57 protein-coding genes and 4 tRNA genes (1 of these 61 only partly in view) are annotated in these 54,636 nt (G+C 59.0%); 33 read left to right on the top strand and 28 right to left on the bottom strand.

The window, feature by feature from the left end:
* The first annotated feature begins 121 nt into the window (after positions 1 to 121).
* From B9Z43_RS00005 to B9Z43_RS00020, 4 genes are all read left to right on the top strand, one after another.
* On the top strand, positions 122 to 913 hold the full coding sequence (locus B9Z43_RS00005) for a hypothetical protein (RefSeq protein WP_108322139.1): 792 nt from the start codon (positions 122 to 124) through the stop codon (positions 911 to 913).
* Positions 914 to 1,179: 266 nt separating this feature from the next.
* Positions 1,180 to 1,470 (top strand): hypothetical protein, encoded by a 291-nt coding sequence (locus B9Z43_RS00010; RefSeq protein ID WP_108322140.1) that lies wholly within the window; start codon positions 1,180 to 1,182, stop codon positions 1,468 to 1,470.
* Positions 1,467 to 1,823 carry a DUF6876 family protein gene (locus B9Z43_RS00015; RefSeq protein WP_108322141.1) on the top strand — a complete coding sequence of 119 codons (357 nt, stop codon included), beginning with the start codon at positions 1,467 to 1,469 and terminating at the stop codon, positions 1,821 to 1,823. Before B9Z43_RS00010 ends, B9Z43_RS00015 begins: the two co-directional genes overlap by 4 nt.
* A 185-nt stretch (positions 1,824 to 2,008) precedes the next feature.
* A complete protein-coding gene (locus B9Z43_RS00020) occupies positions 2,009 to 2,479 on the top strand; it encodes a lipocalin-like domain-containing protein (RefSeq protein WP_108322142.1) in 471 nt (156 codons plus the stop codon).
* Between the two features lie 23 nt (positions 2,480 to 2,502).
* On the opposite strand, the gene B9Z43_RS00025 is transcribed toward B9Z43_RS00020, so the two are convergent.
* Positions 2,503 to 3,216: an autoinducer binding domain-containing protein gene (locus B9Z43_RS00025; protein ID WP_108322143.1), complete on the bottom strand. Its 714-nt coding sequence runs from the start codon at positions 3,214 to 3,216 to the stop codon at positions 2,503 to 2,505.
* A gap of 257 nt (positions 3,217 to 3,473) precedes the next feature.
* On the opposite strand from B9Z43_RS00025, the gene B9Z43_RS00030 reads away from it, so the two are divergent.
* Both B9Z43_RS00030 and B9Z43_RS00035 read left to right on the top strand, forming a co-directional pair.
* Entirely contained in the window at positions 3,474 to 4,184 is a 711-nt protein-coding gene (locus tag B9Z43_RS00030; protein ID WP_108322144.1) for a hypothetical protein, read from the top strand.
* A gap of 211 nt (positions 4,185 to 4,395) precedes the next feature.
* Positions 4,396 to 4,641 carry a glycine zipper 2TM domain-containing protein gene (locus B9Z43_RS00035; protein ID WP_108322145.1) on the top strand — a complete coding sequence of 82 codons (246 nt, stop codon included), beginning with the start codon at positions 4,396 to 4,398 and terminating at the stop codon, positions 4,639 to 4,641.
* A gap of 247 nt (positions 4,642 to 4,888) precedes the next feature.
* Here B9Z43_RS00035 and B9Z43_RS00040 read toward each other — a convergent pair whose 3' ends face one another.
* Positions 4,889 to 5,749, bottom strand: a complete 861-nt coding sequence (locus B9Z43_RS00040; protein WP_158270036.1) for a hypothetical protein — start codon at positions 5,747 to 5,749, stop codon at positions 4,889 to 4,891.
* Between the two features lie 27 nt (positions 5,750 to 5,776).
* Here B9Z43_RS00040 and B9Z43_RS16965 point away from each other — a divergent pair, with 27 nt between their 5' ends.
* The 6 genes from B9Z43_RS16965 to B9Z43_RS00060 all read left to right on the top strand — a co-directional run bounded on the left by B9Z43_RS16965 (position 5,777) and on the right by B9Z43_RS00060 (position 10,924).
* On the top strand, positions 5,777 to 6,076 hold the full coding sequence (locus B9Z43_RS16965) for a hypothetical protein (RefSeq protein ID WP_146186065.1): 300 nt from the start codon (positions 5,777 to 5,779) through the stop codon (positions 6,074 to 6,076).
* A gap of 687 nt (positions 6,077 to 6,763) precedes the next feature.
* Complete coding sequence (locus B9Z43_RS00045) at positions 6,764 to 7,081, top strand: hypothetical protein (RefSeq protein WP_108322147.1); 318 nt, start codon at positions 6,764 to 6,766, stop codon at positions 7,079 to 7,081.
* A gap of 125 nt (positions 7,082 to 7,206) precedes the next feature.
* Entirely contained in the window at positions 7,207 to 7,428 is a 222-nt protein-coding gene (locus B9Z43_RS00050; RefSeq protein WP_108322148.1) for a TIGR02450 family Trp-rich protein, read from the top strand.
* A 588-nt stretch (positions 7,429 to 8,016) separates the two neighbouring features.
* Positions 8,017 to 8,355, top strand: coding sequence for a hypothetical protein (locus B9Z43_RS16970; RefSeq protein ID WP_146183877.1), 339 nt, complete (start codon positions 8,017 to 8,019; stop codon positions 8,353 to 8,355).
* 74 nt (positions 8,356 to 8,429) lie between these two features.
* Positions 8,430 to 9,098, top strand: coding sequence for a response regulator transcription factor (locus B9Z43_RS00055; RefSeq protein ID WP_158270037.1), 669 nt, complete (start codon positions 8,430 to 8,432; stop codon positions 9,096 to 9,098).
* A 53-nt stretch (positions 9,099 to 9,151) separates the two neighbouring features.
* Complete coding sequence (locus B9Z43_RS00060) at positions 9,152 to 10,924, top strand: hybrid sensor histidine kinase/response regulator (RefSeq protein ID WP_146183878.1); 1,773 nt, start codon at positions 9,152 to 9,154, stop codon at positions 10,922 to 10,924.
* Between the two features lie 16 nt (positions 10,925 to 10,940).
* Here the strand turns inward: B9Z43_RS00060 and B9Z43_RS00065 are convergent, their stop codons facing one another.
* On the bottom strand, positions 10,941 to 11,852 hold the full coding sequence (locus B9Z43_RS00065; RefSeq protein WP_108322151.1) for an SDR family NAD(P)-dependent oxidoreductase: 912 nt from the start codon (positions 11,850 to 11,852) through the stop codon (positions 10,941 to 10,943).
* Positions 11,853 to 12,002: 150 nt separating this feature from the next.
* Between B9Z43_RS00065 and B9Z43_RS00070 the strand changes: the two genes are divergently transcribed.
* A complete protein-coding gene (locus tag B9Z43_RS00070; protein ID WP_108322152.1) occupies positions 12,003 to 12,881 on the top strand; it encodes an NUDIX hydrolase in 879 nt (292 codons plus the stop codon).
* A gap of 64 nt (positions 12,882 to 12,945) precedes the next feature.
* A complete protein-coding gene (locus B9Z43_RS00075; protein WP_233249944.1) occupies positions 12,946 to 13,311 on the top strand; it encodes an Hpt domain-containing protein in 366 nt (121 codons plus the stop codon).
* A gap of 49 nt (positions 13,312 to 13,360) precedes the next feature.
* Here B9Z43_RS00075 and B9Z43_RS00080 read toward each other — a convergent pair whose 3' ends face one another.
* Entirely contained in the window at positions 13,361 to 14,338 is a 978-nt protein-coding gene (locus tag B9Z43_RS00080; RefSeq protein WP_108322153.1) for a tRNA-dihydrouridine synthase, read from the bottom strand.
* 197 nt (positions 14,339 to 14,535) lie between these two features.
* On the bottom strand, positions 14,536 to 15,054 hold the full coding sequence (locus B9Z43_RS00085) for a GNAT family N-acetyltransferase (RefSeq protein ID WP_108322154.1): 519 nt from the start codon (positions 15,052 to 15,054) through the stop codon (positions 14,536 to 14,538).
* Positions 15,055 to 15,192: 138 nt separating this feature from the next.
* Here B9Z43_RS00085 and B9Z43_RS00090 point away from each other — a divergent pair, with 138 nt between their 5' ends.
* Entirely contained in the window at positions 15,193 to 15,918 is a 726-nt protein-coding gene (locus B9Z43_RS00090) for a c-type cytochrome (protein WP_108322987.1), read from the top strand.
* On the top strand, positions 15,915 to 17,240 hold the full coding sequence (locus B9Z43_RS00095; protein WP_108322155.1) for a cytochrome c: 1,326 nt from the start codon (positions 15,915 to 15,917) through the stop codon (positions 17,238 to 17,240). The genes B9Z43_RS00090 and B9Z43_RS00095 overlap by 4 nt, the downstream gene beginning before the upstream one ends.
* 21 nt (positions 17,241 to 17,261) lie before the next feature.
* Here B9Z43_RS00095 and B9Z43_RS00100 read toward each other — a convergent pair whose 3' ends face one another.
* Positions 17,262 to 18,512 carry a tetratricopeptide repeat protein gene (locus B9Z43_RS00100; RefSeq protein WP_108322156.1) on the bottom strand — a complete coding sequence of 417 codons (1,251 nt, stop codon included), beginning with the start codon at positions 18,510 to 18,512 and terminating at the stop codon, positions 17,262 to 17,264.
* A gap of 253 nt (positions 18,513 to 18,765) precedes the next feature.
* On the opposite strand from B9Z43_RS00100, the gene bktB reads away from it, so the two are divergent.
* Complete coding sequence (gene bktB / locus B9Z43_RS00105) at positions 18,766 to 19,950, top strand: beta-ketothiolase BktB (RefSeq protein ID WP_108322157.1); 1,185 nt, start codon at positions 18,766 to 18,768, stop codon at positions 19,948 to 19,950.
* A 106-nt stretch (positions 19,951 to 20,056) separates the two neighbouring features.
* Here the strand turns inward: bktB and B9Z43_RS00110 are convergent, their stop codons facing one another.
* Complete coding sequence (locus tag B9Z43_RS00110) at positions 20,057 to 20,824, bottom strand: 2OG-Fe dioxygenase family protein (RefSeq protein ID WP_108322158.1); 768 nt, start codon at positions 20,822 to 20,824, stop codon at positions 20,057 to 20,059.
* Between the two features lie 177 nt (positions 20,825 to 21,001).
* Here B9Z43_RS00110 and B9Z43_RS00115 point away from each other — a divergent pair, with 177 nt between their 5' ends.
* On the top strand, positions 21,002 to 21,442 hold the full coding sequence (locus B9Z43_RS00115; RefSeq protein WP_108418212.1) for a hemerythrin domain-containing protein: 441 nt from the start codon (positions 21,002 to 21,004) through the stop codon (positions 21,440 to 21,442).
* Positions 21,443 to 21,456: 14 nt separating this feature from the next.
* Here the strand turns inward: B9Z43_RS00115 and B9Z43_RS00120 are convergent, their stop codons facing one another.
* The 3 genes from B9Z43_RS00120 to B9Z43_RS00130 are packed head-to-tail and all read right to left on the bottom strand — an operon-like array spanning position 21,457 to position 25,236.
* Entirely contained in the window at positions 21,457 to 22,476 is a 1,020-nt protein-coding gene (locus tag B9Z43_RS00120) for a methionine synthase (RefSeq protein WP_108322160.1), read from the bottom strand.
* A 31-nt stretch (positions 22,477 to 22,507) separates the two neighbouring features.
* Positions 22,508 to 23,521 (bottom strand): LLM class flavin-dependent oxidoreductase, encoded by a 1,014-nt coding sequence (locus B9Z43_RS00125; protein WP_199222219.1) that lies wholly within the window; start codon positions 23,519 to 23,521, stop codon positions 22,508 to 22,510.
* Positions 23,518 to 25,236, bottom strand: a complete 1,719-nt coding sequence (locus tag B9Z43_RS00130; RefSeq protein ID WP_108322161.1) for a long-chain fatty acid--CoA ligase — start codon at positions 25,234 to 25,236, stop codon at positions 23,518 to 23,520. The genes B9Z43_RS00125 and B9Z43_RS00130 overlap by 4 nt, the downstream gene beginning before the upstream one ends.
* Positions 25,237 to 25,439: 203 nt before the next feature.
* Between B9Z43_RS00130 and B9Z43_RS00135 the strand changes: the two genes are divergently transcribed.
* Complete coding sequence (locus tag B9Z43_RS00135) at positions 25,440 to 26,060, top strand: response regulator (RefSeq protein ID WP_108322162.1); 621 nt, start codon at positions 25,440 to 25,442, stop codon at positions 26,058 to 26,060.
* 89 nt (positions 26,061 to 26,149) lie between these two features.
* Here the strand turns inward: B9Z43_RS00135 and B9Z43_RS00140 are convergent.
* The 9 genes from B9Z43_RS00140 to folC all read right to left on the bottom strand — a co-directional run bounded on the left by B9Z43_RS00140 (position 26,150) and on the right by folC (position 33,352).
* Positions 26,150 to 26,226: transfer RNA gene (locus B9Z43_RS00140), tRNA-Asp, on the bottom strand.
* Positions 26,227 to 26,275: 49 nt separating this feature from the next.
* Positions 26,276 to 26,351, bottom strand: a tRNA-Glu gene (locus B9Z43_RS00145).
* A gap of 38 nt (positions 26,352 to 26,389) precedes the next feature.
* A tRNA-Ala gene (locus tag B9Z43_RS00150) sits at positions 26,390 to 26,465 on the bottom strand.
* A gap of 74 nt (positions 26,466 to 26,539) precedes the next feature.
* Positions 26,540 to 27,952, bottom strand: a complete 1,413-nt coding sequence (gltX, locus tag B9Z43_RS00155; protein WP_108322163.1) for a glutamate--tRNA ligase — start codon at positions 27,950 to 27,952, stop codon at positions 26,540 to 26,542.
* Between the two features lie 43 nt (positions 27,953 to 27,995).
* A complete protein-coding gene (locus B9Z43_RS00160; RefSeq protein ID WP_108322164.1) occupies positions 27,996 to 29,207 on the bottom strand; it encodes an O-succinylhomoserine sulfhydrylase in 1,212 nt (403 codons plus the stop codon).
* A gap of 8 nt (positions 29,208 to 29,215) precedes the next feature.
* Complete coding sequence (gene purF / locus B9Z43_RS00165) at positions 29,216 to 30,736, bottom strand: amidophosphoribosyltransferase (RefSeq protein WP_108322165.1); 1,521 nt, start codon at positions 30,734 to 30,736, stop codon at positions 29,216 to 29,218.
* Positions 30,737 to 30,774: 38 nt separating this feature from the next.
* Positions 30,775 to 31,269, bottom strand: coding sequence for a CvpA family protein (locus B9Z43_RS00170; protein ID WP_108322166.1), 495 nt, complete (start codon positions 31,267 to 31,269; stop codon positions 30,775 to 30,777).
* Position 31,270: 1 nt separating this feature from the next.
* Positions 31,271 to 32,053, bottom strand: a complete 783-nt coding sequence (locus B9Z43_RS00175) for an SPOR domain-containing protein (protein ID WP_108322167.1) — start codon at positions 32,051 to 32,053, stop codon at positions 31,271 to 31,273.
* Positions 32,054 to 32,062: 9 nt separating this feature from the next.
* Entirely contained in the window at positions 32,063 to 33,352 is a 1,290-nt protein-coding gene (gene folC / locus B9Z43_RS00180) for a bifunctional tetrahydrofolate synthase/dihydrofolate synthase (protein WP_108322168.1), read from the bottom strand.
* A 49-nt stretch (positions 33,353 to 33,401) separates the two neighbouring features.
* Here folC and B9Z43_RS00185 point away from each other — a divergent pair, with 49 nt between their 5' ends.
* The 4 genes from B9Z43_RS00185 (at position 33,402) to argG (ending at position 36,301) form a co-directional block, all read left to right on the top strand.
* A complete protein-coding gene (locus B9Z43_RS00185; protein WP_108322169.1) occupies positions 33,402 to 33,746 on the top strand; it encodes an ArsC family reductase in 345 nt (114 codons plus the stop codon).
* Between the two features lie 99 nt (positions 33,747 to 33,845).
* Positions 33,846 to 34,493, top strand: a complete 648-nt coding sequence (locus tag B9Z43_RS00190; protein WP_108322170.1) for a glycine zipper 2TM domain-containing protein — start codon at positions 33,846 to 33,848, stop codon at positions 34,491 to 34,493.
* Positions 34,494 to 34,620: 127 nt separating this feature from the next.
* The gene (locus B9Z43_RS00195; protein WP_108322171.1) at positions 34,621 to 34,938 is read left to right on the top strand and encodes a pyrimidine/purine nucleoside phosphorylase; all 318 of its coding nucleotides are present in this window, start codon (positions 34,621 to 34,623) and stop codon (positions 34,936 to 34,938) included.
* A gap of 22 nt (positions 34,939 to 34,960) precedes the next feature.
* A complete protein-coding gene (argG, locus tag B9Z43_RS00200) occupies positions 34,961 to 36,301 on the top strand; it encodes an argininosuccinate synthase (RefSeq protein ID WP_108322172.1) in 1,341 nt (446 codons plus the stop codon).
* Between the two features lie 319 nt (positions 36,302 to 36,620).
* Here the strand turns inward: argG and murB are convergent, their stop codons facing one another.
* A complete protein-coding gene (gene murB, locus B9Z43_RS00205) occupies positions 36,621 to 37,673 on the bottom strand; it encodes a UDP-N-acetylmuramate dehydrogenase (RefSeq protein ID WP_108322173.1) in 1,053 nt (350 codons plus the stop codon).
* Between the two features lie 41 nt (positions 37,674 to 37,714).
* On the opposite strand from murB, the gene B9Z43_RS00210 reads away from it, so the two are divergent.
* Positions 37,715 to 38,200, top strand: coding sequence for a YajQ family cyclic di-GMP-binding protein (locus B9Z43_RS00210; protein ID WP_108322174.1), 486 nt, complete (start codon positions 37,715 to 37,717; stop codon positions 38,198 to 38,200).
* 60 nt (positions 38,201 to 38,260) lie between these two features.
* Here B9Z43_RS00210 and plsY read toward each other — a convergent pair whose 3' ends face one another.
* From plsY to B9Z43_RS00230, 4 genes are all read right to left on the bottom strand, one after another.
* Positions 38,261 to 38,890, bottom strand: a complete 630-nt coding sequence (gene plsY / locus B9Z43_RS00215; protein ID WP_108322175.1) for a glycerol-3-phosphate 1-O-acyltransferase PlsY — start codon at positions 38,888 to 38,890, stop codon at positions 38,261 to 38,263.
* A gap of 28 nt (positions 38,891 to 38,918) precedes the next feature.
* Positions 38,919 to 39,410 carry an aminoacyl-tRNA deacylase gene (locus B9Z43_RS00220; protein ID WP_108322176.1) on the bottom strand — a complete coding sequence of 164 codons (492 nt, stop codon included), beginning with the start codon at positions 39,408 to 39,410 and terminating at the stop codon, positions 38,919 to 38,921.
* Positions 39,411 to 39,419: 9 nt separating this feature from the next.
* Positions 39,420 to 40,481 (bottom strand): aldo/keto reductase, encoded by a 1,062-nt coding sequence (locus B9Z43_RS00225; RefSeq protein ID WP_108322177.1) that lies wholly within the window; start codon positions 40,479 to 40,481, stop codon positions 39,420 to 39,422.
* An 84-nt stretch (positions 40,482 to 40,565) separates the two neighbouring features.
* A complete protein-coding gene (locus B9Z43_RS00230; protein ID WP_108322178.1) occupies positions 40,566 to 42,326 on the bottom strand; it encodes an acyl-CoA synthetase in 1,761 nt (586 codons plus the stop codon).
* A gap of 25 nt (positions 42,327 to 42,351) precedes the next feature.
* Between B9Z43_RS00230 and B9Z43_RS00235 the strand changes: the two genes are divergently transcribed.
* The 7 genes from B9Z43_RS00235 (at position 42,352) to B9Z43_RS00265 (ending at position 49,401) form a co-directional block, all read left to right on the top strand.
* The gene (locus tag B9Z43_RS00235; protein WP_108322179.1) at positions 42,352 to 43,269 is read left to right on the top strand and encodes an alpha/beta fold hydrolase; all 918 of its coding nucleotides are present in this window, start codon (positions 42,352 to 42,354) and stop codon (positions 43,267 to 43,269) included.
* Positions 43,270 to 43,334: 65 nt separating this feature from the next.
* Complete coding sequence (locus tag B9Z43_RS00240) at positions 43,335 to 43,865, top strand: hypothetical protein (protein WP_233249945.1); 531 nt, start codon at positions 43,335 to 43,337, stop codon at positions 43,863 to 43,865.
* A 69-nt stretch (positions 43,866 to 43,934) separates the two neighbouring features.
* Positions 43,935 to 45,039, top strand: a protein-coding gene (prfB, locus tag B9Z43_RS00245) for a peptide chain release factor 2 (RefSeq protein WP_108322181.1) whose coding sequence is annotated in 2 segments (ribosomal slippage) — positions 43,935 to 44,015 and positions 44,017 to 45,039 — 1,104 coding nt in all. Because the reading frame shifts where the segments join, the coding sequence is not laid out codon by codon here.
* Between the two features lie 33 nt (positions 45,040 to 45,072).
* A complete protein-coding gene (pepN, locus tag B9Z43_RS00250; protein WP_108322182.1) occupies positions 45,073 to 47,775 on the top strand; it encodes an aminopeptidase N in 2,703 nt (900 codons plus the stop codon).
* 34 nt (positions 47,776 to 47,809) lie between these two features.
* Positions 47,810 to 48,814, top strand: a complete 1,005-nt coding sequence (locus B9Z43_RS00255) for a class 1 fructose-bisphosphatase (RefSeq protein WP_108322183.1) — start codon at positions 47,810 to 47,812, stop codon at positions 48,812 to 48,814.
* 13 nt (positions 48,815 to 48,827) lie between these two features.
* Positions 48,828 to 48,903 (top strand) — tRNA-Thr (locus B9Z43_RS00260).
* 96 nt (positions 48,904 to 48,999) lie between these two features.
* Entirely contained in the window at positions 49,000 to 49,401 is a 402-nt protein-coding gene (locus B9Z43_RS00265) for a 5-fold beta-flower protein (protein WP_199222220.1), read from the top strand.
* Between the two features lie 103 nt (positions 49,402 to 49,504).
* Here the strand turns inward: B9Z43_RS00265 and B9Z43_RS00270 are convergent, their stop codons facing one another.
* The 3 genes from B9Z43_RS00270 to B9Z43_RS00280 form a co-directional block, all read right to left on the bottom strand.
* Positions 49,505 to 49,987: a DUF4148 domain-containing protein gene (locus B9Z43_RS00270; protein ID WP_108322184.1), complete on the bottom strand. Its 483-nt coding sequence runs from the start codon at positions 49,985 to 49,987 to the stop codon at positions 49,505 to 49,507.
* A gap of 150 nt (positions 49,988 to 50,137) precedes the next feature.
* Positions 50,138 to 51,028 (bottom strand): hypothetical protein, encoded by an 891-nt coding sequence (locus B9Z43_RS00275; RefSeq protein ID WP_108322185.1) that lies wholly within the window; start codon positions 51,026 to 51,028, stop codon positions 50,138 to 50,140.
* Positions 51,029 to 51,146: 118 nt separating this feature from the next.
* Positions 51,147 to 51,887 (bottom strand): MipA/OmpV family protein, encoded by a 741-nt coding sequence (locus tag B9Z43_RS00280; protein ID WP_233249946.1) that lies wholly within the window; start codon positions 51,885 to 51,887, stop codon positions 51,147 to 51,149.
* Positions 51,888 to 51,966: 79 nt separating this feature from the next.
* On the opposite strand from B9Z43_RS00280, the gene B9Z43_RS00285 reads away from it, so the two are divergent.
* Together B9Z43_RS00285 and B9Z43_RS00290 are read left to right on the top strand one after the other, a co-directional pair.
* Positions 51,967 to 52,692 carry a CoA pyrophosphatase gene (locus B9Z43_RS00285; RefSeq protein WP_233249947.1) on the top strand — a complete coding sequence of 242 codons (726 nt, stop codon included), beginning with the start codon at positions 51,967 to 51,969 and terminating at the stop codon, positions 52,690 to 52,692.
* Positions 52,693 to 52,700: 8 nt separating this feature from the next.
* A complete protein-coding gene (locus B9Z43_RS00290; protein ID WP_108322186.1) occupies positions 52,701 to 53,663 on the top strand; it encodes a CobD/CbiB family protein in 963 nt (320 codons plus the stop codon).
* A 12-nt stretch (positions 53,664 to 53,675) separates the two neighbouring features.
* Here B9Z43_RS00290 and rsgA read toward each other — a convergent pair whose 3' ends face one another.
* Positions 53,676 to 54,636: the 3' portion of a ribosome small subunit-dependent GTPase A gene (gene rsgA, locus B9Z43_RS00295; RefSeq protein ID WP_108322187.1), read on the bottom strand. Its footprint extends 14 nt past the window's final position; only the last 961 of its 975 coding nucleotides appear in the window; its start codon lies off the right edge, out of view; it ends in the stop codon at positions 53,676 to 53,678.

A 54,636-nucleotide genomic window follows, 5' to 3' on the forward strand; every position in this document is an offset into this window, starting at 1 on the left:
ATTACATCGAGGGTTTCTACAATCGAGTGCGACGCCACAAGCATCTCGATCAACTCAGCCCCCATGAGTTCGAGCGCCAGCGTCAAACTGCGCTATGAAAAGTGTCTACTGATTTGGGGGAATGCCAAACTTCTACTGCCAAGGCCATACCAAATGGATCAATGTGATCCATGGTCTGGATATCAAGGCTATCGAAGACTGGTGGAATGCGGTGAAGGGCTACAAGTTCAAAGGGTGGGCTTTGGCCGGTGGTGCTGGAACTCGTGGGGGACTGTATCAATTGTTGTACACGACATTGATGATGCGTGATGAAGGGGCATTTGCACCTGACTGCGAAGTCCTGCACTTGCTCGGTGTTTCTGGCTTGAAATGGAGCGTTGTCTTGTCAGCTATCCAGCAACAGCTGAGCACAAAGAACCGTAACTTGCGTGTCACATTCGACAGCAGCAGCCCGTTTCAACATGCCGCCAAATATGACAGTGCATGCGTGCCACCATTGCTGGGTGTTGATGAATCGAACTGGACAATCGCGGCGGACAAATCTGTTCAAGATTTCCGTTACGTGAACGGTGGACATCCGTTCAAGTACAAGGAGTCTCCAATTGGCAAGCGCATGAGCATGGGGCACCTGAACGTCCGTGGTACTCACAATTCTGACCGTCATTTTGACGAGATCAGCCGTCATTTGCTGGTCAATCACAATGTTTGGGTGTACCTGGACGCCATCCAATCTGCAAATGAAGCTGTCATCTCTGACGCTAAGAATGAGTTGGCACCAGCGAGCTTGCTCGAGATCCTGGATATTGTGAAAGACGCATTTCATGAGCAGGATTGGAAGGCATTCTTGCTCCGTCATAAGAAAGCTTTGGATAAGTTCGCAAAAAGTGAATATGTTGCAAGCATTTCCAAATAACTAGCAACTTGCTACCAAGACCGTCTGCACAGCTTTGGCTGTCGGACGGTTTTAGCTTTTATCCACCAGCTTTTTACAGTGCGTAACCTTTCAATCCAGCCCTACAACCAAGCCAATATTTCTTCTGTGCTTGAGGCTATCCGAGACCGTTCATCACCGGCTGTAGGGCTTGTTTTCGGTATCCCGCCAAGGTATCGGGCTATCGGTTGCCCAGATGGCCATTCTGAAAACACACTGTGTCCATACGCAACAGAAAGGACACAGCAATGGACACGAACACACAGGCCGAAATACCGGCAATCGAAGCGAACTATGCTCGTGAAAAAGCACAGGAACGCCTGCAAGCAGCGATCAACCAGCTGCAACGCTCAATGTATGACATGGAGTGCTATGCGGAAAAGTTGACTGCAGCCGAGAACGACCGTGATCGTGCACAAGCCATGAACTGGGCGATCAACCATTTGGTCTGCAACATACAGCCGAACTTGAGAATTGACCTGCTGGCACAAAGCCAATCTGAACTGGCCGTTATGGCTGCAAAGGGAGCGGCGGAATGAGCAACTTTGATCCTGCCGCACTTGCCCAATTTACGGGCACCGAACGCTACTACCGCATTGCGCCAAAGTTCCTGATTACGGATGGCGTGAAATACCTCGCCGAAAACGTTGGCTGCTACTGGCTGCTGGATGCTGCGATCAGTCACCTTGTACAGCTGGGCACGGCAGATTGGTTTGTTCTGGTCAGGCTTGTGGTGCAGTCTGACGCTGCTGTGCTGACACTTGAGGATGGGAATGGCCGCGTGCATCGCAAGCAGGCCATCCCATACACCGATTTCCCTGCACCCCAACAGGTCTTATATGCCTGCTGGGATGGAGAGCATTGGGTGCTGATGCTGACTGGGGAGTATTGATTGCCCAATCTAATCGTGCCAAACTGCAAAATATCTTGCTCAAATCCAGCTGACGCCCACACCACACTGGACGGCGACACTCATATACAAACTTCGAATCTACTATTTTTGGTAATTTTCATTCAATGTCGAAGCGATTAAATTCAAAGACATCTTCAATTTCATAAATTTATGGCAGTCGCAAAATGTTGAAAAAAATCATTAAAGATGAGATGGAATATTTAATGGTGTCACAGCTCGTGGGGATTTGGAATTTGAGGTCATTTGTGGCTCGTGATAAAGATGGACAAGAGCTCAAGCCTTGGGGTGAGAGTCCACTGGGCAAGCTTTTTTACGATCAAAGCGGCCAAATGGCTGTGGTTATGTCTCAACCGAATAGGCCTAGATTTCGATCACCACGCCCCTTCGAAGGATCGTCCGAGGAAGTTAAAGCGGCATTCGAGAACCTCGAGGCGTATGCTGGACGATTTGAGATCGATTCAAGTTCGGGGGTTATTACTCATCATGTCGAGGTGTGCCGAATGCCGAATTGGGAAGGTCATCCACAGGTACGTAGATACGAAATTGATGGAGATTGGCTTGTCTTGCACACACCTTTGATAGAGGTCGAAGGCACGCAATGGACGTTTTCGTTTAGTTGGACTCGTGACAGATGAGCATCTCCAAATTAGGCCGTTTATCAGCCTAGCAAACCAAGCACCATGGCTTTGACTACGGCCGAGGTCTTGTTCGCGGCCTGAAGCTTATTAACGGCATTCTTGATATGGAATTCCACCGTGTGCTTGGTGACGTGCAGAATATCGGCAATCTCTTGAGCAGATTTGCCATCGGCTGTCCAGCGCAAGATTTCGGATTCGCGTGCGGACAACTGAACCGGCTTCAAGTTGTTCAAACGACCAACTTGTCTTTGCGCCATGGACTCGTGCGTCACGCTGACCAACCAACGTAGCTGGGTTTCCTTGTGAGTAAGTTCATTCACAGTGATGGGTTCGCTAGATCTGGACAAAGTAAGCAAGCCACCAATGCCCGTAGGTGTGAATGCAGACTGGCACCATCCATGGCTGATGTTGTGGCCAATCGCATCGGCCCAGAATTCTCGGTATCCTTTTTGGTCCCGAGCAGACCAAGCAATGGGGCTCATGGAAAACTGGCCATGGCGAACTGTGGGATCAATAGCTAGATACTCAGCTTTCGCGTATTGTTGGCGCCATGCATCCGGATAATTGTTGACCATGAACACCTTGGGGCTACTAACCGGTATGGGCATTTGCAGTCCGTAAGCACAGTAGTCAAACCCTAGATCCTGCGAAAGTAGTGCCACCCGGTTAAAGATCTCTTGCTCAGAGCCTTCCGAGAGCGCTAATGAATAAAGGTCATCCTGCCATTTAGCCATGTGCTATCTCCTGATCAATCCTACACTCAGCAACTGCGATGCATCGCATGGGGAGCGTCACGATTTTGGCAGATTGGAATCAAAGACAACTACCAAAAATAGTAGCTCCCTACATCTAAATCTGAATCGGCCCTGTGCACTGCATGCATGCATGCCGTAATACTCCTGTAAATGGGAGTGGCGGTTTGTTGGGCAATGGCTACGATGTCTAGTCAGCTACATCGCAGCAAGTCACCATTGAACCCGCCAAAATAAAAATGCAAGAACACAAACTTCCAACTCATGGGAAAAAATTGACGTCAATTGCGCTCCACGCATCGCTGCTCTTAGCATTGACCGCAGTTTTCCTTGCGACCTCTAGCCAGGCGCAGGCGCCCGAAGCAAGCATCAGCGACTTGGCAACGCAAGGGCATTCAGTCACTGTGGCAACTCCCGTCTATAGCCAAATCGTCATGTTCTCCTACCCACCTGGCTTCAAACCAGCATTTGCCAAGAATACTGGTTCGAGCTACATGCAGGAATATGTTCTTGAAGGAGAAACAGTCGAAAAGTGGACTCAGATGGTGACGTTGAGTGGCGCAAAAGGCCTGTCGACCAATCAAGCGCTCACGCCACAGCGTTTCGTTGAGTTCGTTGCCTCAGGATTTCAGCGCACCTGTCCATCCAGCTTTGCGGCGCGCTCTTTCGGAACCTTAAAAATTAGCGGACACGAAGCTTTTGTCGCTTTGGTCGGTTGTGGCACCGTACCCACTGAACCTGCCCGCAGTGAAATTGCAATGGTACTTGCGGTAAAGGGCTCAAATGATTACTACACCATTCAGTGGGCCGAGCGTGCAACCCCGTCGCCATTACCTATCCTCGATGGAGAAAAATGGATTGAAAGGTTGAAGGTATTGAGTCCCATCAAGGCATGTGACCGAGTGCCCAATGAGCAGGCTCCATATCCATCGTGCATCAATCAGAAGTGATGTGCGGGTTGACACTTCACAGCTAGAAGGTGGAATACGTTTAGGACATAGCGTGCATTACCCGTTACGGCGTGTTCCTGGCTGATGCGATGGCGAACACACCCGCCCACTGCTGATCAACTGCGCTAGCTAGCGCTGTCGTCACGCTTTGAAACAGACAGCGCAATTCTTCATTGATACAGTGCCCACCTGCTATCAATAGGAAAACACCATGAACAAGAACAACATCCAGCGCCTGACTCTCTTGGCTGCAATCGTCACTTCAATCGGCCTTACTGGCTGCGCAGGGATGACACACCGTCAGCAAAATACAGCTGCCGGTGCAGCCGTTGGTGGCATTGCTGGGTCTGTGCTTACGGGGGGAAGTGCGCTTGGAACAATTGGTGGTGCGGCCATCGGCGGATACATCGGCAACAGTGGGCAAGCCGATTACGGCGGCAGACGCAATCGCCGCTAATCGACCCAAAGTATGTTTTTAAACTGTTGCATGCAGCACTCAAATCAGCCCTACAGTGCGAGATCGCACCACCTCGCTGGTACTGGGTGCTGGCAGGCCTGAAAGCAGCTTGTAGGGCTTGCAAAGTCTCATTTTGAGAGTTCCAACCCCACCCGTCCTTTCTTTAAGCAAGCACCCCAAGCGTCAAGGCAATCGACACATGGATTGACGCTTAAAACGACATCCACAATCTTCATTCCCCAATCCATCAAGTCCGCTTGCCCTGCAGCAAGTCAATGTTCATCTCGGCAGTCAAGTTGCTAGCGTAGAAGCGTTCAATCATCTCCACCGAAGTGCGAGCATTACGTGCCAAGGTCAGCAGGTCAATCTTGCCGCCATACAACAGCCGGAATGTCATGGCCGTGTGCCGCAAGCTGTAGATCGTGCGGGTTTGACCATTGGCCGCATTGGCCTCAATGCCCGCCAAGCTTTGCAAATACATAAACTGCCAGCCGTAGGCCACCAACAACCACTTCCTGTCCTGCAACTCTGGCAGAAACACATAGTCATCGGGTTTGCCATAACCATCTGCCTTTTGCTTGGCTAACAAACGTTCATAAACAAACACCGCTGGCTGCAGCGTCACTATGGGTTTGTCGTGCTTCTTGGTCTCGGGCAAGTTCAATCTCAAGTAGATGTGCTTACCGCGAACGATGCTCACATGCTTGTGCTTGAGGAACTTGATGTCACCGGGCCTCATGAAGCCATTGACCATGAAGCGGATAAGCCAATGCAAGTCCGCATTGATGTGACCATGACGGTCCAATATCTCACGGCTGCTGCGGTATTTCTTGGAGAACACTTGGGGCACAGGTTCGCCAATCCGCTGCCGAGCCAAACGCACAAGGTCACGGTATTCAGCCAATGTAAAACTGCCACGCGGCTTGTCGGAGACCTTGATCACAGGGAACTTGGGCAAGTTCTGGATGATGTTGTTGCCGTGTGCGTGTGCAAAGACCTTGCGTATGGCCACCATGTGCTGATGGACTGTTGTTGCAGTCAAGTCCCGATTGCTCATCATCTCCATAAAGGCCGACAACTCCTTGTAGCCAATTTGGTCCATGCTCATGTCACCAAAGTAAGGCAGGATGCTGTTGTGCATCCGTTGCAAAAAGATGGGGATATTGGCCGCAGCAAACTCGCCTCGTTTAACCCTTGCTTGCAAACCCTGCAAGACAGCTGGCAGAAGGTCGGCAAACTTGGGGCTCTTGTCATCACGAACCTCAAGCCGATCCGCATACAACTCTGCCGTTTTGATATGGAAGAACTGTTTGGCCTGACTGATGGCCGCTGCCTTGTTCGTGGTCTTCAAGCTTTGTGTGTAGGTCCTTCCCTTAAGAAAACATCGCACTTGCCAATACCTACTGGCCATGGTCAAGAAGATGCGAAGCTTTGAGGGGTAGTTGGCAATAGGTGTGATGGACGCAAGAATGGGCAGTGTGCGGTGTCGTGGCGGGAGATACTGGGTGTCGTTTGCTGCTGCGTGCTGTGCCAAATCCTGCATAGCCACAAGCGTAGTTTCGGCCGCGCGGTCAGGGCAACCAGCATTTGCGATTTGTAGCTAACCTGGCGGCACAGCGTGGGGCACGCTGCCCCACAGGCTCGAAAACGGTCCAGCACACTGCCGTGATCAAGCCACTGCCCAGCGTCAAAAGTCTTTACGCTTGTGCCACGGCCCAAGCCATTCGCCGCCCATAAAAAGTAGCACACCGAAAGGTTAGCTACAAATGCGAAAACACAATGGCAGGCGAATGGCACAGGGACTGGAACACTTGAACTGACTAGGCTGGAACGCCCTGCACTCCACAATGGCAAGATCGAACACGATTTCACAACACTTTGATGAAGCTACTACGGACGGTGTCAGGCACCCTTCGGCACGTTATAAACACCTGTTTTTTAATACTTTGATACGCTTAAAACTGGAGCAGTTACTACGCGATGGCGGTGATTGAGTTGGCGGAGGCGGTGGCGCGTGAGGTCAAGAACACGCCTTGACCATTCCAAGAATACCGATTGAAAGTCGGCATACAGTCAGGGAATGAATCTCACTTTGCCCTCTTTTCAATATCGGACTGGCTTCATGGCGGGCTTTTTTGTCCTGGTCATGTCGGGCCAAACTGCCCTTGGGGCCAGCTTGTTTGGTGACCATTCTTGCCAGTCATGGCAGGGCCTTGGTTACGCTGAAAAGCGTGCATGGACGAATGCCTTTTTGGCACCGCTGAGTTTGACGCTGAAAGGTCTTCATAAAAGCAAAGAGGACAAATACAACGACGATCCCAAGGCCCATGAACCCGCCATCATCGACGTGAATGCGCATTGCTTGAAGCATCCGGACTCGGGTGCTGCCGATGGTGCGGGCCGCTATCTGAAAAAGCTGTTTGACATGCCGCCAACTTGACGTTCAGGCCACACAACTGACTTTGCGCTTCTCCATCACCTGGCATTATTTCAAGCGCATTGAACGGAACGGCAACTGCATTGACCGAGGTTCTCGAAATGCATACCCCAATACACTCGACAGCCATGAACCCTCTCAATCCCAAAAAACTTTTACTGAGCAAATGGACCGCCGTCCAGCCCATCGCCAAGCAAAAGCACTTCTTGGTCAGCCGGGTGATTCAACCCGATCAGCCCACGGATCCGATTGAGCGGGTAGAAATCGAAGCGGTGTTTTCCAAGGCGGTGCAGGTAATTGGTTGGCGTGAATTGCAAGACGACAGTGTCTGGCGGCAGGGTTGGATCTGATCTGCACCATCGGCATATAGCCAAAGACAGGCTTTTGCCATGATGGCAGCCCTTTCTTGGTTCAGGCGGGCAACCATGAGCAAATTGTCTAGTCGAACATTGGCGGGCATGAGGAGTTCCTGCCCTTCAAAACGATCAAGCCAGGGACCCCAACAAGTTTGATCAAGACCGACAAACCCATTCCGATTTCATATGAATTATTTGGCAAAAAGATCAGTTTGAAGGACTGATCTCGATCAGCTGAGGGTGACCAGTTTGCTCATCATGAAGGACGGTTTGGAGCGAAGGCACATCGACTAGCGATCAGTACAAAAAGATGCACCAAGTCATGGAAGAAGCTGGCGACATGGGTGGGATTTTTTCAATCACCTGGTGGCTTCCGTCGATTCTGAATGGAGGTAACCGTTCCTTGATTGCGTCATCTTAGGACGCCCACAAATGACACGGTCATGCTCGAATGTATTTGCAGTTGAAGGCCAAATGGACACCGAACTACAGATCTAAAACTTTGGACATAGATCTATTTTCGTATTCACAAAAATCCCTCAATTCGTAACACTGCGCTGCACCGGATTCAACACAAGCGTCATGAAAACCAACTCGTTCAGCCGTGCATTCACCATCGGCATAGCCTTTATTTCAGCAGCAAGCCTTTCGATTTTTTTATCAACCTCCCTTTCTCCGGTGTCAGCCCAAAAAGTTCCTGTACTCGGTGAGGACGAAAACGAGTTCGTTTTCTCCGGGAATTGCCATAACGGGGAGTCCTACCGAATGTTTTATTACAGCAAAGTCGTTGATGGCCAAACGTACCCGTTCTACGACTACGAAGGACCAGCAGGCAAAGGTACCGTCAGCACACGGGCCACGCCACGGACCATGTTCGTCCGTGTTTGCACGAAACTGGCCGAGATCATCAATGACCATTGACAGCCAGGCGGATGGTGGCAGTTTGGCGCTTTGAACCTAAGTTTTATTGCGATGGGCTGGGGTGGAGTTGTAAGATGATCAGCAACATGGACGTCCAGCCTTTCCAATCCCTGCTGATCATCGACGATCATCCGATTTACAGAGAAGCACTGGTTGAACGCTTGACGCAGGAGTTCCAGGCCCAAGAAATTGAAGTGCTTGGCGCCAGCAGCGCTGCCGAGGGGCTCGAGATCCTGGACCATGGCCATAAACAGTGGATCATCTTGCTGGACATCTTGATGCCGGGGCTCAGTGGTGTGGCCTCGATCAAAGTCTTTAAAACCAAGCACAACGTTGCCCATGTGATTGCGGTCTCCGGCCTCGATGAGAACGCTTGGGAGCCCCGGGCAGTAGCCGCTGGCGCAACGCTTTTCCTGTCCAAAAACAACACCTCTGACCGCATCATCGGCAAAATCAAATCTTTGCTCGATGCAAGCCCAAGCTTGAAAGTCTTGCCCAAAGAAGTCGAGCCTCAAGCGTACCGGTTGACCCAACGCCAATTGGAAGTCCTGCAGCTCATTGCCCTGGGCCACCCTAACAAAGTGATTGCGGACTATTTGGACATCAAGGAACAGACCATCAAGATCCACATCAATCAGATCTTCAAAGAGTTGCGCGTCTTCAATCGGACGCAAGCGGTCTTGAAGGCGCAAAAAAGCAATTTACTGACAACGCCCATTCCTTCGATTCCTGAATCCATTTGAGCTTGGAGAGGCTGGGCCATGGAGCGGTGAATCCCACACGCGTGATCACCAGCATGTCTTTCTTCGAAGAACAGTCAGCATCGTCCGAGCCGATGGATTTGCGCCAAGTCCAGCAAGTGGCGCTTGAAAAAATCCGCTACATGCATGGGTTCGCCAAAACATCGACCCCTGCCACCGTCATTGCCCCCTTGCTTTGCATTCCCTTGTTCGACAGCGTTGATCTGGGAAATAACTTCCACATCTGGCTAGGACTGATGGCTGTGGCCGTACTGATCAGAATTTTCCTGGTTCGCTCCATCCGACTCGATGATGACGCACACAAAAATTTCGTTAAATTGAACTGGGCCGTGGGCATCGTGACCTCGGTTTGGGGCTTGGGTTGGCTGATGCTGGTCCCGGGCATGGACCCCGTCAATTACCTGATTTACCAAGTCATCTCATTGACCGTGCTGTTTGTGGGCATGGTGGGCTACTGCGTGCATTGGCAAACGTTTTTCAGTTTCGCACTGCCCCTGAAGATCACGGAACTGCTGTTCATCATCGTTCACAGTCAATTCATCATTTGGCCCATCGCGATCGGCTCATTGGTCAACTTTTACCTCGCCCTCAAGATGGGATTTTTCTTTTCCAAGTCTTGGGAAAAGTCGATTGCGCTGCGATTCAAAAACGAGAAGTTGTTCGACCAATTGGTGCAAGAAAAGAATGTCTCTGTGGCCGCGAACATCGCCAAATCAGAATTCATCGCCACCGCCAGCCACGACCTTCGCCAGCCGATGCAAGCCATCAACATCTTCATTGAACTGCTCAACTTGAACAACCTCAAGGAGGTCGAAAAGTCGATTTTCCTGAAAATGCGCTCCAGCATCACGGTGCTCAACAAAATGTTCAACACCCTGCTGGACATCAGCAAACTCGACTCCAAACTGGACACGGCTTATGCCACCTTTGAATTGGACGCCATGCTGGATGACTTGATTCCAGCCTTTCAGCAGCTGGCTGTCGAGAAGAAGTTGGACCTGCGGTTCAACCATGAGCACTTTCAGGTTTATGGCGACGCCAACCTCCTGAGCCAAGTGCTGATCAACCTGCTGTCCAACGCCATTCAGTACACCACCAGAGGCGGCATCACGGTCAATTTCAGCGATGAACAGGGCAAGCTGGTTTTGACCGTGGCAGACACGGGCTGCGGCATTCCCGAAGAGGATTTGCCATTCATCTACAAGGAGTTTTTCCGATCACAACGCTCTCGTCCACAACACGACGGTCTGGGCTTGGGCCTGTCGATTGTCAGCCGCATCCTGCACAGAACCGGTGGCACGGTATCGGTTCAAACCGAGAAAGACAAAGGGACGGTTTTCAGTGTCCACACCAATTTCGAGATCACGGGATTGATTGACAGTGCCACACCACCCGCGGCTGCCCCACTCGCATTGCCACAGGCCTCGTCCATGGACTCGACCGAAACCATGCACCTGGGCATTCTCGAAAATGACAGTGCTCTGATGTATGCCTACATCGAGTTTTTCGTCGGTCAAGGGTATGTGGTGCATCCCATCCCGCACGATGAGGCTGAATTCACGAGTGCCCTGATGACCATCCCAAAGCTGGACTTCATCCTTTCCGATTACCGACTGGGCGACAAGGACGGCATCTATTTCATCGAACAACTGAGGGAAGAATTCAACCAATCCATTCCCGCTTGCATCGTGACGGCCGACACAGCACCTCAACACCTGACCTTGTTCAAACAACTGGACATCGAGGTGCTTTACAAGCCGATGGACATCGCCAGCATTGCCAAGTTCGTGGCCAGCCGCATCGGCTGACTTTTGACGAAAAGCGTTAACCGCCGTGCGCAACCATCGCCTTGCCCACTTCCAGCGTGCCTTGCGCAGAACCCGACAGCGGGACGGTCTCTCCTTGACGATCGGTCACCTGGGCCAAGGCGGCAGCCAGGCGCTCGGGCGTGTCAGGGGTCAGGCCCAGGTGCACGCCCTGGGTCAGGGTGATGTGGGCCACTTCAAAGCTGCCGGCACCGGCGCAGATGATGGTGCGGTTGGGCGCTTGCTCGCTGGCCATGACCAGCATGGCGGGCACCACGGCCTGTGGCTCCAGGGCTTTGAGCACCGCCTCGGGCATCAGGCCTTCGGTCATGCGCGTGGCAGCGGTAGGGGCCAAGCAGTTGACGCGGATGTTGTTCTTCTCTCCTTCGATCGACAAGGTCTGCATCAGACCGGCCAAAGCCATCTTGGCCGCGCCATAGTTGGCCTGGCCAAAATTGCCGTACAGGCCGCTGGACGAGGTGGTCATCACGATGCGTCCATAGTTTTGCGCCTGCATGATGGGCCAAACGGCCTTGGAACAATGCACGGCACCCATCAAGTGCACATCGACCACCAGACGGAAATCGGCCAAATCCATCTTGGCAAAGCTCTTGTCGCGCAAGATGCCGGCGTTGTTGACCAAAATGTCGACCCGGCCCCAGGTGTCCATGGCCTGCTGGACCATGGCCTGCACGGCTTCAAAATCGGTCACCGATGCGCCATTGACGATGGCTTCGCCACCAGCGGCGCGGATTTCATCCACCACGGCCTGCGCAGCGGACACCGAGCCGCCCACACCATGCACATCGCCGCCCAGATCGTTCACGACCACTTTGGCCCCACGGGCGGCGAGCGCCAGCGCGTGTTGCTTGCCCAGCCCGCCGCCTGCGCCTGTGACGATGGCCACACGGCCTTTGAAATCGATGCTCATGAAAATTTTCCTTGTGAAATGCTGGGGTTCAATCGGTGACAGGTCTGCTCGCAGCCATCTGCTAATCTGAAGCCATGAATACACACCTGTTTGCAGTCCACTGTAAAACAGCCCGAGCTCTGCCTCTGTTACCCGCTTGACACCTGCCCCATGGAACTGAACACCGAAATCATCACGACGCCCCCCGCTGACGCGGCCACCGTGGTCTTGTTGCGCGACACAGCCGACGGTCTGCAGGTTTTGCTGCTCAGGCGCCACCAGGCCTCCAATGTGCTGGGCGGGGCCTATGTTTTTCCGGGTGGCAAGCTCGACGCGGCCGATCAGCACCCCGAGGTCTTGTCCCGTTTGAGCCAGAGCAGCGACCACCTGCATGAGCGGTTGGCAGAACCCGAATTGCCGCCAACACAAGCGGCGGGGCTGTTTGTGGCGGCCATGCGCGAAGCCTTTGAAGAATGCCGCGTTTTGCTCGGGCAAGCCGAAAACGGCAGCGCCGACCTGAGCGCCCTGCAAGCGAGCCTCAGCGCCGGCCAAAGCTGGACGCAAGCTTTGCAGGCCCACGCCTTGACACTGCAAACCGAAGCCCTGGTGCCCTGGACACGTTGGATCACGCCCAAACAGGCCTCGGTGACCAACAAGCGCTTTGACACCCGTTTTTTCATCACCCAGGTCCCTGCCGACCAAACCGCTCGCCACGACGAACACGAAACCACCGAAACCCTGTGGATCGGCCCACGCGAAGCCCTGCTGCGTTATTGGGACCGCGAGATCGAGCTGGCCCCACCGCAAATCATGAGCCTGGTTCACCTGTCACGCCACGCCAATGCCCAAAGCGTGCTAACCGAAGCGAAAAGCCGCAAACCGCCTGTGGTGCAGCCCGAGCCGTTTGACCAGGACGGCATCCGGACCATCTGCTACCCCGGCGATCCACGGCACTCAGTTGCCTTGCCGGCCTTCCCCGGCCCCAGCCGTTTGATGTTCAAAGACAAACGTTTTGAGCCCGAATCCGGACTGGCCGCTTTGCTTGACTAGAATACGGACATCAAACGTTTCTTTTTGTAACGTCCATTTCAGCTTTTAATTGCATCAACCCTGTATGAGCCAGTCTGCTGTCCCCACTTACCTGTCCGTCGAAAGGGCCATGGAGTTCATTGGGGACACCAATGGGGTGCTGACCCTGCTCAAGACTTTGCAGCAGACCCTGAGCAGCGATTTGCCCCTGATCGTGGATTTGCTGAACAAGGACGATGTGCTGGGTGCCAACCGCGTGTTGCACCAGCTCAAAGGCTTCACACCCGTGTTTTGTGTGGACAGTCTGGTCGAGCGCGTGGTTGCGGTGGAGCATTTGAGCAAGCACGGCGAACCCGCCGAGGTGCGCAACGCTTATGGTCAACTGGCCCCGCAGCTGGAGCAGCTGCGCACCGAAGTGGCTCAGCACTTGGCCTTGAACCCCATCGCCTGAATCTCCGGGCAAGCCTCTAGGCTCTAGGGCTTTGCGACCTCAGCTCGCATCAAACGGCTGGCGCCATCACATCCTGACGAGCCAGCCACTGCGCCATCAGCGCAGGATCGTGGATCAAACGCAATTCATCAAACGCTTGCTGTGCCTCGGGGTAGACCTTGCGCAGGTAATTGAGCCACTGCTTGAGGCGCCCTGAGCGGTGTCGGGGTGCCACCCGCTGGCTGACCCCCACCCAAAACAACTGCATCAACCCGGCAATCACCGCCCAAGGCACAGATCGGTTATCAGCTTCATCGGTCTGGCCCGCATCGTGGCGGGCAATGGCCAGCGCCAGCCCTGGGTCAGACACCATGCCGCGCCCGATCATCAAGCGATCGCAACCGGTCACTTCGCGACATCGCAAAGCATCGGCCACGGTCCAGATTTCGCCATTGGCCACCATGGGCAAACGCACGTGCTGGCGCAAGTCGGCAATCCGGTCCCAGTACGCTGGCGGGCGGTAGCCATGGGCCTTGGTGCGGGCGTGCACCACCAGATCGCTGGCACCGGCCGCCTCAATGGCTTGAGCGCAGTCTTCGGCACGGCTGTCGTCGTTGTAGCCCAAACGCATCTTGGCAGAGACCGGGATGTGCGCGGGCACGGCCTTTCGCACGGCCGCCACGATTTGGCCCACCAATTCAGGCTCGTCCAGCAAGACCGCCCCACCCCGGTGCTGGTTCACGGTTTTGGCGGGGCAGCCAAAGTTCAGGTCAATGCCATGCGGCTCCAGCTCGGCCAAAGCCGCTGCGTTGTCAGCCAAGCAGATGGGGTCAGAACCCAGCAGCTGCACCCGCACCGGCACGCCCGCCACCGTACGGCTGTTGTTGAGCAATTCGGGCGCCACGCGGATGAAGGCCCTGCGCGGCAAGACCGAGTTGGTCACCCGGATGAACTCGGTCACGCACAAATCCACCCCGCCCACCCGCGTGAGCACGTCACGCAGCGTGTGGTCGAGCAAGCCCTCCATGGGCGCCAAAAGGATTTTCATGAGCGTTGACGAATGGTGTCAGTGGTCAGTGTCTGGCCTTGGGGATGGATCCCGGGTCAAGCCCGGGATGACATATTGACGCGGGATGACCTGCTGACGTGGGATGACCTGCTGACGTGGAATGACTTGCCTGCCCGAACGGCGCAGCATTTTTGTCACCCCGGGCGAAGACCCGGGGTCCATTGGGGCAGGCCCCATCAGCCCAGTTTGCGCTTGAGGCGGACTTCTTCCACTTTCACACCGCCCAGGGGCACGGTGCGCGCAGTGTTCATCTCACGCTTGAAGCCTGCCAATTCGTGAAAACGCAGGGTCTGCTCGTGCAACAAAGGCAACCACACGGTCACGTCGGTGCAGTCTTCGTCCTGCAGGCCTTCGCGGGCCGCATCCCACAGGGCCAGGCCAACGCCTTGGCCGATGCGCTCGGGGGCGGCATAGATGGCCCAGATCTCGCCGGTGGTGTTTTTCGATTTCGGATCGCGCGAGCGGTCAAAGCCCACAAAGCCCACGATCTCTTTGCCGTCCACCGCAACGATCACCTGAGGTTCGCCGTATTCGATGGCCTCTTTCCAGTACGTCACGCGCTTGGCCATGGGCGTCGCTGCCCAATGTTCGTCGGGCACCTGACCGGCGTAGGCCATGCGGCAAGCGTTCAGGTGCAAAGCGGCCACAGCGGCGGCGTCATGTTGGGAGGCGAATCGGACTTGGATATCGGACATGTTCTTGGCATTCGAAAGGGTCGCAAAGCGCTTGGCGTGGCCGGCACAACCGAGCGGAAAACCCGATATTGTCGCCGCATCGGTTATCTTCAGTGGATGAGACTGTTTTTTTCACGCTTGAAAAAGCCGACATGCCTGATGGCCTGGCCACTGGCGGCCTGGCTGAGCCTCGTGGCCGCCACAACCATGGCCCAAACGCCCGCCCGATTTGCCGACAACATGGCCGAGCGCACCCGCGCCTGCATGGCCTGCCATGGTGACCAAGGACGGGCCGGACCCGATGGCTATTACCCGCGCCTGGCGGGCAAACCTGCCGGCTATCTGCACAACCAATTGCGCAACTTCGCCCAAGGCCGCCGCCACTACGAACTGATGGCCCGCCTGATCGATCCGCTGACGGACGAGTACCTGGGCGAAATGGCCCGTTATTTCTCATCTCTGGAGCTGCCCTACCCCGCCCCCAGCGCCAGCAATGCGATCACCCCCGAGCGCCTGGCCAAAGGCCAGCAACTCGTGACCCAAGGCGATGCCAGCCGGGGCCTGCCCGCCTGCACCCAGTGCCACGGCGCGCGCCTGACCGGTGTGCAAGCCCATGTGCCCGGCCTGCTGGGCCTGCCCCTGGATTACCTGAACGCCCAGCTCGGCGCCTGGCAAACCGGCCAACGCAAAGCCTTGGCCCCCGATTGCATGGCCGAAGTGGTCAAACGCATCCCGGCCGAAGACCTGATCGCGGTCTCCAGCTGGCTGGCTCGCCAGCCCTTGCCGACCGACACCCACCCTGCGGCGCAAGCCCCCCAAGGCAAGCCATTGCCCCAAGCCTTGCGCTGCGGCAGCGCCCCTGAACTGCACGGGGGCAAACCATGAAGCCGTCTCGCACAAGACGCATCGCTTGGGGCCTGATCGGCACCCTGCTGGCCTTGGTGGTTTATGTCGTCGTTGACAACTGGGGCAGCTCTTGGTTTGGGCGCGCCAGTGCGCCCCAAACGAACATCGTCAGCAAGGAAGGTCGCGCTGCACAGATTGAACGCGGTCAATACCTGGCCCGGGTGGGCAACTGCATCGCCTGCCACAGCGCCAAAGGGTCCACGCCCATGGCCGGTGGGCGGCGCATCGACACGCCATTTGGCAGCGTCTTCAGCAGCAACCTCACGCCGGACCTCACAACCGGCATCGGCCAATGGAACAGCGATGATTTTTGGCAAGCCCTGCACCATGGCCGCTCCAAAGGTGGTCGCCTGCTGATACCGGCCTTTCCCTACAACCACACCAGCGTGATCACCCGCGAAGACAGCGATGCATTGCTGGCCTGGTTGCACAGCCTGCCCCCTGTTCAACAAGCCCCCACGCCCCATGCGCTGATGTGGCCGATGGGCACGCAGCCCGCCCTCGCGGTGTGGCGCAGCTTGTTTTTCAAACCCACACCCTTTGTGGCGGACAGTCGGCAAAGCGCCGATTGGAACCGGGGCGCCTACCTGGTCCAGGGTCTGGGTCACTGCGCGGCCTGCCACAGCCCGCGCAATGCCTTGGGCGCCAGTGGCCCGGTCAATGACCTGTCGGGCGGGCTCATGCCCGTCGTCAACTGGTACGCGCCTGACCTGACGAGCGACCGGGAGACCGGCCTGGCCAGCACGCCCTTGGCCGAAATCGTGCGCCTGCTCCAAACCGGCAGCTCGGCACAGGCCCAAACCAGCGGCCCCATGGCCGAAGTGGTGCAACACGGCACGCAATACATGAACTCCGCCGATTTGCAGGCCATGGCGGTGTACCTGCAATCTCGGGCGCAAAAGGCCAAGGGCACCGACACACCTGCGGCACGCGCCCCAGTGAACCTGCGTGTGGCCGAAATGGGTCTGAAGACCTACGAACGCCACTGCGCCCAATGCCACGGCGAACAAGGCCAGGGCGTGCGCGCATCGAGCGGTGAAATCGCTTACCCGGCCCTCGCAGGCAACCGAGCCGTGCAATTGCGCGACCCGACCAACCTGGTGCAGTTGGTGCTGTATGGCGGGTACTCACCGGCCACAGCAGGTCACCCTCGGCCCTTTGGCATGCCGCCCTTTGTGCTGGAGCTGGACGACCGCGACATCGCAGCGGTGCTGACGCACCTGCGCACCCAATGGGGCAACCAAGGCAAGGAAGTTACCCCCTTGCAGGTCAACCGGATACGGGCTTCACAGGACCACTGAGGCACTTCAAGCGCCCAGTACCTAAGCGCCCAGCACCTGCACCCGCCAGACGCCGTCCTTGATGAGCTTGGCATAAGGGCCCGGCACATCGGCACGCCACTGGCCCTGGCGCACAGCTGTGTCGTACTGGCAAATCGTTTGGCCTTGCAAATCCTCGATCTTCCAGCTGACCCGCTGCCCCTCGGGCAAAGCGCTGTCAGCGCCGATGCTGCTGGACGACAGGTTGCAGCCCACATGAAAGTCCAGCCCCAAGTCTTGCGCTTCGTGAGGCGGAAAATCCTGCCCGTCCATGAAGCCGAACACCGGATCGTGTGACAGCAGGCTTTGCTTGACGGTGGGCCAGATGTGCAGGCGCAGGAAATGCTGGTCCACCACCCGAGCGCCCAGGTACTGGCCTTGCGCGATGTACTGCACCATCTGCTGGCGCACATTTTTGAAAATGCCGCCACAGCCGCCCCACATGCCGGCCAGCAAGAGCTCGGTGTGCGAGAAATAGTCGCGCATCAAGTGGAAGCATTTGCCGCTTTGCAACCAAGCCTCGATGGCGGCCACCTCACGCCTTGAGATCAACGAGTCGGCGTCCCGGATCAGGAAACGGTCCACGCCCGCGTCTTCCAGCACCAAAAATCGCCACATCAGACCGCTGAGCTCTTGCCGGTCCTGCGGGCTGACTTCGTGCACCTGCGCGCCCAGCGCCAGCAAGCCAGCGCGCACCTGTTCGGGCACGCTGTCGTCCACATAGAAGCGGCAAGTCCACTGCGGCAGCAACTGCTGCGCCACCATGACATTGAGCTTGGCCGTCTCCCCATAGCGGGGGTTGTCGCCAAACAGGCTGAAAGCGATCACCTGGCGTTGTGGATCGCGTGCAACTTCGGGCAGGCTCGAGGGCAAAGGCATCGGCACTTGCGCCAAGGTTTGCTGGTCCTTCAGATGCAGGCTGTGGGCGCCATGCTGTCGCACTTCGGCCATGCGCCCCATGTGCCCACAGACCTCGGTCAAGCCATCCCACAAGTTCACATCTTTAGGGCCCAGAGCACAGGCTTTCAGGTAGAGGGCATGGGCTTTGTCGTATTCGCGCAGGCGCAGATGGCACAGTGCGGCATCTCCCAAAATCTGTGGGTGCTGTGGCATCAAGGCCCGCGCCTGAGCATTGACCGCCAAAGCGGCAGCATGCTCTGACTGCGCCATGAGCTGCACAAAGCGCTGTCCCAACGCGCTCAGGTTTTGGTTCAATTGGGCAATGTCTTTGGCAGAACGGCGAGGTGCGGGCATGGGATGGTCAAAATGGGTTCGTGTCACAGGTCAGGCTGGGCCATTTCCAGCGACAAAGAACGCCAAGCATACCCAAACCAGCACTTTGGAATTCAAATATGCCAAAAGTCATCCCCGGCGTACCCTCGGCATGGCTTGTGTCAACCACGTTACGTCGCCATTCACCGTTGTCAGGACAATGTAGCGATTAGGCTGGACACTGGTGGCGTTGTTATTGCACTGGTTTTTTATTTTTCAATTCTGGAGACATCCCATGAGCCGTGAAGTTGTTGTTGTCAGCGGTGTGCGCACCGCCATTGGTACCTATGGCGGCAGCCTGAAGGACATCGCCCCCACCGAGCTGGCCGCGCAAGTCGTGCGCGAAGCCCTGTCCCGCGCAGGCACCGATGGCCAAGACGTCGGTCATGTGGTGTTCGGCCATGTGGTCAACACCGAACCCAAAGACATGTATTTGTCGCGCGTGGCGGCCATCAACGGCGGCTGCGCCGAAGGCACGCCCGCTTTCAACGTGAACCGCCTGTGCGGCTCGGGCCTGCAGGCCATCGTCAGCGCCAGCCAGTCCATCTTGCTGGGTGACTGCGACATCGCCATTGGCGGCGGCGCTGAAAACATGAGCCGTGGCCCCTACGCCAGCCTGAGCGCCCGCTGGGGTGCCCGCATGGGTGACACCAAAATGGTCGACATGGTCGTGGGTGCGCTGCACGACCCCTTCCACACCATCCACATGGGCGTGACCGCTGAAAACGTGGCCGCCAAATACGGCATCACCCGCGAGATGCAAGACGCGCTGGCCGTGGAAAGCCACAACCGCGCCGAACGCGCCACCGCAGCGGGTTACTTCAAAGATCAGATCATGCCGGTCATGCTGAAAAGCAAAAAAGGCGAAGTGGCCTACGCCACCGACGAGCACTTCCGCCCGGGCTGCAAGCTCGAAGACATGGCCAAGCTCAAGCCCGTGTTCGTGAAAGAAAACGGCACCGTGACGGCTGGCAACGCCTCGGGCATCAACGACGCCGCTGCCGCCGTGGTGCTGATGGAAGCCGGTGCCGCCAAGGCCCGTGGCGCCAAGCCCATGGCCCGTCTGGTGGGTTATGCCCACACCGGTCTGGATCCCAAGATCATGGGTGTGGGCCCCATCTCGGCCACGCACGCCGTGCTCAAGAAAACCGGCCTGACCGTCAACGACCTGGACGTGATCGAAGCCAACGAAGCCTTTGCTGCGCAAGCTTGCGCCGTGACCCGCGAACTGGGCCTGGACCCCGCCAAGGTCAACCCCAACGGCTCGGGCATTTCGTTGGGCCACCCCATCGGCGCCACGGGCGCTCTGATCACCGTGAAGGCTTTGTATGAGCTGCAGCGCGTGAACGGCCGCTATGCGCTGGTGACCATGTGCATCGGCGGCGGTCAGGGCATTGCGGCGATTTTCGAGCGCATGTGATAAGAATACCCGCCTGCGCGGGTATGGCCTTTAACCCCGGGTCTTCGCCCGGGGTCACAGGCACATTCGTCACCCCGGACTTGATCCGGGGTCCATGCCCGAACATTCAACGGGCATTCAAAGCGGCAAGAGGAGTCGGCTCATCCAGAAAGCTGTCCGACCGCAAGGTGATCACCAACGTGTCGCGCCAGCCACCCTCCGCTTCGGGCTGAATGGGCGTGGTTTCATGGATGACGCGGGTGTCGTCCAGCAGCAAAAGCGACCAGGGCTCGCTCAAGGTGAAACGCTGGCCCCGTGGACTGTCCATGTCGAACACACGGGTCTCACCACCCTTGATGCCGTGACGTCCAATCAAAAACACCGCCACCCAGTTGACGCCATCGCGGTGCGCGCCCTCGGGCGTGGGGCGACCAATGCCGTCGGTGGTGTCGATGCGAAATTGGTGCGCTTCGGTGAACCAGGTTTGATCACCCTGCGCCGCCGAGGCCACGCTTGCCAACCAGCGCAGCAAGGCAGACCATGCCGCTTGTTGCACCACCTCGGCAGCCATGGGCTCGAACCAGCGTTGCATGCCGCCGTGCAAGGCGTTGTAGGACACGGGCTGCCAATGCGCACGGTGCGGCGTGGCCTTCAGTTCTTTGGCAGTGACTTCAAAACTGGCATGCCGGCGGCGGCGGTAGCGTCCGCCGTCTTTGAGGTACTGATCGGGCGGCAAGTCGTTCCAGCTGGGCTGCAGTGCCTGCAAGGCCTGAACAGACACCCCGGCCAAAGCGCACACACTGTCGGCGCTCAAGACCGCAAAGCCTTGAGAAGACAAGGCGGCATTGAGATGGTCAGGCTCAGTCAGCGGTGGCGGCAGGGTGTTTTGAGGCATGAAAACGTCCGGGCAATCAGGCAAAGACTGCAAGCATAACGCCCCCAAGAACCTTGATCACGAGCAAGGCCGAATGAAGGGACTTTCAAGGACAGTGCTGATGTGGATCAAGAACTGTAGGGCCGTCCAAATTTAAGCTCTCCGCAGGTGGTCGCATCCGGCTGCACAGGAGAAAACATGACCCGACTGCAATGGAGCGATGCCTTGTCGCTGGACATGCCCGCCATCGATGACGGTCATCGCCGCTTTGTGGAACTGCTGGACTTGGCCCATGAAGCCCGCGACACCTCTTTGGTCGATCGCTGGCGCGATCTGTGCACGCACACGGCCCGTATTTTTGAGCGCGAAGACCGGTGGATGCACGCCACGCTTTTTTCATCGGACGCCATTCACAGCACGCAGCACAAAGTGGTGCTGCAAGTCATGCGCGAAGGATTGGCGGTCGGTGAGTCGGGCGATTTGGCCACGATCCGCAAAATGGCCGGCGAACTGGGTCAATGGTTCGCCAACCATGCGCAATCGATGGATGCCGCGCTGGCCCTGCACCTGCGCAAAACCGGTTACGACCCCGCCACCGGCGTGCTCAGCATGCCCGACGACATCGCCCTGGCGGCGTAAGGTCGGGCATCCCCTCAGGCGTAGCGCTGGCTGGCCAGCTTGGCGCCTTCGGCCAGCGCCTTGAGCTTGGCCTCGGCCACAGCGCGGCTCATCGGGGCCAGGCCGCAGTTGGTGCAGGCGATCAGGCGGTTTTTGGGCACGAACTGCAAGGCGCGGCCAATCGTGTCGGCAATTTCTTCGGCCGTCTCGATGACCGGGTTGGCCACGTCGATCACGCCGACCATCACGTCTTTGCCTTCGAGCAGTTTCATCATCTCCATCGGCACATGCGAGTGCATGCACTCCAGGCTCACTTGCTGAATGCTGCTCTTGGCCAAGGCCGGAAACACCTTTTCGTACTGACGCCATTCGTGGCCCAGCGTCTCTTTCCACTTGTTGTTGGCTTCGATGCCGTAGCCGTAGCAAATGTGCACGGCGGTGGTGCAAGTCAAGCCGCGCGCGGCCACCTCCAGCGCCTTCACACCCCAGTCGGCCGCGTCGTCCATGTAGACGTTGAAAGCGGGCTCGTCGAACTGGATGATGTCCACACCATCGGCTTGCAGCGCCAGCGCTTCCTGATTCAACAACTCGGCAAAAGCCATGGCCATCTTGACCTTGTCGCCATAAAAACGGTCGGCCACGGTGTCCACGATGGTCATGGGGCCGGGCAAGGTGAATTTGAGTTTCTTCTTGGTGTGGGCACGTGCCAACTGGGCTTCGAAGGCGTGCACACGGCCCTTGAGGCGCAGGGGCGCGATGACTTGCGGCACCTGCGCGTCGTAGCGGTTGTTGCGGATGCCCATGGTGACTTTGTTCACGAAGTCGATGCCCTCGACCTGCTCGACAAAGCCGTGCACAAAGTGCTGGCGGGCTTGTTCGCCGTCACCAATCACGTCCAGGCCCGCATCTTCCTGAGCCTTGATCCACAGCAGCGTGGCGTCTGCCTTGGCTTGCTGCAGCTCGGGGCCCTGGGTGGTCCACTTGGGCCAGAGTTTTTCGGTTTCGGCCAGCCAGGCAGGTTTGGGCAGGCTGCCAGCGATCGCGGTGGTGAACATGTCAAAAGTCCTTGGGTTAAAAATTCAAAGCTCAGCAGTTTGCCGCAAGGGCAAATTCCTGGGCGAGCAGCTCGTAAGAATGCATTTGGGCTGCAGGGTCATGCGTCCAGGTGATGACGACCAGCTCATCGACCTCCAGCCGCGCCGCCAATTGGCGCAGCTTGCGGCCCACGGTGGCGGCCGAGCCGATCAAGGCCCCTTCGCGCAGGCGTTGCAGCGCGAACGCCTCGGCCGGGCTGTAGTCACGCGCTGCTTCTTCGGGCGGCAACAAAGGCCCAATGCGGCCCAGGTTGCGGTCCATCTTCCAGCGGGCACGGCTCTCGAACAGGCGCAGCGCTTCTTCGTCGGTGTCCGCGGCCAAGGCCCAAACGCACAGAGCAGCAGCGGGCTTGGCCAGACCTGCACTGGGTCGGAAAGTCTCACGGTAAATTTGCAAGGCTTCGTCTGCGCCCTGACCGTCTGTGATGAAGTAAGCAAACGCATAGGGCAGCCCCAGGTGCGCTGCCAACTGAGCGCCGTAATCAGAGCTGCCCAGCATCCAGACCTCGGGCACTGTGTCCGACTGCGGGTAGGCGTAGACGTTGTGCCCCGGATGGCCGGGTGGCAGGTTCTGGCCCTTGACCCAGGCTTGCAGTTCCATCACCTGCTGCGGAAAACGCTCCGAAGCATGCCGGTCGGGGTTGAGCAATTGCGCCGTGCGCCCGTCGCTGCCCGGCGCGCGGCCAACGCCCAGATCGATGCGGCCCGGCGCCAAAGCATCGAGCACACGAAACTGCTCAGCCACCTTGAGCGCCGAATAATGCGGCAGCATCACACCCGCGCTGCCCAATCGGATGCGCTGCGTGCGCGCGGCGATGGCGGCCATCAAGACCTCGGGCGCCGTGCCCACGATGCTGGGGTGGCTGTGGTGCTCGCTCACCCAAAAGCGGTGGTAGCCCCAGGCCTCGGCCTGCTCGGCCAGCGCCAAAGTCTGGCGGATCGTGACGTCTTGCCCGCGCCCAGAGGCGGCCGCGGATTGGTCAAGAATGGAAAGTTTCAAACTCATGTGGTTTTGGTTTCAATGTCCAAAGCGGCCATTTCAGCCTCTTGCAGTGCACGCCACATGACTTTGCCGCTGCCGCTCTTGGGCAGCGCATCGACAAAACTCACCACGCGGGGCATTTTGTAGACCGCCATGTTCTCACGGCACCAGTCGATGATGTCCTGCTCGCTGACTTGGCCCTTGTGGTCTTGCCGCAGCACGACCACGGCTTTGACGGATTCACCGCGGTAGGCATCACGGGTCGAGATGATGCACGCTTCCTGAATGGCCGGATGCCGGAACATCAGCGCCTCAACTTCTGCGGGCCAGACCTTGAAGCCACTGGCATTGATCATCCTTTTGAGGCGATCGGTCATGAAAAAATAGCCTTCTTCATCGATGCGCCCCATGTCCCCCGAGCGGAAGAAACGCAGACCATCGCGCTCAAAAAAAGCGCTTGCGGTCGCGTCCGGACGTTTCCAGTAGCCTTTGAAAACCTGCGGGCCACTGATCACGATCTCGCCGGACTCACCTTGCGGCAACTCGGCCAAAGTCTCTGGGTCTACGATGCGTGACGCCACACTCAAGATCGGAATGCCCAGGCATTGCTTCTTCGGTGCGTCGGGCGGGTTGGTGTGCGAAGGGGCTGCCGTTTCGGTCAAGCCATAGCCTTCGATGTAACGCAAACCAAACTGGTCGAGCAAACGCTGGGCCACCGCTTCGGGCATGGCGGCACCGCCCCCGCCGATGTAAGCCAAACTGCTGAGGTCGTACTTTTGCAAGTTCGGACTGCCCAGCAAATCGATCACCATGGTTGGGATGTTGGTCCAGTGCGTCACACGCCATTTGGAAATCAAGTGCCCCGCAGCATCACGGTCCCAGCGCGGCATGATGACGAGGCTGGCCCCGATAAAGATGCTCGCATGCATGACGCTGACCATGCCCGTGATGTGGAACATGGGCACCACGCAAAGTGTCACGTTTTCAGGCGTACCGTTGCCCCACAAGCCGGAGGCCATGGCGTTGTGCATGATCGTGCCATGGGTGTGCATGCACCCCTTGGGCAAGCCCGTGGTCCCACTGGTATAGGGCAAGATGGCCAAGTCATCGGTGCTGGCCTTCACCGCAGGCAAAGCGACTGCTGGAGCGTCCATCAAAGCCTGCCATGCGTGGGTTTGACCTGCCGACAATGTGGGCAGATCGCGCACCGGCAAGAGCCAGGAATGCCAGGCTGGTGGCAAGTCATCGGCGGTCAAAGTCTCGGGATCAAAGACATCCGAAAACTGCGTCACGACCATGTGCCGCAGTTGTTGATCCGCTGGCAAAGCATTGCTCGCTTGGGCCAGCTCTGGCGCCAGATCTGCCGTGGTCACAGCCACCCGTGCATCGGGGTCTGTGATGTAGTGCTTGAGCTCCTCGGCCTTGTTCATCGGGTTGACAGGCACGACCACCGCGTCCAGCCGCAAGATGGCGAAATGCGTGATCACCAGTTGCGGGCAGTTCTGCATGTTCAGGATGACGCGATCGCCTGCCTGCACCCCCAAGGCACTCAGTGCGCCGGCCATTTTTTCGGCGGCAGCCTGCAGCTGCCGGTACGACCAACTTCTGGCCATGAAAACCAAGGCAGGCTTATCGGGGTATCGCATGGCGCTGATTGCCAAATTCATCCACAGGGACGTGACCGGTGGCGTGATTTTGGCGGGCAGGCGCGCTGGCCAAACGGCATCATGGGCTGGCATTGATGGTCTCCTGATTCTTGTGGCTTGGCCTGCATGTTAATGGGCCACACGCCGCCTACAAGGGTTGGTTTTGTCGCAGGCGGGACCTGAGCGCCCACGAATGCATAGACTCATCCTTGCTCACCTGTTTCAAATTGTTTATTAATAAGTAATTTGGTTTTAAATTAAGTACTATTTCACATTTTTATCACTAAAATAAACATATGCAAACACATCCTACCCAAGACACCATCGAAGACTACTGTGGCACCACCTATGCAGCCAAATTGCTTGGACTGTCCGTTGGGACCATCCAGACACTCGTCGAAAAGAATGAACTGCAAGCTTGGAAAACACAGGGCGGGCACCGGCGAATCTCTATGGCCTCGATCCGGGAATACCAGCGCAAGCACAACATGCTGATGTCGCCGCTCGAAAATCGGGAAGGTCGGCTGAAAGTATTGCTGGTTGAAGATGATGCTGTCACACGCGACATGCTGCGGGACTTTTGCAACAGATGCGAAACACCCGTCGATTGCACGGCCATGTCATCGGGCCTAGAAGCACTGATCGACATGGCCAGCATTCAGCCGGACGTGCTGATCGCCGACTTGAACATGCCCGGTGTTGATGGTTTTGAGCTCTTGCGCACGATACGCCACACACCTCAGTTCAACCGAATGACCTGCTTGGTGATCTCCGCTTTGTCACAAGAGGACATCGCAGCCCGTGGTGGACTGCCTGAAGGTACTGTTTTCATGGCCAAGCCGATCAATATGCAATGGTTCAATGGATTTTTCACAGCGCTGATCGCTGGTCGACATGTAGAACTGCAAACCGCATAAAACCCACATAGCCTGCTTTTCAAATACCGTTGGTATTTGTCATGCAGGCATGAAAAAAGCCGCTACATTTCTGTAGCGGCTTTTTGTTTTGGCGGAGTGGACGGGACTCGAACCCGCGACCCCCGGCGTGACAGGCCGGTATTCTAACCAACTGAACTACCACTCCTGGTAGATAGCTTTGCTTCAACTTTTGTTGAAGCCAAGTGCTACAAACTTGGCGACCCTACGGGGATTCGAACCCCGGTACTCACCGTGAAAGGGTGATGTCCTAGGCCTCTAGACGATAGGGTCATAACCTGGACTGATTCTTGCGAATCTTCTCGACACTTTGGTGGAGGTAAGCGGGATCGAACCGCTGACCTCTTGCATGCCATGCAAGCGCTCTCCCAGCTGAGCTATACCCCCTTCGGTACAACGTTTTGCATTGCTGCTTTTCGTTATGCCTCGTTGGTGTCGAGACTTGAATTATAGACAGGTTTTTAGGCGTTTTGCAAACAGGCGAGAATTTTTTCGCGTTTATTCAAAGAAAGTACAGCATCCAAAGAAGGTGTCTGTGCAGTGCCCATCACCAGAACCCGCACAGGCATGGCGATCTGGGGCATTTTGAGGCCCGTTGCCGTCAAGACTTCCTTGATCGCAGCAGAGATCGAGGCCTTGTCCCAAGCGCAGACCGCCAGCTTTTCAGACAACAAGGCCAGCGCAGGTTTGACCGCCTCGGTCACATGCTGGGCTTTTTCTTCGGGGTTGGACACCACATCAGTATAGAAGGCGCTGACCCACTTGGCCAAGACCACCAAGGTGTCGCAACGGTCTTTGAACAAACCACAAATGGCGGTCAGGCGTTCATCGGCTGTCACACCGAGCTTGACCAAGAAGGGTTGAACTTTGACTGACAGCGCGGCATCGTCCATGGCTTTGAGGTGTTGGGCATTGACCCACGCCAGCTTGGCCGCGTCCCACTGCGCGGGGCTCTTGGACAAATGCGTGCCGTCGAACCACTGCACCATCTGATCGAGACTGAACAACTCATCGTCGCCATGGCTCCAGCCCAGGCGGGCCAGGTAATTGTTCATGGCTTCAGGCAGGTAACCGGCTTCATCGTAGTTGGACACCGCCACCGCGCCACGGCGCTTGGACAGTTTCTGGCCATCATCGCCCAGGATGACGGGCAGATGGCCAAACTGCGGCAGCCCAGCGCCCAATGCGCGGTACATATTGATCTGCCAAGGCGTGTTGTTGATGTGCTCGTCGCCACGGAACACATGGCTGATGGCCATGTCCCAATCGTCGATCACCACCGCAAAGTTGTAGGTGGGCACACCCAAGGTGCCCTCTGGCGCACCCTCTTCAGGCGCACGCTGGATGATCAGGTCATCGATCTCGGTGTTGCTGATGCTGATGGGGCCTTTGACCAGGTCATCCCAAGTCACCACGCCGTCCACCGGGTTGGCAAAACGGATCACCGGCTTGACGCCCGCAGGAATGGGCGGCAAGACCTTGCCCGGCGCGGGACGCCAGGTGCGGTCATACAAGCGCTTTTCGCCACGCGCTTCCTGAGCAGCTTTCACGGCCTCCAGGTCTTCGGGCGTGCAGTAGCAACGGTAAGCTGTACCTGCGGCCAGCATTTGGTCAATCACCGCCTGATAACGCGCCAAGCGCTGCATTTGGTAAATCGGGCCTTCGTCGTAGTTCAGGCCCAGCCAGTGCATGGACTCCAGAATCTGGTCCACCGAATCCTGCGTGGAACGGGCCACATCGGTGTCTTCGATGCGCAGCACAAACTCACCACCGTGGTGGCGGGCGTAGGCCCAGGAATACAAAGCGGTGCGGGCAGTGCCCAAATGCAGAAACCCCGTGGGTGACGGGGCGATGCGTGTGCGGATTTTCGTCATGGTTTCAACTCAAAAAGGGCCCCAACGGGGCCCTGAATCAACATCAAAGGGTTTCGAGTCCTCGGGCCAGATCGGCTTGCATGTCGGCCAGATGCTCCAGCCCCACCGCCACGCGGATCAGGCCTTGTGTGATGCCCGCCGCTTGGCGCTGGTCTTCGCTGAGCTTGCCGTGCGATGTGCTGGCCGGGTGCGTGAGCAAGGTCTTGGTGTCGCCCAGATTGGTACACAGCGACAGCGTTTTCAAACTGTCGAGCACATGGAACGCACGGGCGCGGGCCGTTTGCGGGTCGCCCGCTTTCACGTCAAAGGACAGAACAGCACCGCCCATGTTCGACATCTGCTGCATCGACAAAGCATATTGAGGGTGACTTTCCAGCCCGGGGTAATACACACGCGCTACAGCAGGATGGTTTTGCAACCACAGGGCCATCTCGTGCGCACGGGCGCTTTGTGCCCGCATGCGGATGTCCAGTGTCTCCAAGCCTTTGAGCACCACCCAAGCATTGAAGGGCGACAGCACCATGCCGCCGTTTTTCATCACGGGCAAAAACTTTTCCTTGACCATCTTGTCGCTCGCGCACAAAGCACCGGCCATCACACGGCCTTGGCCATCGAGGTACTTGGTGCCCGAGTGCATGACGATGTCGGCGCCCATGGCGATGGGTCGCTGCAAGATGGGCGTGGCAAAACAGTTGTCCACGGCCAGCAAGGCCCCTGCGTTGTGCGCCAGATCGGCCAAGGCGGCAATGTCGCAGACCTCGGTCAATGGGTTGGTCGGCGTCTCGGCAAAGAGGATTTTGGTGTTGGGGCGGATCGCGGCTTTCCAGGCGGCCAAATCGGTCTGCGGCACGGTGGTCGACTCCACGCCAAAGCGCGCGAACTCGGAGCCGATCAACTTGATGGTCGAGCCGAACATCGACTGCGAATAGACCACGTGGTCGCCCGATTTGAGCAAGCTGAACAGCATCAGCATCACGGCCGACATGCCCGACGAAGTGGCCAAACAGGCCTCACTGCCCTCGAGCGCCGCCAGACGCATCTCAAAACTGCTGACCGTCGGGTTGCCCGAGCGACCATAGGTGTAGCCATCTTCTTCGCCCGCAAATCGACGTGCCGAGGCTTCAGCCGAAGGCTGCACATAGCCGCTGGTCAGGTACAAGGCTTCGGAATTTTCGCCGTATTGGCTGGGCGGCACGGCGGCACGCACCGCCAGGGTTTCAAGATGCAAATCGTCAAATTGCGAACGGTCAACCATGTTTCACCTCATTCACTGGCATTGGGCAAAGCCAGACGCGAATTGTCTTCAGCACCCTCTTGCGCCTGCGGGCGGGATTGGTTCAAGCGGCTGATGTCATCGGCCGAGATATCGCCCGTCACATAAACGCCGTCAAAGCACGATGCGTCGAACGCGGACAAAGCACCCGCGCCCACACCTGACACACGGGCCTGCGCCACCGCCGTTTTCATGGCGTCAACGTCCTGATAAATCAGCGCATCGCAACCAATGATCTGGCGAATTTCTTCGATGCTGCGGCCATGGGCCACCAACTCTTCTGCCGTGGGCATGTCGATCCCGTAGACGTTGGGGTAACGCACAGGTGGCGCAGCGCTGGCCATGTAAACCTTGTTGGCGCCAGCGTCTCGCGCCATTTGCACGATCTCGCGGCTGGTGGTGCCGCGCACGATGGAGTCGTCCACCAGCAGCACGTTGCGGCCCTTGAATTCGCTCACGATCACGTTGAGCTTTTGGCGCACTGACTTCTTGCGCACCGACTGGCCCGGCATGATGAAGGTGCGGCCCACATAACGGTTTTTCACAAAACCCTCGCGGTAAGGGATGCCCAGCAAATGCGCCAATTGCGTGGCGCTGGGGCGGCTGGACTCAGGGATCGGGATCACCACATCGATGTCGCTTGGGGGCACTGTCGAGATCACGCGCTTGGCCAGGGTTTCGCCCAAATTCAAACGGGCCTGGTAGACCGAGATGCCGTCCATGGTCGAATCAGGACGGGCCAGGTACACGTATTCAAAAATGCAGGGGCTCAGCTGCGCTTTGTCTGCGCACATCTGGCTGTGCAACTGACCTTGCAGGTCCACAAATATGGCTTCACCCGGCGCCACATCGCGCTCGAACTGGTGCATCGTGCCGTCCAAAGCGACCGACTCACTGGCCAGCATGATGGTGCCATCCGCACTGCGGCCCATGCACAGCGGGCGAATGCCGTGCGGATCGCGAAAAGCCAGCAAACCATGCCCGGCGATCAAAGCGATCACGGCATAAGAGCCTTTGACGCGGCGGTTCACGCCACGCACGGCTTCAAACACGTCCTGAGGTTTGAGCGACAAACCACGGGTGGTTTTTTCCAGCTCGTGCGCCAGCACGTTGAGCAAAACCTCGGAGTCGCTCTCGGTGTTGATGTGGCGGTGGTCGTTGGAGAACAACTCGGCCTTCAAGGCATGGGCGTTGGTCAGGTTGCCGTTGTGCACCAACACCAAGCCAAACGGGGCGTTCACATAAAAAGGCTGCGCTTCTTCTTCGCTGAAGGCATTGCCTGCTGTCGGGTAACGCACCTGGCCCAAACCGCAGTTGCCAGGCAGCGCACGCATATTGCGGGTACGGAACACATCACGCACCATGCCTTTGGCCTTGTGCATGAAGAACTTGCGATCGAGTTGCGTGACGATGCCAGCCGCATCCTGACCACGGTGCTGCAAGAGCAACAAGGCGTCATAAATCAGCTGATTGACCGGTGCGCTGCTTGCAACGCCAACAATTCCACACATAGCTATTTCCGTTATAAATTTAATCGACCCGACTCAAATCAGGGTAAAAACTTCGCCATGGCTTCGGGCATCAGGGGCTTGAGGCCCTGGATCGTCATGTCCAGCCAAACCGGCCCTTTAGCGCTTTGCCACCAATCACCAGATGACAAGCCGGTCAGCTGCAACACCACCGTGAGTGCCAGCAAAAGAACAACGCCACGGGCCAGGCCAAACATGCCCCCCAAGGCACGGTCTACAGGCCGCAGACCCACCGATTCAATGACTTTCTTGATCAGCCACGACAGCAAAGCCGAGACAAACAAACTGCCCACAAAGACGACCGCGTAACCTGCTGCATATTGGACAGAGGGTGCCGCGTTTTGTACAAAAGGAATCCAGGCTACCGCGTCTGTCGCCAGCCACTGCGCCAAAAAGAAGGCGGCCACCCAACCGGCCAACGACAGCACTTCATAAACCAGGCCACGCCACATCCCCACCAACATGGAGGCGAACAAGACCCCCAGCAATGCCCAATCGGTGATGTCTATCGTCATCTCAAAGCTTCAAGATGGCCGCAGACAAGTCAAGTTTGCGTATGCGCACGGCAGCTTTGTCCGCGTCATCACGGCTGTCATAGGGGCCCACACGGACACGCGTTGTGGTCTTTCCGTCTTTGCCATCGACCACCTGGGTGTAGGTCTTAAAGCCACCCTTTTCTAACTTTTGACGGACTTCGCGCAACTTGGCAGCATCGCTGAAAGCGCCCACCTGAATGATCAAACGCTCAGCAGTGGCTGACTTGCCTTCCAGCAGAGCCTTGGCCTTGTCGCCATCGTCTTTGGATTTACTTTTGGATTTCGCCTCGGCATCGGTTTTGTCAGACTTGGCCACTGCTGCCTCGGTCTTTTCTTTGGGCTTGTCCGCTTGTTTTTCTTTGGGCTTTTCAGTCGGCTCTGATTTGACGACAGGCGCCACCACAGGTGCCGAAGGGGGTTCCACCTGTTCGCTGGGGTCCAAGCCTGCCTGAGTCGACAAGGTCTCAGGCGCAATCTTCCAGGGCTTGGCAGGCATTTGACTTGCCGTCACAGGCGCTGGTGCCGTCAGAGGCGCAACAGCCTGGCGATCCGGGATCACGATGGGCGTGTCCACAGCCACGGGGCGAGGCTGCGTGTCAAACACCAACGGAAAACCCACCACCGCGATCAAGACCAACACCACAGCACCGATCAAGCGGTAACGCGCACGTCGACGCACGACTTCGATGTTTTCATTGGGACCCGACGCAAGGGCTTCGGCAGAAGCGTTGCGACCAGGAAAACGGAACTTGAAAAAGGCCATGACAGGTGCTCAGGAGCTGAGGTGTTTGGCTTGCAGGCGCGGGATGCCGTTTTGCAGCACGCCGCCCACGGTGTAGAACGAGCCAAAGACAACGATTCTATCAGTCGGGCTTGCGGCTTCGATGGCCGCTTGCAGGGCGGACATCGGGTCCGGATGTACGCTCGACGCCACATCCTTGCGGGTGTTTTGTGCGGTCCAAGCCTTCTGCAAATCGACCGCTTTGGCCGCCCTGGGAACGGGCAAATCGGTGAAATACCAGCGATCGATCAAGGGATTGACCCGCTGCAGCATGGGCAGCAAGTCCTTGTCGGCCATGGCACCCAGCACCGCATGGGTGGTAGGGTAAAAGCCCATGGCATCCAGGTTCGCAGCCAAAGCCGCCACCGAATGCGGGTTGTGCGCCACATCCAAGACCAATACCGGCTCGCCCGGGATGATCTGAAAGCGCCCCGGCAACTCGACCATGGCCAAACCATTGCGCACCGCCTGCGCCGTCACCGGGATGCGGGGGCGCAAAGCGTCCAGCGCCGCCAACACACCCGAAGCATTGAGCAACTGGTTGGCGCCCCGCAAGGCGGGATAGGCCATCCCGGCATAGCGGCGACCCCGCCCTGCCCAGGCCCATTGCTGCTTGTCGCCCGAAAAATTGAAGTCCTGGCCGAATCGCCAAATGTCTGCACCGATGGCTGCGGCATGGTCGACCACGCTTTGCGGTGGCACCGGGTCGCTCACGATGACAGGACGGCCGGCGCGCATGATGCCGGCTTTTTCAAAGCCGATGCTTTCGCGGTCCTTGCCCAAAATGGCAGTGTGGTCGATGTCGATGCTGGTGATCACGGCGCAGTCGGCGTCGATGATGTTGACGGCATCCAGACGGCCACCCAAACCCACCTCCAAAATGGCCACATCCAGATTCGACTGGGCCATCAGGTGCAAGATGGCCAGGGTGCTGAATTCGAAATAGGTCAGACTCACATCGCCACGGACCGCCTCGACGGCGGCAAAAGCCTGGGCAAACTGCTCGGCACTGGCCGACTCGCCATGCAGACGGCAGCGCTCTTCAAAATGCACCAGGTGCGGCGAGGTGTACACCCCCGTGCGGTAACCCGCCTCCAACAAGATGGCTTCCAGCATGGCGCAGGTCGACCCTTTGCCATTGGTGCCGGCCACGGTGATGACGGGGCAGTCAAAGCGCAAAGCCATGCGCTCGGCCACGGTTTTCACACGGTCCAGGCCCATGTCGATGGCCACCGGGTGTAGTTGCTCGCACCAGTCGAGCCATTCCTGTAGAGTCTTCATAGGCGGCGATTGTCGCCCATCCCGACACTTTCACCGGCCCACATCCCCCATGAACCTCATTGTTTACGGTATTCCGAACTGCGACAGCGTCAAGAAAGCCCGCACCTGGCTGAGCGACCAAGGCATGAACCCCACATTCCACGATTTCAAGAAACAAGGCGTGCCCGCCGATGCACTCGACGCCTGGATGGCCGCTTGCGGCTGGGAAACGGTGCTCAACCGCAAAGGCACCACCTGGCGCAAGCTCGACGCCGCCGTGCAGGCCAGCGTGACCGATGCCGCCAGCGCCAAAGCCGTGATGCTGGAGCACGCCAGCACCATCAAGCGGCCGGTGATCGCCTGGCCTTCGGGTCAGATCACCGTCGGGTTCACGCCCGAACAATGGCCCGCCTGATGCGCTCACTGACGCTGACACAACTTTACTTGTCAGCAACGCACAGGCACCCCGTCCCCCGCTAAACTCGCCAGCAGTCATTTGACGGAGCGATACACCATGAAAACATTGGCAACCACCCTTTTGCTGGCCACAGCCAGCCTGGCCCAAGCCCAGGAAATCGGCCAGGTGATTTCACGTGAAGCGGTCTACCAACAGATCGCTGTGCCTCGTCAAACCTGCAGCCAGATGCCCGTGGCAGTTCAAAACCCCACATCTGGCGGCGGGGCCCTGATGGGCGCGATTGCTGGCGGCGCCGTCGGCAGCCAGATCGGCGGCGGCTCGGGCCAAGCCTTGGCCACCATGATCGGCGTTGTGGGTGGCTCCATCATGGGCGACCGCATTGAAAACCCCGGCACCCAAGTGCAAAACCAAACCACTTGCACCACCCAAAACATCATGGAAACCCGTTTGGTCGGCTACAACGTGGTCTATGAATACGCAGGCAAGCAACACAGCGTGCAACTGCCGCAAGACCCCGGCCCGACGATTCAATTGCAAGTCACCCCTGTGGCCGTTGCCCAGGCTGTCTCCCCTGCACCGGTCGTGATCAGCCAACCTCAAACCGTGGTGACACAGCCCTCGGTGGTTTACGTGCCCGCGCCCGTCTACCGCAGCTACCCGCCCATTTACACCAACCTCAATTTCGGCTGGGGCTGGCGAAGCGGTTTCCATGGCGGTGGTCACCGCCACGGTCACTGGCGTTGAGTCACCCGCATCCAGCGGTCACCACATCTGACCTAAAATCACGGGTTGATCGTTTGACCCGCCAAACAGGGGCCGCATCAGGCCCCTGTTTCATTTGCAGACCCATTCGCTTTACCCGACACACACCATGACCACCGAAAAAATCGACGGCGTCTCCGTCAACACCCAAGCCAATGTTTACTTTGACGGCAAATGCGTCAGCCACGGCCTGACCCTGGCCGACGGCACCAAGCTGTCGGTGGGCGTGATCCTGCCCGCTACGCTGACCTTCAACACCGGCGCCCCTGAAATCATGGAATGCGTGGGCGGCTCTTGCGAATACAAGCTCGACGGCAGCACCGAATGGCTCAAGTCCAGCGCGGGCCAAGAGTTCAGCATCCCCGGCAACTCCAAGTTCGAGATCCGTGTGACCGAGCCTTACCACTACATTTGCCACTTCGGTTGATCCGAGTTCTGATCGGAATCCCATGAGCACCATCTTGCAAAACCTGCCCAAAGGGCAAAAAGTCGGTATCGCCTTCTCGGGCGGCCTGGACACCTCTGCTGCACTGCTGTGGATGAAGCAAAAGGGCGCCCTGCCCTACGCCTACACCGCCAACCTGGGCCAGCCTGACGAAGCCGACTACAACGAGATTCCCCGCAAAGCGATGGAATACGGCGCAGAAAAAGCCCGCCTGGTCGACTGCCGCACCCAGCTGGCGCACGAAGGCATTGCCGCCATCCAGTGCGGCGCTTTCCACATCTCCACCGGTGGCATCACCTACTTCAACACCACGCCTCTTGGCCGCGCCGTGACCGGCACCATGCTGGTGGCCGCCATGAAGGAAGACGACGTCAACATCTGGGGCGACGGCAGCACCTTCAAGGGCAACGACATCGAGCGCTTTTACCGCTACGGACTGCTCACCAACCCGAGCCTGAAGATCTACAAGCCCTGGCTCGACCAGCTGTTCATCGACGAGCTGGGTGGCCGCGCCGAAATGAGCGCCTTCATGACCGCCAACGGCTTTGGCTACAAGATGAGCGCCGAAAAGGCCTACTCCACCGACAGCAACATGCTGGGCGCCACCCACGAAGCCAAGGACCTGGAAAGCCTGCAAAGCGGCATGAAGATCGTCAACCCCATCATGGGCGTGGCGTTCTGGAAGCCCGAAGTCGACGTCAAGGCCGAAGAAGTGAGCGTGCGCTTTGAAGAAGGCATGCCCGTGGCCCTTAACGGGGTGGAATACGCCGACCCGGTCGAGCTCTTCCTCAAAGCCAACGAAATCGGCGGCCGCCACGGCTTGGGCATGAGCGACCAGATCGAAAACCGCATCATCGAAGCCAAGAGCCGCGGCATTTACGAAGCCCCCGGCATGGCGCTGCTGCACATCGCTTACGAGCGCTTGGTCACCGGCATCCACAACGAAGACACCATCGAGCAGTACCGCATCAACGGCCTGCGTTTGGGCCGTTTGCTGTACCAAGGCCGCTGGTTCGACCCGCAGTCCATCATGCTGCGCGAAACCGCCCAGCGCTGGGTGGCCCGCGCCGTGACCGGCACCGTGACGCTGGAACTGCGCCGTGGCAACGACTACTCGATCCTGAACACCGACAGCCCCAACCTGACCTACGCGCCAGAACGTTTGTCGATGGAAAAGGTGGAAGACGCGCCATTCAGCCCGCTCGACCGCATCGGTCAGTTGACCATGCGCAACCTGGACATCGTGGACACCCGCGCCAAGCTGGGCATCTACGCGCACGCAGGCTTGTTGTCGGTGGGCGAAGGTCCGCACATCTACAAGCTGGATGGCAGCGGCAAGAAGTGATCTTTTGTCACTCCAAATGAAAAACGGCCTTCGGGCCGTTTTTTGTTGTCTTGTCTTGTTTGGTTTTGTTGTTTTTTCCGCCTTGTCGCGGGCGCCTGCCGGCTCGCCTCATAACTCGCTTCGCTCGCCAAATCGGCGTATCCGGCAGGCGCCCGCACCAAGGCTGCGACCGTTGAAATCGGAGGAAGTTTTTGACTAAGCAACAACGTAGCAGAGGGTTTTGGCCTGAGCGGATCAGCCGATTTGGCGAGCGAAGCGAGTTATGAGGCTGACCGCTCAGGCCAAAACCCGGTGCGGAACAAAACCACGAACAGAAACTTCAAATGACTACGGGCTCAGGCTCCAGACGAATCCCAAAGCGCTCGTACACGCTGGTCTGAATGGCCTTGGCCAGCGTCATCACCTCGCCCCCGGTGCAGGGGTTCTCGCGCCCGCCCCGGTTGACCAGCACCAGCGCCTGCTTTTCATAGACCCCAGCGTGCCCCACGGTCTTGCCCTTCCAGCCGCAGGCGTCGATCAGCCAGCCCGCAGCCAGCTTGATGCTGCCATCGGGCATGGGGTAATGCACCACCTTGGGCTCGCGGGCGATGATGTCGGCGCATTGCTCGGGCGTGACGCTCGGGTTTTTGAAGAAACTGCCCGCGTTGCCGATCACGGCCGGATCGGGCAGTTTGGCGCGGCGGATGGCCACCACCCAGTCAAAAATCTGCCGGGCATCGGGGTTGTGGATGCCGGTCTCGGCCATCTTGCGTTCCAGGTCCAGATAGCCCAGCTCGGGCTTCCAGCGCTTGGGCAGCGCAAAGCGCACACGCAGGATGACCGCCCTGCCCGCCAGGCCCAAACCATCCGCGCCGCCTGAGGCGTGCTTGAAGACCGAATCACGGTAACTGAAGCCGCACTGCGCGGCGTTCAGGCTGAACAGCTCGCCCGTCAGCATGTCCATCGCGTCGAGCGAATCAAAGCGGTCTTGCAGCTCCACGCCGTAAGCGCCGATGTTTTGCACAGGCGATGCGCCCACGGTGCCGGGAATCAGCGCCATGTTTTCCAGGCCCGGATAGCCGTGGTCCAGCGTCCAGGCCACCAAGTCGTGCCAATCCACGCCTGCGCCCGCTTCGACCACCCAGTGCTTGTCAGTCTCACTGGCCAGACGAAGGTCCGGCACCTCGACCTTGAGCACCAGCGCCTTGACGTCGCCGGTCAAAACGATGTTGCTGCCGCCGCCCAGCACCTGGCGCGGCAAAGTGGCCAGTTGGGGGTCGGCCAGTACGGCGCGCAAGTCGTCTTCTGAGCGCACACGCACCAAAGCCTGGGCTTTGGCGACGATGCCGAAGGTGTTGTACGGCTGCAGGGGGACATTTTTCTCAAGGAACATGGGACAATTGTCGCATTCACAACCCACGGATTTTTACCGCCATGCCCTCGTTTGATACCGTTTGCGAACCCAATATGGTCGAAGTGCGCAACGCCGTTGACACTTCCGCCAAAGAAATCGGCACCCGTTTTGACTTCAAAGGCACCTCTGCCAACATTGAACTCAAGGACAAAGAGATCACGATGTTCGGCGATGCCGAGTTTCAGCTCACGCAAGTCGAAGACATCCTGCGCAACAAGCTGACCAAACGCAACGTGGACGTGCGCTTTCTGGACATTGGCAAGGTCGAAAAAATCGGCGGCGACAAGGTCAAGCAAGTGGTCAAGGTCAAAAACGGCATCGAGACCGAAGACGCCAAGAAGATCACCCGCCTCATCAAGGACAGCAAGATCAAGGTGCAAGCGTCCATCCAGGGCGATGCGGTGCGGGTGACCGGTGCCAAGCGCGATGACCTGCAAGCGGCCATGGCGCTTTTGCGCAAGGACATGACCGAGCTGCCGCTGTCGTTCGACAACTTCCGTGACTGAACGAAAAAATGGCGGTGCTGCTTTGCGCAGACCGCCTTTTTCAGACACAAGCCTGATGCGTCAGGCTTTTTTTGCGCCCAATTTCGACTCGGTCCCCGCCAGCAGGCGGTTGATGTTTTCACGGTGACGCCACACCAGCAGCAGCGCCATGACCGACAGGCACAGCACCTCGGCCCCAGCGGCTTGCCAGGCCACGCCGTCACCGAACAGGTAAAACACCGGCGCAAACACCGCCGCCACCATGGACGCCAGCGACACATAGCGGCTGAAATACACCACGATGGCAAAGGTGCCCACGGTGGCCAGCGCCAGCAGACCGTTCACGCCCACCAGCACCCCCACCGCTGTGGCCACGCCCTTGCCCCCTTTGAAGCCAAAGAACACCGGGTACAAATGCCCCAGAAAAGCCGCCAGGCCAGCCAGGGCGGCCACGCCCGTGCCCAAACCATAAGGCTGGCCAAAAGCCAGCACCAGCGCCACGGGCAACCAGCCCTTGAAGGCATCCAGCAGCAAGGTCAGGATGGCCGCTTTTTTACTGCCCGAGCGCAACACATTGGTGGCCCCGGGGTTCTTGCTGCCGTAGCTGCGCGGATCGTTCAGGCCCATCAATTGGCTGACGATGACCGCAAAACTGAGCGAGCCCACCAAATACGCGGCCAGCACCGCGCCCACTTGCATCAACCATGCCATCGGAATCTCCCTTGTTTTTGAATTGGCGTCATTCTGCCAGCGCGCAATTCACCGGCTGGGCGTCCAGCAGTTGCACACACACCTGCGGGTCGATGCCCAACAGGTAACCGCGCCTGCCGCCATTGATGCAGATGCGCGGCAAAGCCAGGATGCTTTCTTCGATGTAAACCGGCATGGCCCGTCGCGTGGCAAAGGGCGAGGTGCCGCCCACCAGGTAACCACTGTGCCGGTTGGCCACCTCGGGCGCACACGGCTCAATGGATTTGAGACGCACTTGCCGCGCCAGGTTTTTGGTCGACACCTTGCGGTTGCCGTGCATCAGCACCACCAGCGGCTTGGCGTCCTGGTCTTGCATGATCAAGGTCTTGACCACACTGAACGGGTCCATGCCCAGCACCTGCGCGCTGTGCTGGGCACCGCCGTGCTCCAGGTACTCGTAAGGGTGTTCGGTGAAGCGCACCCCGTGCTGGCGCAAGAGCGCCGTGGCCGGGGTTTCGCTGACTTTGTCTTTCTTGGCCATCGCCAAGGATCACAAAGCGGGGTCGCGCATTTCCCAGCGGATCGCGTCGATCGCCTTGAGCACTTCAGGTGACAGCTGCGTCGACCAAGCTGCCAAGTCTTCGTTCAATTGGGCCACCGAGGTCACGCCAATGATGGTGCTGGCCACGCTCCAGCGGTGGTAGCAAAACGCCAGTGCCATCTGGGTGGGCGTCATGCCGTTGTCACGGGCCAGCTGGTTGTAGCGACGCGCGGCGACCAGCGCCTCTGCACGGCCCCAGCGCTGCTTGCGCACCGAGTCATACCGGGCAATGCGACCGCCATCGGGCACCAGTGGCCCGGTCACATCCAAGTCATCGTACTTGCCGGTCAACATGCCAAAACCCAAAGGCGAATAGGCCAGCATCGACACATTCAGTCGATAGCAGGTTTCGTCCAGCGCGTTGTCATACGTGCGGTTGACCAGGCAGTAAGGGTTTTGCACCGTGGCCACGCGGGGCAAGCCGTGCTGCTCGGCCAGACGCACAAACTCGTGCACACCATAAGGCGTTTCGTTGGACAAGCCGACGTAACGCACCTTGCCCGCCTTGACCAGTTTGGACAAAGCCTCCAACTGCTCATGCAGGGACGTGGCCGACTTGTCCTTGCTGGGATCAAAATACGCCATGCCGAACGCGGGCACATGGCGCTCGGGCCAGTGGATTTGGTACAGATCGATCACATCGGTCTGCAGGCGGCGCAAGCTGCCTTCGCACGATGTGAGGATGTCCTGCCCAGTCAGGCCCGACCCCTCGCGCACCCAAGGCATGCCACGCGATGGGCCGGCCACTTTGGTGGCCAGCACCAGCTTCTGGCGGGCTCCGGGGTTTTTGGCAAACCAGTTGCCAATGTAGGTCTCCGTGAACCCGCACGTCCCGGCGGTCGCGGGCACGGCATACATCTCAGCGGTATCGATGAAGTTGATGCCCGCTTCCAGCGAGCGGTCCAAAATCGCATGCGAATCGGCTTCATTGACCTGCTCGCCAAAGGTCATGGTGCCAAGGCAAATGGGCGTGACTTGCAAATCGGATTGGCCGAGTTGAACGAGTTTCATGGTGTTTCCTGTCGGTATGGCAATGGGGTGAGACAAGCCGCGCTTGGGGCTCGTCCTGTTGGGCTTATTTTGTCACGGGCGGGCTCAGGCTTTTGTCGCCGAAGCTCGGGCCTCTTCCTGCAGGCGCAGCACACGCCGCTGCACCTTGCCAGTGGTGGTCATGGGCAGGTGGTCGATGAACTCGATCTCTTTGGGATATTCATACGGCGCGAGCAGACCCCGCACATGCGCTTGCAGTTGGCTGCGAACCTCGTCGTCAAACGCCTGGCGACCTTTGCCTTCTGGCCTTTGGGCCAGGCAGTCGGGCGACATCACCACATAGGCCTTGACCAGGGCACCCCGGTCAGCGTCAGGCTTGGGCACCACAGCGGCATTGGCCACAGCGGCGTGTTTGACCAGGCAGTTTTCGATCTCGCCGGGGCCGATGCGGTAGCCCGCCGCCTTGAACATATCGTCGGTGCGCCCTTGGTACCAAAGGTAGCCGTCCTCATCGCAGACGGCCATGTCGCCAGTACGGCACCAGTCACCGGTGTACTTGGCCGAGGTGGCTTTGTCGTTGTTCCAGTAGCCCAAAAAGAACACCGGATCGGGATGGCCGTGCACATCCAACCGGTTGACAGCCACCTCGCCAGGTGTGCCTGCGGGGCACAGCTGGCCAGCCTCGTCGATGACGGCAACTTGGTGACCAGGGTAAGCCTTGCCCATGCTGCCGGGCCGCGCTGGCCACAGGCGGGCGCAATTGCCCACCACGTAATTGATCTCGGTCTGGCCAAACATTTCGTTGACCGTGACGTCCAATTGCTTTTGGCAGTAATCAAACACCGCATCGCCCACAGCCTCGCCCGCACTCATCATGGCTTGCAGCTTCAGGCGGTAGCGGACCTTCACATCGGGCACGGCCTTCATCATGGCCTTGAGGGCAGTGGGGAACAAAAACGTGTGCGTCACGCCATGGCTTTGCAAAATTTCAAACGCCGCCTCGGGCGAAAAGCGCCCGTTGAACGCCACGATGGGGCGGCCAAAGTACAGGCTGGGCAACAAGGCGTCCATCAGCCCGCCCGTCCACGCCCAGTCGGCCGGTGACCAGAACACCGCCTTGGACGCTTGCTGGGCTTGGAAAGGGTCAAAGCCAAACCAGTTCTGGCTGCAGACAAAGCCCGTCAAGTTGCCGATCAAGGCGCGGTGCGGGATCAAGGCGCCCTTGGGGTTGCCGGTGGTGCCGCTGGTGTAGATCAACACGGCCGGATCGTCGGCCAATGTGGCCACCGGCTTGAACTGCGCCGGGCTCGCCGCACAGGCCTTGGCGTAATCCAGGTCTGCCGCAGCTGCAGCCTCGCCGACACCGATCAGGCATTGCAAACCCGGGCAATCGGGCCGCGCTTGCTTCAAGGCGTCCACGGTGGACTCGTCGCACACCGCTACACGCGCCTGGCTGTCGTTGATGCGAAAAGATAAGGCCTCAGGCCCAAACAACATCGACAGCGGCATGGCCACCGCACCCATTTGCAGTACCGCCACATAGGCCACAGCGGTTTCAAAGCGTTGCGGCAAAACAATCGCCACACGGTCGCCGCGCCGAACGCCTTGCTTTTGCAAAACTTGGCTCAAGCGGTTGGCCGCATTTTGCAATTGGGCAAAAGTCCAGCTGCGCCCCAGGCCCTGCCCGGCCACGTGTTCACGAATCGCCACACGCCGGGCCGTGGCCGCTTGAGCGGCCCATTGGCCGCAACAAGCCTGCGCCATGTTGAAGCGCTTGGGCACTTTCCAGCCAAAGCCTTGGTGAATGGCGCTGTAACGGTCTGGCACCTGCGCAGTGCGGCGGTCATCGGTGTGACTGCGTGTCATGGCTTGTCTCCTTATGATCGAAAGTATGTACCAAGTTTTACGCCCCTCCATCAGCTCCTGGGTGCCGCTGCGCGGCTGCCAGTACCACGTGCGACAGTGGGGCACGCCCGCAGCAAGCGCCACACCTTTGGTGCTGGCCCACGGCTGGATGGATGTGGCCGCTTCTTACCAGTTCATGCTCGATGCCTTCAGCGAAGCCTTTGTGCAGCAAAGGCCCATCATCGCCTTCGACTGGCGCGGCTACGGGCTGACCGAAGCCCCCGCCACCGACAGCTACTGGTTCCCCGACTACCTGGCCGATCTGGACGCGCTGCTGGACACGCTCTACCCCGGTCAAACCATCGACTTGGTGGGCCACAGCATGGGCGGCAATGTGGTCATGATGTATGCGGGCGCCCGCCCCGAGCGCATCCGCCGCCTGGTCAACATCGAAGGTTTTGGCATGCCCGCCACCCGCCCCTCGCAGGCGCCTGGGCGCATGGGCCAGTGGCTGGACGAACTCAAGGCCACCCGCCAAGGCGACAAAGACCTCAAGACCTACACCAGCGCAGACGGCGTGGCCGCCCGCCTGATGAAAACCAACCCCCGCCTGTCACAAGACAAGGCCGACTGGCTGGCCCTGCATTGGGCCCAACCCGACGCCAAGGGCCAGTGGCGCATCCTGGGTGACGCGGCCCACAAGGTGATCAACCCTTACCTCTACCACGCCGAAGAAACGCTGGCGACCTACAGCCGCATCGGCTGCCCGGTGCTGGCGGTGGAAGCGACCGACGACTCGCTGGGCTTGTGGTGGAAAGGCAAATACACCTTGGACGAATACCACGAGCGCCTGAAGTCTGTGCCGCAGGTGCAGATCGCCCGCATCGAAAACGCCGGGCACATGCTGCAACACGACCAGCCCGAGCAACTGGCACAGATGCTGGAAAACTTCCTGAGCAGCTGAGCCGCCCGGCCTTTACACAAGAGCACTAAAATCCGCGCCAACATCAATATTCAGGGATTTTTTCAGTGCGTCACCTCACCATTGCATTGCTCAGCACGGCCCTTGCCAGCCTGTTGGCCAGTGCCACAGCACACGCCGGCACGTCCGAGCATTACTGCCCATCCTTTTTGGCCGTTGACGGCGCCCCCGAGCCTGCGCACCGCGGTGAAATCGTGTTCTCCCCTTACACCCACCACTGGAGCCACAGCCCGGAGCACAAGCCCGTGGTGCTGGTGGCCCTGGACGAGCAATTGCCCGGCAACCGCTTTTGCGGCGTGGCCCTGTTCAGCAACTCCTTTGGCCAACCCTCCACCTATGTGTACGCAGGTCAGCAATTCAACAACATGCTGGGCAACCCCAACTTGTTCGTGAAGGTCACCGCCGGCATTTTGTACGGCTACGTGGGCCAATACAAAGACAAAGTGCCCCTTAACCACGGTGGTTTTTCGCCCGCCATCATCCCGTCGATCGGCTACCGCTTGACCGAGCACGACTCGGTGCAAGTCAAAGTGCTGGGCACCGCCGGCCTGATGTTCCCCTACGGCCGCAGCTTTTAAGACCTTGCCCGGCCTGCCCGGGGACCAAGTCATGAGAAAATGTCCGGTTTACCGAACCGGACTTTCCCCATGGACGCAGAACACATCAACCAAATTGGCGCATCCCTCACAGACCTGACCGCTCGTACCCACGAGTTACGGGGGTATCTTTGACTACGATGCCAAATCTGAACGGCTGAGAACCGTCAACGCATCGCTCGAAGATCCCACGGTCTGGAACGACCCGAAAAAAGCCCAGGAACTGGGCAAAGAGAAAAAAGCACTCGACGGCGTGGTGGTCACCATCACCAACCTGACCAGCGAGTTGGCCGACAACCTTGAACTCTTCGAGATGAGCAAGGAAGAAGGCGACGAGGACGGCCTCAAGACCATCGAAGCCGAAGCCGCCAAACTGGCCAAGCTGGTGGAAGACCTCGAATTTCGCCGCATGTTCCGCCACGAGGCCGATCCGCTCAACTGCTTTGTCGACATCCAGGCCGGCGCAGGGGGCACAGAAGCCTGCGACTGGGCCAGCATGCTGCTGCGCCAGTACATCAAGTACGCAGAACGCAAGGGCTTCAAAGCCACCGTGGAAGACGAAACCCCGGGCGACACCGCAGGCATCAAGGGCGCGACCATCAAGATCGAAGGCGAATACGCTTTTGGCTTGCTGCGCACCGAAACCGGCGTGCACCGCTTGGTGCGCAAAAGCCCCTTCGACTCGTCGGGCGGTCGCCACACCTCGTTTGCCTCCTTGTTTGTGTACCCCGAGATCGACGACTCGATCGAGATCAACATCAACCCGTCTGACGTGCGCACCGACACCTTCCGTGCCAGCGGCGCGGGCGGTCAGCACATCAACAAGACCGACTCGGCCGTGCGCCTGACGCACATCCCCACGGGCATCGTGGTGCAGTGCCAAGACGGTCGAAGCCAGCACAGCAACCGCGATGTCGCTTGGCAACGCCTGCGCTCGCGCCTGTACGACTTCGAGATGCGCAAGCGTCTGGAAGAGCAGCAAAAGCTGGAAGACACCAAGACCGATGTGGGCTGGGGTCACCAGATCCGCAGCTACGTGCTGGACAACAGCCGCATCAAGGATTTGCGCACCAACGTCGAAATTTCGGCCACCCAAAAAGTGCTCGATGGCGACCTCGATGCGTTCATCGAAGCCTCACTGAAACAAGGCCTCTGACACAGTCAGGCCTCAAGCAAAACGGAGTTAGTGATGCGTGAAGGACAACCCACAGCGATCGAGCGCGAGGCGTACACCGCCCCGGCTTTCTGGATCGATACCGTCGATCTGACCTTTGATCTGGACCCGGCCAAAACCCGCGTCCTGAACAAAATGCGCCTGCGCCGCAACCCCGATGTGGCGGCACAAGCCCTGCGTCTGGATGGCGAAGACCTCAACCTGGCCCGCGTGCTGGTCAACGGCGGTGGCACCTCCTTCAAGATGGACGGTGCGCAGCTGGTGCTGGAGAACCTGCCCGAAGGCACTGAGCCCTTCGATCTGGAAATCTTCACCACCTGCAACCCCGAGAAGAACACCCAGTTGATGGGCCTGTACGTGAGCAACGACTCGTTCTTCACCCAGTGCGAGGCTGAAGGGTTCCGCCGCATCACCTATTTCCTGGACCGTCCGGACGTGATGGCCAGCTACACCGTCACGCTGCGGGCTGACAAAGCCAAGTACCCCGTGCTGCTCTCCAACGGCAATCTGGTTGAGCAAGGCGCACTGGAAGACGGACGTCACTTTGCCAAGTGGCTCGATCCGCACAAAAAGCCCTGCTACTTGTTTGCGCTCGTCGCGGGCCAACTGGTCGCACGCGAGCAGCGCATCTTGAGCCGATCAGGCAAAGAACACTTGCTGCAAGTGTTTGTGCGCCCCGGCGATCTGGACAAGACCGAACACGCGATGAACTCGCTCATGGCCAGCGTGGCCTGGGACGAAGCGCGCTTTGGCCTGCCGCTGGACCTGGAGCGCTTCATGATCGTCGCCACCAGCGACTTCAACATGGGCGCCATGGAAAACAAGGGCCTGAACATCTTCAACACCAAGTTTGTGTTGGCCAACCCGAACACCGCCACCGACATGGATTTCGGCAACATCGAATCGGTGGTCGGCCACGAGTATTTCCACAACTGGACGGGCAACCGCATCACCTGCCGCGACTGGTTCCAGCTCTCGCTCAAAGAAGGCCTCACGGTCTTTCGTGACCAAGAGTTCAGCCAGGACATGGCGGGTGAGGCCAGCGCCCGCGCCGTCAAACGCATCGAAGACGTGCGCGTGCTGCGCACCGTGCAATTTGCCGAAGACGCCGGCCCCATGGCCCACCCGGTGCGCCCCGACAGCTACGTCGAGATCAACAACTTCTACACCGTCACCATCTACGAAAAAGGCTCCGAAGTCGTTCGCATGATGCAGACCCTGGTGGCCAGCCCCGCTGACCTGCAAGGCCGTGACGGATTTGCCAAGGGCATGAAGCTCTACTTTGAGCGCCATGACGGTCAAGCCGTGACCTGCGACGACTTTGCCCAAGCCATTGCCGACGCCAACCCTGGTTCGGCCCTGGCGCACAACCTCGGCACCTTCAAGCGCTGGTACAGCCAAGCCGGCACACCGCGCCTGCAAGCGCGTGGCAGCTACAACGCCGCCGAGCGCAGCTACACCCTGACCCTGTCGCAAAGCTGCCCCGCCACACCCGGCCAGGACAGCAAACAACCCTTCGTGATCCCGGTCACGCTGGGCCTGCTCTCGCGTGAAGGCCAAGCCCTGTCCTTGCAACAAGCTGGCAGCGCGGACGTCTTGCCCCAGCAAACCCTGGTGCTGACCGAAGCCAGCGCCAGCTACACCTTTGTCAACCTCGACAGCGAACCTGTGCCCTCGCTGCTGCGCGGTTTCAGCGCCCCGGTCGTGCTCGACGATGGCCTGAGCACCGCCGACCTGCTGTGTTTGCTGGCCCACGACAGCGACCCCTTCAACCAATGGGAAGCCGGTCAACGCCTGATGCTGCAAAGCGCGGTGCAAGCCCTGGCGCAAGACAGCGCAGGCCCTGTGCTGTCCGACGAGCTGGTCTCTGCCCTGCGCAACGTGCTGCGCCACCCCGGTCTGGATGCGGCCTTCAAAGACCTGGCACTCACCCTGCCGTCCGAGAACTACATCGCTGACCAGCTCAGCGTGGTGGACCCGCAACGCGTGCACGCTTTGCGCGAAGCCATGCGTTTGCAACTGGCCACCGCCTTGCAAGCCGACTGGCAATGGGCCTGGGACGCTCACAAGAACAACGGCGCTTACTCGCCCGATGCGCAATCCAGCGGCCGCCGCGCCCTGGCCGGTCTGGCCATGGGCATGTTGTGCATCGCTGCCGTGCAGGTGGGTGACGATGTGACACCCGGCCGTGTGTACCAGCAGTTCAAGGACGCCAGCAACATGACCGACCGCTTCAACGCACTGTCGGCCCTGGTGGTCAGTGGCCATGCTTTGGCCAACGATGCATTGGCGCTGTTCCACAAACTCTTCCAGCACGAAGCCCTGGTCATCGACAAATGGTTTGCCCTTCAAGCCGGTGCGCCCGACCGCGCTGGCGATGTGCTGCCCCGCGTGCGCCAGCTCATGCAGCATGCCGACTTCAGCCTGCGCAACCCCAACCGCGCACGCAGCCTGATCTTCAGCTACTGCAGCGCCAACCCCGCCGCCTTCCACCGCGCCGATGCCGCAGGCTATGTGTACTGGAGCGAGCAAGTGCTGGCGCTCGATGCGATCAACCCCCAAGTGGCCGCCCGCCTGGCCCGCGCCATGGACCGCTGGAGCCGCCTGGCCGAGCCCTACCGCAGCGCGGCCAAAGTCGCCATCGAACGCGTGGCCGCCAAAGCCGACCTGTCCAACGACGTGCGCGAAGTCATCAGCCGTGCATTGAGTGCAGCTTGAACCGACACCGCACGAACCGAATCAAGGAAACCCCATGAGCAAAATTTCCCTCTCCCGCTACCTGGTGGAGCAGCAACGCGACAAAGGCCACATCCCGGCTGACCTGCGCTTGTTGCTCGAAGTGGTGGCCCGCGCCTGCAAGAGCATCAGCCACGCTGTGAACAAAGGCGCTTTGGGCGGCGTGCTCGGCAGCGCTGAAAGCGAAAACGTGCAAGGTGAAGTCCAGAAAAAATTGGACATCATCGCCAACGAAGTGCTGCTCGAAGCCAACGAGTGGGGCGGCCACCTCGCGGCCATGGCCTCCGAAGAGATGGACAGCATCTACCTGGTGCCCAACCGCTACCCGCAAGGCGAATACCTGCTGCTGTTTGATCCTTTGGACGGGTCGTCCAACATCGATGTCAACGTCAGCATCGGCACCATCTTCAGCGTGCTCAAAAAACCCGAAGGCAACCAGGGCGTGACCGAGCAGGACTTCCTGCAAGCGGGCAAGCAGCAAGTGGCCGCTGGCTACTGCGTGTATGGCCCGCAAACCACCTTGGTGCTCACCGTGGGCGACGGCGTGGTCATGTTCACCCTGGACCGCGAGCAAGGCTCTTTTGTGCTCACCCATGAAGACGTGCAAATTCCTGCCGACACCAAAGAATTCGCCATCAACATGAGCAATATGCGCCACTGGGACGAGCCCGTGCGCCGCTACATCGACGAATGCCTGCAAGGCAAAGAAGGCCCACGCGGCAAGGACTTCAACATGCGCTGGATCGCCAGCATGGTGGCCGACGTGCACCGCATCCTGACCCGTGGCGGCGTCTTCATGTACCCCTGGGACAAGCGCGAACCGCAAAAAGCCGGCAAGCTGCGCCTGATGTACGAAGCCAACCCCATGAGCTGGCTGGTCGAGCAAGCCGGTGGCGCCGCCACCAACGGCAAGACCCGCATCCTCGACCTGCAACCGGGCCAACTGCACGAACGCGTGAGCGTCATGCTCGGCTCCAAGAACGAAGTCGAACGCGTGACCAGCTATCACGCAAAGGTATAATTTTTGAAGGTCAGCCGGTGTAGCTCAGTCGGTAGAGCAGCTCATTCGTAATGAGAAGGTCGGGTGTTCGATTCATCTCTCCGGCACCAAAACATCAGGGTCAGCAGATCAAAGTCTGCTGACCCTTTTTTATTTTCTGCTTCCGCGTGAACAGAGAAACGTTCTCGCAAATTCGAACATTGACCATGCCCAAACCCATCCGACTTTTCGCCGCCCTGCTGCTCTTGGCTCTTGGCCTGGGCAACGCCTTGGCCCAGCGCATGTACGACAGCAGCGGCAGGCAGTTGGGCCGGGTCGATGCCGAGCGGTTTTACAGCGCATCAGGGCATCAGATCGGGCGTGTGGATGGCGATCGGATTTACGACGCCTCAGGGCGGCAACTGGGGCGCATTGATGGTGAGCGGGTTTACGACGCATCGGGCAGGCAGCTGGGGCGCATCGATGGCGAGCGGCTGTACAGCGCCTCGGGCTCGCTGATGGGGCGGCTCGATGGCGAGCGGATTTATGACGCATCGGGCCGACAGATCGGCCGCGCCGATGGTCTGCGCCGCATGCAGATGATCGTGTACTTTTATTTCTTCATGTGAGCGGCGCATTGGGAGGCCGTATTAACGACTCAGCCGCCAACAAAGTGAGCACCCTGAAGGCGGCTTGAAGACCCGCACCGGACTGTGCGTCCGGTGCATAGCTTCACTTGGCGGGATAACGGTTGGGGTACTTCTCGCGCATGGTCATACCGGTCTCGCCGTCGGCTGGAATGTTGCCCAAGCGTTTGGCTTCTTCCAGCTCGGCCTTGACTTGTGCGCGGGTTTTGGTCGGGCCTGAAGGTTTGGCCGGGTAACGCCCGGGGTTGACTTCGCGCTCTTTGAGGTTGGACTCGTTGGCGCACATCACATCGCCCGTGCGCTTGGCTTCTTCGAGTTCGGCTTTGACTTGTTCACGTGTTTTACCCGGGGTGCCTGGCGCTGAGGGGTAGCGCGAGGGATTGGCTTCGCGCAGGGTGCGACCGCTTTCGTCGCCGCAGGGCATGTTGCCGGTGCGCTGGGCTTCTTTGAGCTCGGTCTTGACCTGTTCGCGTGTTTTACCGCCTGCAGGGTCTTGTGCGAATGCGTTGGAGAACAAGGCGGTCAAAAAACTCATGAGGATCGGGGCGATGATTTTGGAATGACGCATAGGGGCTTCCTTTTTGGATTTAAAAACGGAAGCCCAATTTATCAACCAGCATTCTTGCAGACAGTGGGTTGACGCACACAAAGCGCAGCGCCGCACCCATGAAAAAAGCCGCTCACCCGAGCGGCTTTGGAACAACAGGTCAGCGCCTGATCATTCGTCGGTGTCGGGCGGCAAGCCTTCAAATGCCGCAGGCACCGCTGGGCCAGTGACCACGTTGCGCAGGGTTTCGCGCAGCATTTTCTTTTCGGGCAGGCTCAGGGCGCGGGCCAGGCGCTGGCGCATGCGCAGCAGCAGTTGGCGGTCGACTTCTTGCGGAATGCCTCGGCTGATTTGCAGGGCGTCCTTGAGGTCTTCACGCAGGTCTTCGGGCTCTTCTTCCCACCAGGCGCTGACGACTTCTTGCATGGATTTGCGCAGCTCTTCGACGTCTTCCACCGCCAGGCCCATGCCGGTGGGCAGCTTGCCTTGCAGCATGTCGGCCAAGGCTTGCGAGTTGACCACCACGCGGCGGTCGGCCTGAGCCAGCAGACGGGCCCAACCCGGGTCGGTGCGGACCATTTGGGGCATGTTGCGAGCCGATTCGTCGGCCAGCAGGTGCACGCTCAGGCCGCTGAGCTGGGCTTCGTCGATGGTGGCCAAAAAGCGTTCATCGTCGCTGGCCACCAGCACGTGGTCGCAGGCATGGTGCTCGGCCAGTTGCTTGAGGTCGTGGCCCAAAGAGCGCAGCAGCGATGCGCCGCCGTCGGCGTCATGCGCTTGCACCAGGCGCACGATCTGGTCGTCGATAACCAGACCGTCGGAGCGGTCGCTGTACCAGTAAATGCGTTTGAGGTCGACGTCCAGCGCCGAGTGCGCCAGCGCTTGCGACAGCAAGCTGAGCAGGCCTTGGCGGTTGACGGATTCGCCCGTGGCCCCCAGGGCGCCTTGCTGGGCCATCCAGATCAGGAATCGGCCGTCGATAAGGGCCATGCAGGTGCCGCTGCGTTGTTCGCCAAAACGGCGGTCAGAACGGGGGGCTTGAGAGAAGTAATCACGCTTCATGAGTAAACCTATACGAATAAAAAGAAAACATAGCGCTGCTAAAGAATGCAACGTGTCTCATTTTACGGCGGCTTGAGCCCAGAGCCCATGCTCTACGGCCATCATGCAAACGCAGACGTCACTTCCAGGTGTAGGTCAGGGCGGCATACCCGGTGGCTTGGCCAGACCGGTCGACCAAGGGGCTGTTGCGCACGGCGCTGTCCCACGCGCGGTAGCGCCCCAGCAACTGCAAAGCCCAAGGCCCTTGCAAGGGCACCGTGGCGTGCAAAGACAGCACGGGCACCGTGGACGCTCCAGCTTGATAAACCGGCAGGCCCGCAGAAGATTGCGCAGCTGTCACGCCGTACAGGTGCTGTACATAGGCCGCGCTGCGGTGCTCCAGGCCCAGCTGGGGGTACAAGGTGGCCTGGCCCAGGGCCAGTTTGCCCGTCCAGGTCAGCTCCAGCAGTTGGCCGCCTGAGGTGGCGTCGTGAAAGACGTAGGCGAACACGCCGCCCATGGCGGTGCGCTGAAAAGTGCCCAGCCCCACCGGCACGGGCGCCGAGCGGTCACCGGCGGTGCTGAAGTCGGTTTTGTGGGCCTTGAAGCCCTCTGTGCTCACGCGGGCTGCCAGCTCCAGATGGCCCTCGCCCATGGGCAAGGCCTTGACGCCGAAAGTGTCCACACGCGCATAAAAACGGCCGTAATCACCGTAGACATAGGGCATGGCCGTGACGGTGCCGCGGGCGCCCTGCACCACCGGCTGACTGGCAACCAGCATGCCGCCAGCATCGCCAACAAAGTGGTCAGGAAAGGCCGACTGCGCCTGCGCGACCGATCCAGCCGCCAACAAAATTCCAAACGTGTGTTTCATGCGCATGGTGTTTCTCCTTCAATGAATTGTGCCGCATGGCCTGGTCGTCTGCGAGGCGCCGCTGTGGTCGGTTATAAATGCCGCTGTGACCCAACCTTTGTCCATCGATCCCCGCACCGCACCCATTGAACGGGTTGACCATGATTTGCCCGCCGTGCCTTGGGCGCAGATGCAGCCCGATGCCTTGCGGGCGCGTTTTGCGCAAGCACCGGTGTGGACCCCCGAGGTGGTGCGCGAGCCACAGTTCTCGAGCCGTGCACCCGCAAAGGCGGCGGTGCTGGTGCCGATTGTCATGCGCGGCCCGGCGGCGTCCGAGCCCACCATATTGTTGACTCAGCGCACTGCGCACTTGTCGACCCATTCAGGACAAATTGCCTTTCCGGGCGGCAAGGTCGACGCCGAAGATGCCGATGCGCAAGCCACGGCTTTGCGTGAAGCGCAAGAAGAAGTTGGCCTTGACCCACGCCATGTGCAGGTGATTGGCCAGTTGCCGCTGTACATCACCGGCAGCGCGTTTTGGGTGACGCCGGTGATTGGCTTGGTCTCTCCTGAGATGGCGCTGCAGCCCAACCCCGATGAGGTGGACGATGTGTTCGAGGTGCCTCTGGCCTTTTTGATGAACCCTGCACACCACCGCCACCACAGCATGATGTGGCAAGGGGCGCAGCGGCAGTGGTTTTCCATGCCTTACCAGGAAAGCCGCGTCGCCGCCGATGGCGAGCAGGCGTCGGTTGAACGCTATATTTGGGGGGCGACAGCGGCGATGCTGCGCAACCTCTATCGTTTTTTGATAGCCCACCCCGCGGGATGATTTGAGCCATGAGTTTCTTTTCTCTTCTTTTGGCGCTGGTGCTTGAACAAGCCCGCCCTTTGCTGCCACAGAACCTGATCTACCAGTGGATCGGCAACTGGACGGCCTGGGTGGCACGCACTTTTGATGCCGGTGTGCGCAACCAAGCCTGGGTGACTTGGGGCATCACCATCGTGACGCCCGCCTTGTTGGCCATGCTGGTGCATTGGTACCTCGACTGGGGTCTGGGCTGGTTGTTTGCGGTGTTATGGAATGTGGCGCTGCTGTATCTGACTTTGGGATTTCGTCAGTTCAGCCACCATTTCACGGCCATCCGAGAGGCGCTCAACGATGGCGACGAGAACAAAGCACGTGAGTTGTTGGCCGAATGGCAACAGGTGCAGGTTGGTCAAATTCCACGCAGCGAGATCGTGCGCCATGCGATCGAATATTCGGTGATTGCCGCACACCGCCATGTGTTTGGTGTGTTCTTCTGGTATGCGGTTTTATCGATCGTGGGGCTGGGCCCGGTCGGTGCTGTGGTGTATCGCCTGACCGACTTTGCTCGCCAGCACTGGCAACAAGAAACGACCGACGGTTCGGTCACCAGCCCGGTCCTGCAAGACGTGGCCACCAGCGCTTGGACAGCATTGGACTGGCTGCCATCACGCATGACGGCTTTGGGCTTTGCGATTGTGGGCAGCTTTGAAGACGCCATGGACGGCTGGCGCAACCATGCGCAGAACTTCCCAGACGACAACGATGGGGTGATCCTGGCCGCCACGGCCGGCGCGATCAACATCCGCCTGGGTGGAGCGGCTTTGCAAGGGGCCAATGAGCCCGACGGCGACGACACCGCAGGCGGCAGCAGCACGCCAGGGCGCACACCCGAATTGGCGCACTTTGCCCAAGTGGTGGGGCTGGTGTGGCGCACCGTGATCATGTGGTTGGTGCTGGTGGCCTTGCTGACCATGGCCAAGCTGGTGGGCTGAGCGCCCTTTGCTTCACCAGCGCTGCTGGCTCAACTCTTCAAACAACTGCGCATAAATGCGGTGGCGGCGGGCACTGATGGTGCCTGCACTGTGTTCGCTCTCGACCTGCGCCAGCACAGCGCAACCGGGCTCGTGCAGGTGGGTGCAGTTGTAGAACTTGCAGCCGCCCAGATACTTGCGCAAATCGGGCATGCAATCGGCCAGGCGGGTCGGCTCGATGTGGTGCAGGCCAAACTCCTGAAAGCCCGGTGAATCGATCAGGGCGCTTCGTTGACCTGCGCTGGTGTCCAAGCTGGGCACCCAATACCAGCGGGTGCTGGTGGTGGTGTGTTTGCCCGAGTTGAGGGCTTGCGAAATTTCCCCGGTTTCGACCTGCGCATCGGGCACCAGGCGGTTGATCAAGGTGCTCTTGCCGCTGCCCGATGGGCCCAGCACCAAGGTGGTGTGGCCCGAGAGGTGCTCGCACAAAGCGGCCACGCCGTCGTCGGCCACTGCCGAGCGCGGGTTCAAACTCACGGGCACCACGGCGTAGCCCATGGCGCGGTATGGGGCCAAGCGCTCCCAAGCTTGTGCAAACGGCACGGCCAAATCGCTTTTGTTGAGCGCAATGACGGGCGTGATGCGTTCGGCCTCGGCGGCCACCAAAGCACGCGAAAGCTGGCTTTCAGAATACTCCGGGTCGGCTGCGATCAGGATCAGCACGCGGTCAAGGTTGGCTGCAAAGGACTTGGTGCGGATTTCGTCCTGCCGGTAAAACAGGTTGCGGCGCTCTTGCAGTTTTTCGATGCTGCCTTCATCGCCAGCGATTTGCCAGAGCACTTGGTCGCCCACCACCACCTGGTTTTTCTTGCCACGCGGGTGGCAAATCAGGCGGCGGCCTTCAGGCGTTTCCACCAGGCAGTGCCGCCCATAGGTGGCCACCACCAGGCCGGGTTCGAGCACGGCCGCGTCGGCTTGGGCGGGGCGTTGTTTG

Origin of the sequence: Limnohabitans sp. MMS-10A-192 (genome assembly GCF_003063335.1) — a bacterium.
Taxonomy (GTDB): domain Bacteria; phylum Pseudomonadota; class Gammaproteobacteria; order Burkholderiales; family Burkholderiaceae_C; genus Limnohabitans_A.

Excerpts from the sequence above, each read along its gene's own strand:
- B9Z43_RS00220 (WP_108322176.1), bottom strand. The coding sequence starts at position 39,410 with ATGGCCAAGAAAGACAAAGTCAGCGAAACCCCGGCCACGGCGCTCTTG.
- B9Z43_RS00115 (WP_108418212.1), top strand. The coding sequence starts at position 21,002 with ATGACCCGACTGCAATGGAGCGATGCCTTGTCGCTGGACATGCCCGCC.
- B9Z43_RS00235 (WP_108322179.1), top strand. The coding sequence starts at position 42,352 with ATGTACCAAGTTTTACGCCCCTCCATCAGCTCCTGGGTGCCGCTGCGC.
- B9Z43_RS00055 (WP_158270037.1), top strand. The coding sequence starts at position 8,430 with ATGATCAGCAACATGGACGTCCAGCCTTTCCAATCCCTGCTGATCATC.
- B9Z43_RS00190 (WP_108322170.1), top strand. The coding sequence starts at position 33,846 with ATGAAAACATTGGCAACCACCCTTTTGCTGGCCACAGCCAGCCTGGCC.
- B9Z43_RS00030 (WP_108322144.1), top strand. The coding sequence starts at position 3,474 with ATGCAAGAACACAAACTTCCAACTCATGGGAAAAAATTGACGTCAATT.
- B9Z43_RS00050 (WP_108322148.1), top strand. The coding sequence starts at position 7,207 with ATGAACCCTCTCAATCCCAAAAAACTTTTACTGAGCAAATGGACCGCC.
- B9Z43_RS00040 (WP_158270036.1), bottom strand. The coding sequence starts at position 5,749 with ATGAGCATGGACCAAATTGGCTACAAGGAGTTGTCGGCCTTTATGGAG.
- pepN (WP_108322182.1), top strand. The coding sequence starts at position 45,073 with ATGCGTGAAGGACAACCCACAGCGATCGAGCGCGAGGCGTACACCGCC.
- purF (WP_108322165.1), bottom strand. The coding sequence starts at position 30,736 with ATGTGTGGAATTGTTGGCGTTGCAAGCAGCGCACCGGTCAATCAGCTG.
- B9Z43_RS00265 (WP_199222220.1), top strand. The coding sequence starts at position 49,000 with ATGCCCAAACCCATCCGACTTTTCGCCGCCCTGCTGCTCTTGGCTCTT.
- B9Z43_RS00170 (WP_108322166.1), bottom strand. The coding sequence starts at position 31,269 with ATGACGATAGACATCACCGATTGGGCATTGCTGGGGGTCTTGTTCGCC.
- B9Z43_RS00090 (WP_108322987.1), top strand. The coding sequence starts at position 15,193 with ATGGCCTGGCCACTGGCGGCCTGGCTGAGCCTCGTGGCCGCCACAACC.
- B9Z43_RS00005 (WP_108322139.1), top strand. The coding sequence starts at position 122 with ATGCCAAACTTCTACTGCCAAGGCCATACCAAATGGATCAATGTGATC.
- B9Z43_RS00095 (WP_108322155.1), top strand. The coding sequence starts at position 15,915 with ATGAAGCCGTCTCGCACAAGACGCATCGCTTGGGGCCTGATCGGCACC.
- B9Z43_RS00025 (WP_108322143.1), bottom strand. The coding sequence starts at position 3,216 with ATGGCTAAATGGCAGGATGACCTTTATTCATTAGCGCTCTCGGAAGGC.
- argG (WP_108322172.1), top strand. The coding sequence starts at position 34,961 with ATGAGCACCATCTTGCAAAACCTGCCCAAAGGGCAAAAAGTCGGTATC.
- B9Z43_RS00160 (WP_108322164.1), bottom strand. The coding sequence starts at position 29,207 with ATGGTTGACCGTTCGCAATTTGACGATTTGCATCTTGAAACCCTGGCG.
- B9Z43_RS00210 (WP_108322174.1), top strand. The coding sequence starts at position 37,715 with ATGCCCTCGTTTGATACCGTTTGCGAACCCAATATGGTCGAAGTGCGC.
- B9Z43_RS00225 (WP_108322177.1), bottom strand. The coding sequence starts at position 40,481 with ATGAAACTCGTTCAACTCGGCCAATCCGATTTGCAAGTCACGCCCATT.
- B9Z43_RS00065 (WP_108322151.1), bottom strand. The coding sequence starts at position 11,852 with ATGAGCATCGATTTCAAAGGCCGTGTGGCCATCGTCACAGGCGCAGGC.
- B9Z43_RS00195 (WP_108322171.1), top strand. The coding sequence starts at position 34,621 with ATGACCACCGAAAAAATCGACGGCGTCTCCGTCAACACCCAAGCCAAT.
- B9Z43_RS00110 (WP_108322158.1), bottom strand. The coding sequence starts at position 20,824 with ATGCCTCAAAACACCCTGCCGCCACCGCTGACTGAGCCTGACCATCTC.
- B9Z43_RS00175 (WP_108322167.1), bottom strand. The coding sequence starts at position 32,053 with ATGGCCTTTTTCAAGTTCCGTTTTCCTGGTCGCAACGCTTCTGCCGAA.
- B9Z43_RS00080 (WP_108322153.1), bottom strand. The coding sequence starts at position 14,338 with ATGAAAATCCTTTTGGCGCCCATGGAGGGCTTGCTCGACCACACGCTG.
- B9Z43_RS00255 (WP_108322183.1), top strand. The coding sequence starts at position 47,810 with ATGAGCAAAATTTCCCTCTCCCGCTACCTGGTGGAGCAGCAACGCGAC.
- folC (WP_108322168.1), bottom strand. The coding sequence starts at position 33,352 with ATGAAGACTCTACAGGAATGGCTCGACTGGTGCGAGCAACTACACCCG.
- B9Z43_RS00045 (WP_108322147.1), top strand. The coding sequence starts at position 6,764 with ATGGCGGGCTTTTTTGTCCTGGTCATGTCGGGCCAAACTGCCCTTGGG.
- B9Z43_RS00120 (WP_108322160.1), bottom strand. The coding sequence starts at position 22,476 with ATGTTCACCACCGCGATCGCTGGCAGCCTGCCCAAACCTGCCTGGCTG.
- B9Z43_RS00060 (WP_146183878.1), top strand. The coding sequence starts at position 9,152 with ATGTCTTTCTTCGAAGAACAGTCAGCATCGTCCGAGCCGATGGATTTG.
- B9Z43_RS00270 (WP_108322184.1), bottom strand. The coding sequence starts at position 49,987 with ATGCGTCATTCCAAAATCATCGCCCCGATCCTCATGAGTTTTTTGACC.
- B9Z43_RS16970 (WP_146183877.1), top strand. The coding sequence starts at position 8,017 with ATGAAAACCAACTCGTTCAGCCGTGCATTCACCATCGGCATAGCCTTT.
- B9Z43_RS00280 (WP_233249946.1), bottom strand. The coding sequence starts at position 51,887 with ATGCGCATGAAACACACGTTTGGAATTTTGTTGGCGGCTGGATCGGTC.
- B9Z43_RS00230 (WP_108322178.1), bottom strand. The coding sequence starts at position 42,326 with ATGACACGCAGTCACACCGATGACCGCCGCACTGCGCAGGTGCCAGAC.
- B9Z43_RS00075 (WP_233249944.1), top strand. The coding sequence starts at position 12,946 with ATGAGCCAGTCTGCTGTCCCCACTTACCTGTCCGTCGAAAGGGCCATG.
- plsY (WP_108322175.1), bottom strand. The coding sequence starts at position 38,890 with ATGGCATGGTTGATGCAAGTGGGCGCGGTGCTGGCCGCGTATTTGGTG.
- bktB (WP_108322157.1), top strand. The coding sequence starts at position 18,766 with ATGAGCCGTGAAGTTGTTGTTGTCAGCGGTGTGCGCACCGCCATTGGT.
- murB (WP_108322173.1), bottom strand. The coding sequence starts at position 37,673 with ATGTTCCTTGAGAAAAATGTCCCCCTGCAGCCGTACAACACCTTCGGC.
- B9Z43_RS00130 (WP_108322161.1), bottom strand. The coding sequence starts at position 25,236 with ATGCCAGCCCATGATGCCGTTTGGCCAGCGCGCCTGCCCGCCAAAATC.
- B9Z43_RS00185 (WP_108322169.1), top strand. The coding sequence starts at position 33,402 with ATGAACCTCATTGTTTACGGTATTCCGAACTGCGACAGCGTCAAGAAA.
- B9Z43_RS00085 (WP_108322154.1), bottom strand. The coding sequence starts at position 15,054 with ATGTCCGATATCCAAGTCCGATTCGCCTCCCAACATGACGCCGCCGCT.
- B9Z43_RS00135 (WP_108322162.1), top strand. The coding sequence starts at position 25,440 with ATGCAAACACATCCTACCCAAGACACCATCGAAGACTACTGTGGCACC.
- B9Z43_RS00020 (WP_108322142.1), top strand. The coding sequence starts at position 2,009 with ATGTTGAAAAAAATCATTAAAGATGAGATGGAATATTTAATGGTGTCA.
- B9Z43_RS00015 (WP_108322141.1), top strand. The coding sequence starts at position 1,467 with ATGAGCAACTTTGATCCTGCCGCACTTGCCCAATTTACGGGCACCGAA.
- B9Z43_RS00290 (WP_108322186.1), top strand. The coding sequence starts at position 52,701 with ATGAGTTTCTTTTCTCTTCTTTTGGCGCTGGTGCTTGAACAAGCCCGC.
- B9Z43_RS00100 (WP_108322156.1), bottom strand. The coding sequence starts at position 18,512 with ATGCCCGCACCTCGCCGTTCTGCCAAAGACATTGCCCAATTGAACCAA.
- B9Z43_RS00035 (WP_108322145.1), top strand. The coding sequence starts at position 4,396 with ATGAACAAGAACAACATCCAGCGCCTGACTCTCTTGGCTGCAATCGTC.
- B9Z43_RS00125 (WP_199222219.1), bottom strand. The coding sequence starts at position 23,521 with ATGAGTTTGAAACTTTCCATTCTTGACCAATCCGCGGCCGCCTCTGGG.
- gltX (WP_108322163.1), bottom strand. The coding sequence starts at position 27,952 with ATGACGAAAATCCGCACACGCATCGCCCCGTCACCCACGGGGTTTCTG.
- B9Z43_RS00010 (WP_108322140.1), top strand. The coding sequence starts at position 1,180 with ATGGACACGAACACACAGGCCGAAATACCGGCAATCGAAGCGAACTAT.
- B9Z43_RS00275 (WP_108322185.1), bottom strand. The coding sequence starts at position 51,028 with ATGAAGCGTGATTACTTCTCTCAAGCCCCCCGTTCTGACCGCCGTTTT.
- B9Z43_RS00070 (WP_108322152.1), top strand. The coding sequence starts at position 12,003 with ATGGAACTGAACACCGAAATCATCACGACGCCCCCCGCTGACGCGGCC.